The 57,671-nt window shown below is 39.0% G+C and carries 45 protein-coding genes (1 of these 45 running past the window's edge); 9 read left to right on the forward strand and 36 right to left on the reverse strand.

What is annotated here, in order from left to right:
* Positions 1-566: hypothetical protein (locus JST56_02170; protein MBS1987775.1), on the reverse strand; the 566-nt coding region annotated here is incomplete at its 3' end.
* Between the two features lie 174 nt (positions 567-740).
* Between JST56_02170 and ychF the strand changes: the two genes are divergently transcribed.
* On the forward strand, positions 741-1,865 hold the full coding sequence (ychF, locus tag JST56_02175) for a redox-regulated ATPase YchF (protein ID MBS1987776.1): 1,125 nt from the start codon (positions 741-743) through the stop codon (positions 1,863-1,865).
* Here ychF and JST56_02180 read toward each other — a convergent pair.
* From JST56_02180 to JST56_02190, 3 genes are all read right to left on the reverse strand, one after another.
* Positions 1,839-2,795 (reverse strand): hypothetical protein, encoded by a 957-nt coding sequence (locus tag JST56_02180; protein MBS1987777.1) that lies wholly within the window; start codon positions 2,793-2,795, stop codon positions 1,839-1,841. The two genes, ychF and JST56_02180, sit on opposite strands and share 27 nt — an antisense overlap.
* A gap of 91 nt (positions 2,796-2,886) precedes the next feature.
* On the reverse strand, positions 2,887-3,696 hold the full coding sequence (locus JST56_02185; GenBank protein ID MBS1987778.1) for a hypothetical protein: 810 nt from the start codon (positions 3,694-3,696) through the stop codon (positions 2,887-2,889).
* A 179-nt stretch (positions 3,697-3,875) separates the two neighbouring features.
* Positions 3,876-5,795 carry an ABC-F family ATP-binding cassette domain-containing protein gene (locus tag JST56_02190; protein MBS1987779.1) on the reverse strand — a complete coding sequence of 640 codons (1,920 nt, stop codon included), beginning with the start codon at positions 5,793-5,795 and terminating at the stop codon, positions 3,876-3,878.
* A 559-nt stretch (positions 5,796-6,354) separates the two neighbouring features.
* Between JST56_02190 and JST56_02195 the strand changes: the two genes are divergently transcribed.
* Positions 6,355-7,320 carry a hypothetical protein gene (locus JST56_02195; GenBank protein ID MBS1987780.1) on the forward strand — a complete coding sequence of 322 codons (966 nt, stop codon included), beginning with the start codon at positions 6,355-6,357 and terminating at the stop codon, positions 7,318-7,320.
* Between the two features lie 300 nt (positions 7,321-7,620).
* Here the strand turns inward: JST56_02195 and JST56_02200 are convergent, their stop codons facing one another.
* From JST56_02200 to JST56_02235, 8 genes are all read right to left on the reverse strand, one after another.
* The gene (locus tag JST56_02200) at positions 7,621-8,823 is read right to left on the reverse strand and encodes a hypothetical protein (GenBank protein ID MBS1987781.1); all 1,203 of its coding nucleotides are present in this window, start codon (positions 8,821-8,823) and stop codon (positions 7,621-7,623) included.
* Between the two features lie 160 nt (positions 8,824-8,983).
* Entirely contained in the window at positions 8,984-10,135 is a 1,152-nt protein-coding gene (locus JST56_02205) for a DNA double-strand break repair nuclease NurA (protein ID MBS1987782.1), read from the reverse strand.
* Between the two features lie 84 nt (positions 10,136-10,219).
* Positions 10,220-10,843 (reverse strand): hypothetical protein, encoded by a 624-nt coding sequence (locus tag JST56_02210; GenBank protein ID MBS1987783.1) that lies wholly within the window; start codon positions 10,841-10,843, stop codon positions 10,220-10,222.
* A gap of 122 nt (positions 10,844-10,965) precedes the next feature.
* Positions 10,966-11,595: a PQ-loop repeat-containing protein gene (locus JST56_02215; GenBank protein MBS1987784.1), complete on the reverse strand. Its 630-nt coding sequence runs from the start codon at positions 11,593-11,595 to the stop codon at positions 10,966-10,968.
* A 117-nt stretch (positions 11,596-11,712) separates the two neighbouring features.
* Positions 11,713-13,017 (reverse strand): FAD-dependent oxidoreductase, encoded by a 1,305-nt coding sequence (locus tag JST56_02220; GenBank protein ID MBS1987785.1) that lies wholly within the window; start codon positions 13,015-13,017, stop codon positions 11,713-11,715.
* Position 13,018: 1 nt separating this feature from the next.
* A complete protein-coding gene (gene secA / locus JST56_02225) occupies positions 13,019-15,568 on the reverse strand; it encodes a preprotein translocase subunit SecA (GenBank protein MBS1987786.1) in 2,550 nt (849 codons plus the stop codon).
* A 373-nt stretch (positions 15,569-15,941) separates the two neighbouring features.
* Positions 15,942-17,174, reverse strand: a complete 1,233-nt coding sequence (locus JST56_02230; GenBank protein MBS1987787.1) for a hypothetical protein — start codon at positions 17,172-17,174, stop codon at positions 15,942-15,944.
* Between the two features lie 239 nt (positions 17,175-17,413).
* On the reverse strand, positions 17,414-18,643 hold the full coding sequence (locus tag JST56_02235) for a hypothetical protein (GenBank protein ID MBS1987788.1): 1,230 nt from the start codon (positions 18,641-18,643) through the stop codon (positions 17,414-17,416).
* Positions 18,644-18,929: 286 nt separating this feature from the next.
* Here JST56_02235 and atpD point away from each other — a divergent pair, with 286 nt between their 5' ends.
* The 4 genes from atpD (at position 18,930) to JST56_02255 (ending at position 23,557) form a co-directional block, all read left to right on the forward strand.
* Positions 18,930-20,378 (forward strand): F0F1 ATP synthase subunit beta, encoded by a 1,449-nt coding sequence (gene atpD / locus JST56_02240; GenBank protein MBS1987789.1) that lies wholly within the window; start codon positions 18,930-18,932, stop codon positions 20,376-20,378.
* Positions 20,379-20,390: 12 nt separating this feature from the next.
* Entirely contained in the window at positions 20,391-20,648 is a 258-nt protein-coding gene (locus tag JST56_02245; protein ID MBS1987790.1) for a hypothetical protein, read from the forward strand.
* A 150-nt stretch (positions 20,649-20,798) separates the two neighbouring features.
* Positions 20,799-22,154 carry a hypothetical protein gene (locus JST56_02250; GenBank protein ID MBS1987791.1) on the forward strand — a complete coding sequence of 452 codons (1,356 nt, stop codon included), beginning with the start codon at positions 20,799-20,801 and terminating at the stop codon, positions 22,152-22,154.
* Between the two features lie 101 nt (positions 22,155-22,255).
* Entirely contained in the window at positions 22,256-23,557 is a 1,302-nt protein-coding gene (locus tag JST56_02255; GenBank protein MBS1987792.1) for a hypothetical protein, read from the forward strand.
* Positions 23,558-23,614: 57 nt separating this feature from the next.
* Here the strand turns inward: JST56_02255 and JST56_02260 are convergent, their stop codons facing one another.
* Positions 23,615-24,415, reverse strand: coding sequence for a hypothetical protein (locus tag JST56_02260; protein MBS1987793.1), 801 nt, complete (start codon positions 24,413-24,415; stop codon positions 23,615-23,617).
* Positions 24,416-24,505: 90 nt separating this feature from the next.
* On the opposite strand from JST56_02260, the gene JST56_02265 reads away from it, so the two are divergent.
* On the forward strand, positions 24,506-26,974 hold the full coding sequence (locus JST56_02265) for a UvrD-helicase domain-containing protein (GenBank protein ID MBS1987794.1): 2,469 nt from the start codon (positions 24,506-24,508) through the stop codon (positions 26,972-26,974).
* Positions 26,975-27,150: 176 nt separating this feature from the next.
* On the opposite strand, the gene JST56_02270 is transcribed toward JST56_02265, so the two are convergent.
* Complete coding sequence (locus JST56_02270; protein ID MBS1987795.1) at positions 27,151-28,068, reverse strand: ankyrin repeat domain-containing protein; 918 nt, start codon at positions 28,066-28,068, stop codon at positions 27,151-27,153.
* 208 nt (positions 28,069-28,276) lie between these two features.
* Here JST56_02270 and JST56_02275 point away from each other — a divergent pair, with 208 nt between their 5' ends.
* Together JST56_02275 and JST56_02280 are read left to right on the forward strand one after the other, a co-directional pair.
* Positions 28,277-29,362, forward strand: coding sequence for a hypothetical protein (locus JST56_02275; protein ID MBS1987796.1), 1,086 nt, complete (start codon positions 28,277-28,279; stop codon positions 29,360-29,362).
* A complete protein-coding gene (locus tag JST56_02280) occupies positions 29,349-30,458 on the forward strand; it encodes an alpha/beta hydrolase (GenBank protein ID MBS1987797.1) in 1,110 nt (369 codons plus the stop codon). Before JST56_02275 ends, JST56_02280 begins: the two co-directional genes overlap by 14 nt.
* A gap of 16 nt (positions 30,459-30,474) precedes the next feature.
* Here JST56_02280 and JST56_02285 read toward each other — a convergent pair whose 3' ends face one another.
* From JST56_02285 to JST56_02390, 22 genes are all read right to left on the reverse strand, one after another.
* Positions 30,475-31,185 (reverse strand): hypothetical protein, encoded by a 711-nt coding sequence (locus tag JST56_02285; GenBank protein ID MBS1987798.1) that lies wholly within the window; start codon positions 31,183-31,185, stop codon positions 30,475-30,477.
* 159 nt (positions 31,186-31,344) lie between these two features.
* The gene (locus JST56_02290; protein MBS1987799.1) at positions 31,345-31,821 is read right to left on the reverse strand and encodes a hypothetical protein; all 477 of its coding nucleotides are present in this window, start codon (positions 31,819-31,821) and stop codon (positions 31,345-31,347) included.
* Between the two features lie 80 nt (positions 31,822-31,901).
* Complete coding sequence (locus JST56_02295; protein ID MBS1987800.1) at positions 31,902-32,606, reverse strand: ankyrin repeat domain-containing protein; 705 nt, start codon at positions 32,604-32,606, stop codon at positions 31,902-31,904.
* Between the two features lie 238 nt (positions 32,607-32,844).
* Positions 32,845-33,603, reverse strand: a complete 759-nt coding sequence (locus JST56_02300) for an ankyrin repeat domain-containing protein (protein MBS1987801.1) — start codon at positions 33,601-33,603, stop codon at positions 32,845-32,847.
* Between the two features lie 40 nt (positions 33,604-33,643).
* Positions 33,644-35,551, reverse strand: a complete 1,908-nt coding sequence (locus JST56_02305; GenBank protein MBS1987802.1) for a hypothetical protein — start codon at positions 35,549-35,551, stop codon at positions 33,644-33,646.
* The gene (locus JST56_02310) at positions 35,551-36,570 is read right to left on the reverse strand and encodes a mannose-1-phosphate guanylyltransferase (protein ID MBS1987803.1); all 1,020 of its coding nucleotides are present in this window, start codon (positions 36,568-36,570) and stop codon (positions 35,551-35,553) included. The genes JST56_02305 and JST56_02310 overlap by 1 nt, the downstream gene beginning before the upstream one ends.
* A gap of 16 nt (positions 36,571-36,586) precedes the next feature.
* Positions 36,587-37,708 (reverse strand): mannose-1-phosphate guanylyltransferase, encoded by a 1,122-nt coding sequence (locus JST56_02315; protein ID MBS1987804.1) that lies wholly within the window; start codon positions 37,706-37,708, stop codon positions 36,587-36,589.
* A gap of 21 nt (positions 37,709-37,729) precedes the next feature.
* On the reverse strand, positions 37,730-39,049 hold the full coding sequence (locus JST56_02320) for a glycosyltransferase family 39 protein (GenBank protein ID MBS1987805.1): 1,320 nt from the start codon (positions 39,047-39,049) through the stop codon (positions 37,730-37,732).
* Positions 39,046-40,992 (reverse strand): asparagine synthase (glutamine-hydrolyzing), encoded by a 1,947-nt coding sequence (asnB, locus tag JST56_02325; protein MBS1987806.1) that lies wholly within the window; start codon positions 40,990-40,992, stop codon positions 39,046-39,048. The genes JST56_02320 and asnB overlap by 4 nt, the downstream gene beginning before the upstream one ends.
* Before the next feature lie 23 nt (positions 40,993-41,015).
* On the reverse strand, positions 41,016-42,455 hold the full coding sequence (locus JST56_02330; GenBank protein MBS1987807.1) for an NAD(P)-binding protein: 1,440 nt from the start codon (positions 42,453-42,455) through the stop codon (positions 41,016-41,018).
* A 68-nt stretch (positions 42,456-42,523) separates the two neighbouring features.
* Positions 42,524-43,873 carry a hypothetical protein gene (locus tag JST56_02335; GenBank protein ID MBS1987808.1) on the reverse strand — a complete coding sequence of 450 codons (1,350 nt, stop codon included), beginning with the start codon at positions 43,871-43,873 and terminating at the stop codon, positions 42,524-42,526.
* A 108-nt stretch (positions 43,874-43,981) separates the two neighbouring features.
* Positions 43,982-45,433: a hypothetical protein gene (locus tag JST56_02340; protein MBS1987809.1), complete on the reverse strand. Its 1,452-nt coding sequence runs from the start codon at positions 45,431-45,433 to the stop codon at positions 43,982-43,984.
* Between the two features lie 10 nt (positions 45,434-45,443).
* Positions 45,444-46,307, reverse strand: a complete 864-nt coding sequence (locus tag JST56_02345; GenBank protein MBS1987810.1) for a hypothetical protein — start codon at positions 46,305-46,307, stop codon at positions 45,444-45,446.
* A 48-nt stretch (positions 46,308-46,355) separates the two neighbouring features.
* Positions 46,356-47,726 carry a hypothetical protein gene (locus JST56_02350; protein MBS1987811.1) on the reverse strand — a complete coding sequence of 457 codons (1,371 nt, stop codon included), beginning with the start codon at positions 47,724-47,726 and terminating at the stop codon, positions 46,356-46,358.
* A gap of 138 nt (positions 47,727-47,864) precedes the next feature.
* Positions 47,865-49,649 (reverse strand): hypothetical protein, encoded by a 1,785-nt coding sequence (locus tag JST56_02355; GenBank protein MBS1987812.1) that lies wholly within the window; start codon positions 49,647-49,649, stop codon positions 47,865-47,867.
* A gap of 81 nt (positions 49,650-49,730) precedes the next feature.
* Positions 49,731-51,335 carry a hypothetical protein gene (locus JST56_02360; protein ID MBS1987813.1) on the reverse strand — a complete coding sequence of 535 codons (1,605 nt, stop codon included), beginning with the start codon at positions 51,333-51,335 and terminating at the stop codon, positions 49,731-49,733.
* A gap of 185 nt (positions 51,336-51,520) precedes the next feature.
* Positions 51,521-53,302 (reverse strand): hypothetical protein, encoded by a 1,782-nt coding sequence (locus tag JST56_02365; protein ID MBS1987814.1) that lies wholly within the window; start codon positions 53,300-53,302, stop codon positions 51,521-51,523.
* Entirely contained in the window at positions 53,299-54,729 is a 1,431-nt protein-coding gene (locus JST56_02370) for a hypothetical protein (protein ID MBS1987815.1), read from the reverse strand. The genes JST56_02365 and JST56_02370 overlap by 4 nt, the downstream gene beginning before the upstream one ends.
* Positions 54,730-54,784: 55 nt before the next feature.
* Complete coding sequence (locus tag JST56_02375) at positions 54,785-55,477, reverse strand: hypothetical protein (GenBank protein ID MBS1987816.1); 693 nt, start codon at positions 55,475-55,477, stop codon at positions 54,785-54,787.
* A complete protein-coding gene (gene galE / locus JST56_02380; protein MBS1987817.1) occupies positions 55,474-56,475 on the reverse strand; it encodes a UDP-glucose 4-epimerase GalE in 1,002 nt (333 codons plus the stop codon). The genes JST56_02375 and galE overlap by 4 nt, the downstream gene beginning before the upstream one ends.
* Before the next feature lie 127 nt (positions 56,476-56,602).
* Positions 56,603-57,439 carry a hypothetical protein gene (locus tag JST56_02385; GenBank protein MBS1987818.1) on the reverse strand — a complete coding sequence of 279 codons (837 nt, stop codon included), beginning with the start codon at positions 57,437-57,439 and terminating at the stop codon, positions 56,603-56,605.
* An 85-nt stretch (positions 57,440-57,524) separates the two neighbouring features.
* Positions 57,525-57,671, reverse strand: the final stretch of a protein-coding gene (locus tag JST56_02390; GenBank protein ID MBS1987819.1) for a hypothetical protein. It continues 486 nt past the right edge of the window; 147 of the gene's 633 nt are visible here — the last part of the coding sequence; its start codon lies off the right edge, out of view — the gene reads right to left on this strand; its stop codon occupies positions 57,525-57,527.

The raw sequence follows: 57,671 nt of genomic DNA on the forward strand, positions 1-57,671 counted from the left end.
GCTATGCGTGCCGAATTTCCACCGCATCTCAAAACTGGAACCAGGGGGTTATTGCGCGTGGCATTAATTGCCATATTACGCAAGGTAAGCGTTGCATTTTGTTCAACAAAAAGATGCGAATTGGGCGAAAATAGAAGCGTTCCGCCTTGACCATCAATAATGGTATCGCTTACGATGTGCAAAACCTGAGCATGAGGCATGGTAAAAGTTCCTCTAAAATCGAGCGCATGCCCCCGACCGTTGAGATACCCTCCAGCAGAAAAGGTAACGCTTTCATTAAGCATAAGATCGTTCACGAGTTGCAATTCACCAGTCTCACGTAAGTTAATACCTCTGGAAACAGAAGTAAGTAGATCCATCGTTACTTGAGCACCGGGAAGAATGGTAAATCCACCATTTAACCGTACAAATCCCTGAGCTATATCCCCATCACGAAAAACATAATGTTGATTTTGATATACGATACCAGACGTACCATTCAAACTCGTTGAATCAAGCTTTGAATATTGCAAAAAACCTGCAAGGACACAAAATAAAACACCCTGCAAAACAATACTTCTCTTCATAGACTCTTTCTCCTATCTTCATAAACATAGACATAGTTTCGTAGCATTTAATGCTTGCACACTCTTATTTCTTAATCAAGATATCCTGAATTCCCCCCTGTCAAAAGCTGGTAAATATGCTATTCTAAAAATCTCATTACGTTTAAAAAAAGCATATTTTACAAAGAGGGTTTTATGGCAATTCGCGCAGGGCTTGTAGGGCTCCCAAATGTTGGAAAATCAACACTATTCAATGCATTAACCAAGTCAAGCATTCCAGCAGAAAATTACCCGTTCTGCACTATTGACCCACATATTGCCATAACCAACGTTCCAGACGATCGACTCACTCAACTTGCAAAAATATTTGGCTCTGCAAAAATCCTTCCAACCGCCGTCTCATTTGTTGACATTGCAGGCTTAGTTAAGGGCGCCGCAGATGGTGAAGGCCTGGGCAACCAATTTTTAGGTCATATCATGGATGTGGATCTTGTACTACACGTTTTACGCTGCTTTGAAGATGACGATATTCTCCATGTTCACAACAAAGTAGATCCGATTAGTGACTTTGATGTTATCAATGCTGAACTCATGCTCAAAGACATGGAATCTGTTGCTAAACGCATAGAACGCGTTGAAGCACTTATGAAAAAGCATAAACATGGTCCAGCACAACAAATCAAAGAGATGGAACAAGAGCTCAAGTTTCTACAAGATGCACACAAATCGCTTGATCAAGGTGATTTGAATGGGGTAATTGCTCTTGTACAACAGGCGAAAAAAGATGGCATTCAAGGCATCCCACTGCTTTCTGGCAAAAATTTCTTAATTATTGCTAATGTTTCAGAAGACGATTACGTCGGCAAACAATATGAATCAAACCCTCACTACCAAGCTCTTCTTAAACACTTTGGTGCTGAAAAAGTTATTCCAGTGTCTGCAAAAATTGAAGCTGAACTTGCTCAAATGAGCGAAGCCGACACTGCGGATATGCTGAGCTCACTTGGTATCACAGAAAAAGGTTTGAATAATATTATTGCAAAAGCCTATTCGAATCTTGGCCTTATCACTTTCTTTACCTGCGGACCAAAAGAAGCACATGCATGGAGTATTGCCCGTAACACAAAAGTTCCTCAAGCTGCTGGTGAAATTCACTCAGACCTTGAACGTGGATTTATTTGCGCAGAAGTGTATAACTGCAGTGATATTATTGCGGCGGGTAGTGAAGCACAACTTAAGCAACTTGGTAAAATTCGTACCGAAGGCAAAGAATATATCGTACAAGATGGCGACTTACTCAACGTCAGATTCAACGTCTAAAGCCTCTTGTTTTAGGTTTGCTATTTCTGTAGAAATAACAGCACACCGTTGCAACATTGCATCTATTCCTGGCTGCAATTGCTTATTTTGTTCGTAAAAAATTCTTCTTGCCTGTCGATAATTATTTGTATATCTCACCAGCGATGCCTGAAATAATGCATCGCTGTTTAATTTTCCAGCCGCTTGCTTGATAAAATCAAACATGTTTTTAAATTCTTCTTGTTCAAAATATTCAAAGTTTGAACGCTCAATCTCCAGAGGAATAATTGTGTTAAAACAAATAGACTCTCTACGTAACGTTCCAGCTTCTTGAGCAAAAGAATTTGGGTAATTATGTGCATGCTCTAAACAAGCCAATAAGATGCTCTTTACTTCGTTAAAGAAGATCCAAGTTTCTCCTGTTGCTATGCTTGCATTTGGAATATCGGATTGATGACTCAGTAGATCTGTTAGATTTATTATATCACTAATTTGATCAATTTTAATACCACACAATTCAATGATTCGTTTTAAAATAATGTACATTTTCCCAATAAAGATAAAAGGGCTTAACAGTGGCCTATCTGACAATTCATACAAATCACCGTCAAGCATGTCAATACCTTCAAGTACATCGTACAAAAATGGCTGCCCAAAAACATCAATAAAGTTGTCCTGTTTTTTTATTTCAGCACTATTAAGATCACATTGTAAGGCTATAAAAAATGTAAGCGTTTCTAATGTTTTTATATGCAATAAGAGATCTTCATAAGGGCAAACATCCACTTCTCCGACATTTACATGATCTTCTTCGCAAGACTTAAAGTCATCATCTTCGGGGCTTATTCGTCCCAATGAATCAATCAATTGGAAGTCATCAAACATTGCAAACGTTGATTCCGATGCTTCAATACCCAAAAGCAATATAAATATGCAAAATAATTTTTTCATAATTTTCCTATTTATTAACATATTTTTTTTTACAAAGTTTTAGATTACTTGAGCTCAAAGCTTAAAGGAATAAAATATAAAAAAGTACTCTTTAACTTGACCGATAACAATCCCATGCATGAACTCGCATTGCCTCAATATAATAGTGCTTATAAACCAAAAAGCTATTTTCAAAAACCTCTTGTACTGAATCAATATGAGAATAACTTTTAATAAAATTATAAACACGCCGAAAATGTTCGTGCTCAAACCCTGTAAATCGCTCTGCTGCCAACTCACAGGCTATGATGTTTACACACAGGCTTTCTTGCTCAAGAGAAGTACGAGAAGTTACCATCATAGGCAAGCATGCAAACAAATATGCTTTAATTGCTTGAAACAGTAAAATCAATCGTTCATAAGAAATGATAACCAGCTCTGCATCATTTTTATTTTCATACAGATGCCCAATATCTGAAATAATCGCCTCGTAAACTTGGTCCAGATGAGTAATCATCAGAGGTTGCTGGTGAGCAATATAATTCAGGACAAGATACGCTTCATACAAAACAACACTATAGCAGGGTTGGTCATATGATTTTTTGTATAATTTCAGGTCAAGTATATCTATCGCTTGAAGTAAGCTATACAGGCAAGGATGCTGACGATTATTTAGATAAGGGTCAAATCGTAGATAACAACCCTCGAGTGAATACCGAAGAGCCATAAAACAGGTCAATGTGCAGAGTGTTTTTACATTGATAAGGAAGTTAATTTCTTGAGCTTCTGGAGTTTGCAATTCATTTTCTAGTAAAGCTTCATTCAAATTCATAGCAGAGATAACGCTTGTATTTTTTAAGTGAGACAACAATACATTGATAATCAAAATATTGCACAAAACAATTAACACAAGCCGCTTCATTAACCCCTCTCTTTCATATTAACCATGCTATAAGCCTATTAGGGAAAAACTATAAAGACTTCCCCATCTGTATGCAATAAAATGAAAAAGCGCCCGTTTTTAGGCGGGCGCTTTTTCATTTTATTGTTAATTATAAAATTAAAAGATGGTATGAAAATGATTCTCAACGACTATAAATGTTATAACCGATCAAGCTGAGCTTGCAACTCTTCCCAAGTTCGCTCTGCTTTAGCTTTTTCTTCTTGTACTTTACGCTGTTGGTCAAGCAACTTATTGTACTGCTCTGACCCATATTCATAAAATCCAAGCTTGCTTGCAAGATCTGCAAATTCAGCATCCTGACGTTCTATTTTTTTAGTAACGTTACTGATTTTTTTTCGAAGTTCATACGCTTCTTTACTGTTATTTATCGGGGCTGCTTGCTGAACAACTTTTTTCTGCTCCTGCTGAGAAGCTTTTCCAGGAGTAGCGGAAGACGCGTCTTGAGCCCCCGCTATCATTTGCTTACGATAGAGATACTCATCGTAGTTCCCCTGATAGGTGTGAGTACCCGTTGGAGTCAACTCAATAATAACCGTAGCAAGATCATTTAAAAATGAGCGATCGTGAGAAACAAATAAGATTGTTCCGGAAAACTGCTTAAGCGCCTTGAGCAAAATATCTTTTGAATCAAGGTCTAAGTGGTTAGTTGGTTCGTCAAGGATCAAGAGATTAGCATCAGCAAGAAGAACCTTAACCATTGCTACTCGATTTTTTTCACCACCACTGAGCATCCCGATCTTTTTCTTTACGTCGTCACCTGGAAACAAGAATGCTCCCAAGAAACCACGTACCCGTTGACGGGCTGTTGGAGTAGTAGCAGCATCTTCGGCCTCTTCTAAAACCGTTTTGTTGTGCTTAAGTACCTTATCTTGGTCCTGCTCAAATAATGCGGGTGTAACGTTATGGCCCAATGTTACGGAACCTGTTTCAAGGGGATATCGACCACAAATCAGATTAAAGAGCGTCGACTTACCAACACCATTTGCCGCAACAAGTGCAACTTTTTCATCACGAGGAATCTCAAATGAAGCATTTTTGAAAATAGTATGTCCATTAAAAACCTTAGAAAGATCTTTAACCGTAAGCACTATTTTGCCCGCACGCTGTACGTGAGAAAAGTTGAGCATAACAGAAGGAGGTTTTGCAACAGGTTCAATCAGCTCAATTTTATCAAGCTGCTTCATCATCGACTGAGCCATGCCCGCCTTGGATGCTTTAGCTTTAAATCGTTCTATCGTCTCTTTTTTTTGCTTAATTTCACGCTGCTGCTGTGCATACGCTTTTTCTATCTGCTCTTTAGCTTCAGCCTTCTGCGTTTCATATGCGGCATAGTTTCCGTAATATGTTTTGCCTTGACCGCGATCAAGTTCATACATGTAATCACAAACGTTATCAAGAAAGTACCGATCGTGAGAAACCAACACAAAGCCCGACTTTGATTCTTTTAAAAAGCTGACAAACCAGTCTTTAGCAATAATATCCAAGTGGTTAGTTGGTTCGTCAAAGAGGTAAAAATCTGCTTTGGAAAGTAAAAGCTTGGCCAAAACCAAACGCATTTTCCAACCAACGCTCAGTGAGTCAACAGAATCCTGCATTTTTTCAGGAGTAAATCCCAAACCAGTGAGTACTTTTTTTACTTCAACCATCAAATTATCTGGATCATAATTTTGTAATTGCTCTTGGATATAAGCATAACGTTCAAGAACGTCATGCGCTTCATGCTCTGAAAGACCGGCATCGATGCGAGCCTCAAGCAAGATTACCTCATCACGCAAAGAAACAAGCTCTGCAAATGCGGTGTAGGCTTCATCAAGAACTGTTTTTTGTGATGCAAGAACCACCTCTTGTGGTAGGTATGCAAAGCGCTTACCGCGCTCGATGCTGATAGTCCCTTCATCAAGCTGTATCAGACCGGCGATTGCTTTTAAAAGCGTTGACTTGCCGGCTCCATTGCGACCAATCAAACCAATTTTATCGTTTTGATCCCACGAAAATGAGATATGATCAAATAAATCTCGATCACCGTAATGAAGTGTTACATTATTACCAAAAATCATACTTAAATCCTTAAATTTTAAATTTTTTTAGGCTGTCATCTAAAAAGACGAACCTCGTGTAAAAAATTTTCCTAGAGAAAAATAACTTTTTTATAAATTTTTTTGAAAAAACAGAGGATAGCCCCCTCATTCAAGCAAAAAATAGCTGATATGAGTCGCTAATGGGTGATAATGATTTTTGGGTCGATAACAATTTCAAGAAAAATAATCATAAAAAGCAGCTCCAGATTTAGTATCTATATCAAGAACAATCATACCAAAAAAGAGATTGTAACGCAAAATTGGCTTAAAAAAGCTGTCTTTATGTAATTTAAAAACATATTCAGCTTGGCAAAATAACTCAAAGTCAACCTCCACTTGCCCTCTTAAGCAACATTTTCAAAAACATTGCGCTAATAGATTAAACAGATATAACCTGAACGATAACTTATGCCTGATAACAATCCTACTCAATTCAGATGAAAAAAAAGTAAGAGGGAAACGTAAAAATTTTAAACTTTTTATTAGTTGCACTTTTTTTGCTGAGTTGCTTCTACCGATTCAAAATAACAGGAGAACAATGAATATTTTATTTTTCACTTTAATAATGATAACGTGCTCGTGGAGTATTCAGGCTGTCGATCTTGATTACGCAATACTAAATGGAGATGTAAAAATCGTAGAAAAAGCGATGAAAGAGAATCCTGATGATATCAATAAAGTGTTTGACGACAAGAAAACCCCGCTTGCACTGGTACTAACAGATATTTCTCTGCACGGCAATCTTGATCAAAACCGTGTAGAAATCCTCAAAGAACTTTTGAAATCAGAAAAAATTGATGTTAATGCACCGATCAAAGTTTTCGATACCGTTAATACTGAAAAACAAGTATCTCCACTGATTGCAGTAGCCTATAATTATTTTTTTCATAATAAATCTATAGAACTAGAAACTCGATCTGATATGATAATAGCGCTCTTGAAATCAGGTAAAATCAATGATGTCAATCCAGTTCTTCCTGACGATAATAGAACTTTACTGCGATGGGCAGCTTGTAATAAGGCCATAAATGTTATAGATGCTCTTCTGAAAACAGGCAAAGTTGATGTTAATGCAGCAGACGAAGAGGGAAATACCGTTCTTCATGATGTAATATTTTTTAGTGGATGGAACGGCGAAGAAGGTGATTTCGCAGAAACAATAAAAACACTTGTAGCAACGAAAAATATCAATATTAACGCAAAAAATAACTTGGGGGATACGCCTCTTCACGTAGTAGTAGACCCTGATAATGGTATTCGAGATAAGTTTATCGTTCAGGAACTGCTTAAGGCAAAAGACATCGATATTTATGCAACAAACAATGCAGGTAAAACCCCCCTTGATATGGCTGAAGGTGAAATAAAAGAAATTCTTAAACAAGCTGTTGCCAAAAATTCATTAAAATACAAACTCATTCATCTTAAAACGCAGCTTGAAAGTCTCAATAAAAAACTTTCGGCCTTACGAGATGGCTTAAATAATTTAAAAAAACAACTGCCATAGACTATAAGAACAAGCAAATTGGCTTAGTGCTCAGAACAATGATTAGCGGGTTGCCCAACAAAGTACGGATTGATCGAAAATGATTAAGCCAGCCAATCGACGCTTTGAGCTCGAATAATTTAATCAAGGATTGCGAGAAACCCGTTCGGCCTCTATGCAATCCAAACTTCACACAGCCATGGAGCGCTTTTTAAGGCTCTTTTGCGAAAGCATAATGCGCCGGCTCTGCTCAATGCCAATTTTGCAGATGAGATGATAAAACAATCTCATGTGACCTGGTAACTAATAGCTGCTTCTAGCCTAGGCAGAAGCAGTAAAAGATGACGCTGTTACAAAGCAATGCTTAATATCCTCAGAAACATCATGAGATTCAAGTGAATACTCATAAGCAATATTACTAAGCAAAAGAAGGTAATCGGAGTACAAAACAATTTTGCACATCTCTAATGGTTGCTTAGACGCGAGCGCCGATTGAAATACGAGGTCTTGAACATAATAATCTTCTCGAGATCTTAATAGAGCCATATGTATGCAATTTTGAGTTCTTGGCAACAATTCAGCGCTCAGACTCATAAGCTTTGTGTTATTTCTTTTCAAAACCTCATCAGCTTTTGAAAAAACAATGTCCATAAAAATTTCTGCTGTAAGTTCTTTGGGTTGCTCGTCAACACTCATCTTTTTGAAAACCTCCGTTGCTACAAGCAGAGCTGCTTCATCAAGAGCCTCTTTGTAGGCTCTTAAAAAGTCTTTTGCTCGTTGTAAATCAATAGAAGAATCTTTTTGACAAGATCCTTTTCGAGCCACATTATTATCAAGATCTCTTAATACTTCAAGCAAATTGAGTGGAAGAACCGCTCGCATAAATTGTTCAGGAATGTAATCGTTGGCACAAAGTTCGTCTTCCTCAAAAATTTCCTGCAAATCACAAAATAGAACAATTAATCTACACCCAAATTTCGCTTGAAAAGCCTGCTCCGGGGATAACCCGATCTCTAAAAGCATTGTAAGTTGAAGAAAGTCTTCTTGGTCACTCCCTGTTTCTACCAAACGATAAGCCCGGCCGATATTATGATTCCAATCATTTTTCCAATACTCCAGTTCTTTATTACCGGTTTGAGCAAGAAGCGTACTGATTAACTGAACAAATTCAGGGTTTTGACCGATATCTCCAAGAAGGCTCCTCATTCCCTCTCTCCATAAGCTCATTAAGCAATATTTTTGATGCGCTTCTTGCAATAGTTCTGGATTTTTATGCATCCAGAGATTATATCTTTGAATCGTAAGAGCACAGTTATTTTCAAAAATTGGAACAAGGATTCTTAGAAATTTTTTTATAGATTCTTTAAGCTCGTGCTCTGAAAGCTGCGGGATATTGGCGTCACCATTTTGATGTTGTTCAGGCGTTTCAACTGAGATTAATTCGACCTGTTTTGATTCAGCAAAAACTGAATTGCTACAGCAAAAAGCAAATAATGAAACGCTCAAAATAGTTTGATACAACATTGATAACTCCCAAAAGTAAATATAGTTCTTACAATCATAATTATACCCAATCCCCATAAAGGCACAAACGGAATCCCCTTGAATAGGCTCAAGTGGTTACATAAACTTTATTTTCTTATACAGCTTTAGATAATTCTTAATTAGAGTTAAGGAATTAATTTCACACCGCCATGGAGCGCTTTTTAAGGCTCTTTTGCGAAAGCATAATGCGCCTACTCTGCTCGATGCCAATTTTGCAGATGAGATGATAAAAGAAATCGCGGTCAGGGCCCTTGATCACCGCTTGTTCATGAGACTCTGCAAGTGCAACGGGGTAGCCCTGCCCTTTAATACTTTGGTCTAAACAAACCTGGGCAATTAAGTTAACAAGCTCGGGCTGCTCGGCAATCCAAGCAGGAATCTCAACACGCGCAACCTCTTGGCCAACGTCTAGATAGAAAAAGTATGGCTTAAGTACTGCTGGATAAGCTTGAACAATGTTAGCGCAGCTGGCAATCAATGTTGTTCGAGCACCTTCAGGCAAGAAACTTTGTACCAACTGAGTATCGGTGAGCTTGCCCAGATCCGGGCAATATTTTTTTTGCAAATCAACAAGCCCTGAAGCTGCAAAGGCTTCATACGAACACAAACCTGTTTGAACCAAATGCACCAACTCTTTGTTTTTAGGCAGACTCAAATAACCAGCAATAATGATCTCATGCTCTTTGCATGAGCTTAAAAAGTCCAGATAAATGCTTAAAAATTTATTGCGTAAATCGGGCGATTTGCTTTCTAGATGCCAAAAGACAATGCTTCCATCAATCAAGCAGACAAGCGGTTTATCTGGATTATCTAACCTCCACAAAAGTGCTCGTTCAAGCAACACTTCAAATTCGTACGCTTCTCTTTTGAGGTCGACTAATTCCGGTGCAAAAGCCTGTTCATCTTCATCATCCTCAGCTACACAGACCCGTGGATGCGAAAACAAAGTCGCTTTGCTTGGCGAGCCATACTTGAGCAAGCAGCCACCAGCATTGAGGAGATAACACCCAACTCCAACAATATGTTTATCGGGGTAAACCTGTGATCCATCAACTGCAAGTACTGCGTAATCTTGCTGTAATGGCTCAATTGGGTAGGCATCGGCCAAGCTCCCTATCCATGAAACAAGATTTTGCGAATCACGAGCTTCATCAATTGTTGCTAAAAAAAGTTGGTGGGTCACAAGCTTATTCCACTCTTCTTCAGACATAAGATCTGGAAAAGCTTGTGACGTAAAAAGCTTTTCCGATAAGTCATTAATTTCGCGCGCAAGAGCAGAACGATCAAGCATATTTTTACAAACCAGTAGAAAATAATTTTTTTTAAACGTAGGTGCAGTATATCAGACAATTTTTATTCATCGAGTGCCCACCCTCTACAAAATGATACAATTACTCGAAACAAGAATTTTTCCAGCAGCTGCAACAAACTGATCAATTACGCGCATAAATGCAAATCCGTCTGAAAATATATCCTCTTCTAAATTCTCAATTGCTATCTGCTCTTTAATTTTGGAACGCGTTGCATGATTCGTTGGGAAATCTCCAACTATTTTTTCGAAAAGCGGCTTAAGAAATTCAATTAATTGAGATTTAATTTGAGCATCTGCACCTTCAAACTTCTCATCAATAATAGTCTCCCAGGTTTCCCAAGTACCTATGCGCATAAAAATTTCCTGAAGGCTCATCGACTTATCACTATCTCTTGCCAATGGAATATATTCAAAACCCTCAATCGGGCCAAAAAAAATGAATGAATAAGTATATGCCCAATCCTCAAGAGCACGAATAGCTTTGCGCTGCTCTGCTGCCAATTCCTTAAATGCTGCAAAAACCTCACGTGCCCGATACGTACCAGTACGTATCTCCGGCTGTTCATTGTTTTCTGCTATCGCCATTGCCAAAATGAATAATGGATCGTATGCCATCCCCCGCACCGTTGTACATGATCCCAAAAGACATAGAATTGCAATGATCCATTGACGAATGTAGTTCTTCATGATCCCCCTCCCCCCTTAGAATGCGACCGTGAACTTTGCTACATCCATCAAAGCACAATATCAGTTGATAGATCAAGAATTTCAAGCGAGCTGCCTTAAGAGCTGCTCATTATGTTTTTTGATTATTTTATTACATTACTGGAGCGATTATAGAGGTAAAATGCTCCCAAACAAGCTGCAACAAATGACGTATTACGAACAGCGTTAAAAATAGTTTGAATAGGCAAGCCTAAAAATATTGATCCGAGAAGCTCAAGTACACTTCCACATCCCATGACAACCACAAACATCATGCTAAAACCTTGCACACTTCGAGTTGTATACAATTTATAAATTTGTGGAATTTGGCTGAGACTAAAAATAATAAGTGAAAGCCAACCATTAGCTGTTCCACACAATAGAGGAACCCGACATGCAACCGGAATAAGTGCAATTGCGCAAGCAATGTTTATAGCATAAAAAAGTGTTAAAGCTTTGTTGGCAAAACGATCATAGTAAAGACGCTGAAAAATAAGTACTAAAACAATTAAAAATTGAACCGGTACAAAAATTTTATACCCCATGGGCAAGTTCAAACAAAAGACATAAAAAAGCTGTGCGAAATGACCATTTAAATAACCAATCGCGAAAAGATCACTCAGCCCCGTACCTGACTTTACTTTATAATTGGTTACAACTTGAGGAAGTAAACATGTCATATAAAGACATTGAGAAAGTACAAGCAAGTTATGCCACAGAGCTGTTATATCCATACGATTAATCTCCTGTTGTTTTATATTGATCTCATTACATGAATGGTATACCACAAGAAATATGATCTATCAAAAATAGCTTTAACAACCTTATAAAAAACATTTGCTTGTACTATTTTATAAAAGATCTTCAAGTTCTTTTACAGTTACTACAGTGTGATCTTCAATCAACTGACGAAGCTTTTGAACAATACCTCGATCTTTTGGATTCACGAGCAAAAAGCCTTTAAGAATATTTTTTTCAAGTAAGAGCAATGAGTAGCTCTTATCTGTACGTTTGATAACTTTTTGGAAATTTTCAGAGTCGCTTTGGCCAATAGGTCCACAGCTCATCGCTAATGTATCTAAAAATCGTACCCCAAATATAAATGGAGAGCCCTTATAAATTGCATTTGCTCCGCACATATTCTGTGCTGCAACAGCTCCCTGAGCTTCAGCCTCGGGCCACTTTGCGCTGCGACGTAATTTTCCAGTGACAAGATCGGTAATCAACGCACAATCTCCAGCCGCAAAAATGTCTGGGTTGCTGGTTTGCATTGATTGATTAACCACAATGCCATCATCTTGAATTTTTATGCCTGCGTCACTGAGCAATTTCTCTTGAAGAACAAGCCCTGTTGTGAAAATGATCATATCACACGCAAGCTGATTCCCGTTGCTTAAAACAATGCTTTGAACGTAACCATCTGTATCAGAGATAATTGATTTAATCGTTGAAGGTGCATGAATCTGTACCCCATTTTCATCAAGATCATCACGAATAATTTTTTCAGCTTCGTCATTAACGTATCGATCAAGTAAACGTTTACTTCGTTGCACAATACCTACCTTAATACCTCTTTGAACAAGGCCATCGATAGTATCAGCCCCGGTAAGACCAAATCCAACAACAACAGCATTTTTAACTTCATGTTCTTGCAGATATGCCTCAATGGCCTGAATATCGGAAGCCCGACCAAACATAAAAATCCCATTAATCTTTTGAGCGGCAAACGCTGACGGAATTTGGTATTGCAAACCGATTGCAATCAAGAGCCTTTGATAAGAGATAGATTGGCCATCGTTCAATTCAATAACATGCTCATCTGGCTTAATCTGCACCACACGCTTGCCAAACATTGGCGTCACGTTGGAAGGCAGACTTTTCATATCAAAAATAGAAATCTCATCCAGAGTTTTAGAACCTTCAAGAAGGTAAGGGATTTTGGTTTTCGAATATGGATCTTCGTGCTGATCAGCAATCCAAACAACTTCTCCTGAGTAGTTACGCTCAAGTAAATCTTTAACTGCAGCAACACCAGCTGCAGAAGCGCCAACGATAACCAGAGGTGCGTTAGCGCTTTCTACAGATTTTTTTTTACAAGAGACAAAGGACATGGCGGTCAGCATAAACAAGGACAGCACCTGCCAGGCAGAACTCATATTACTCTTTACCGTGGCACTGCTTATACTTTTTACCCGATCCGCACGGACACGCATCGTTACGACCAACTTTTGGGGCCGATCGTTTAATCGTTTTAGCATCGGCATCTTCTGTTCCATCGCCACCAATTTGAATTGCATCAAGCTCTTTTTCGCGTGTATGCTCAATATGCTGAATTGCAGAAGAGGAGAAGTCATCAGGTCTCATTCTAAAAATGCGACTGACAATATCCCACTTAATTTGGTTCATCATATCTTCAAAGATCGCGAATGACTCTTTTTTATATTCGATCAATGGATTTTTTTGTCCATAACCGCGCAGGCCTATGCCTTCTTTAATTTCATCAATGTTAAGCAGGTGTATCTTCCAAGCCTGATCAACGGTTTCAAGGAGCGTCCATTTTTCAGCTTGCTCAACAGTCTCAGGATCAACGGTTGCTCTAAACTGATCATACTCATATACCAAGAATTCAGTTATTGCTGTTTCAAGCACGCTGCTATTTCGTTCAGCCAAAAACTCAGGCTTTTCGAGTAACTCTTTTGGAAGACCTGTAAGTTTAGCAATTGATTCGATAATTTGAATAACCGCTTCTTGATCACACACAGCACCTTTGCTATGCGCTGCAAAAATACCGTGCATAACTTCACCAATCATCTCGCGAATGAGCTCTTTGGTTTGATCAGCACCATCAAGAATTTCACGGCGATAGCGATACACAACCATTCGTTGTTGGTTCAGTACGTCATCATATTCAAGCAAATGCTTACGGATATCAAAATTATGCAGCTCAACCTTTTCTTGAGCCTTTTCAATGCTACGGCTCACCATGCGATGCTCAATGCTTTCACCCGGCTTCATGCCCAAGCGCTCCATTGTTGCCTTGAGTCGAGGTCCACCAAATATACGCATTAAATCATCTTCAAGAGAGATATAAAACTTAGACGATCCAGGGTCACCTTGACGACCAGATCGACCACGTAGCTGATTGTCGATACGTCTGCTTTCATGACGCTCGGTACCAATAATGCGCAAACCACCAACACTTTGAATACCTTCACCAAGCTTAATGTCGGTTCCTCGGCCTGCCATGTTGGTTGCAATGGTTACTTTTCCACGCTCACCAGCCTCTTTAACAATCTCGGCTTCACGATCATGCTGCTTTGCGTTCAAAACATTGTGAGGAATTCCGTCGCGTGTCAGCAGATGACTTAAATATTCGGATGCTTCAATTGAGATGGTACCAACCAGAACGGGCTGACCACGCTTATGGCAATCTTTAATATCTTCAATCACCGCCGCATATTTGTCATCTCTGCTCAAGAAAACAATATCCGCACCATCTTCACGAACCATTGGTTTATTTGTTGGAACAACAATCACGCCAAGCTTATAAATCTTGTGAAATTCTCCAGCTTCAGTTTCCGCTGTACCGGTCATACCAGCAAGTTTATTGTAAAGCCTAAAATAGTTCTGCAGAGTAATTGTTGCAAGCGTTTGATTTTCACGCTCAACTCGAACACCTTCTTTTGCTTCAAGTGCTTGATGCAATCCATCGCTGTAGCGACGGCCAGGCAAAATACGGCCAGTAAATTCGTCAACAATCAAAACTTCATCTTCTTCGCTGACAACATAGTCAACATCACGCTTGAACAAAACGTGAGCACGAAGTGCCTGAGTAATGTGATGTAACGCCATGATATTTTCAGGGGCGTATAAATTTTCAAGATTTAAAAGTTGCTCAACTCGATCGGTTCCAGACTCAGTTAAATTAACCGATCGCTCTTTTTCATCAAGTTCATAATCTTCTTTTGAAAGGCGACGAACCGCTTGATCTGCTACCTGGTAGAGCTTGCTTCCTTTTTCGCTTGCTCCAGAAATAATAAGCGGAGTTCGCGCTTCGTCAATGAGAATAGAATCAACTTCGTCAACAATAGCAAAGTTCAATTCACGCTGAACATAATCTTCCAAATCAAATTTCATGTTGTCGCGCAGGTAGTCAAAGCCGTATTCGTTATTAGTTCCGTAGGTGATATCAGCACCATACGCCTTTTTGCGACCTTCATCACCTAAATGATTTTGAATGATTCCAACTTCAAGGCCGAGGAAATTATATAACGGAGTCATCCACTCAGCATCGCGACGAGCCAAGTAGTCGTTAACGGTGACAAGATGAGCACCTTTACCCTCAAGTGCGTTGAGGTACAAAGGCAATGTTGCCATAAAGGTTTTACCCTCTCCAGTTTTCATTTCTGCAATGTTACCCTTATGCAACACCATTCCACCAACGAGCTGAACATCGAAGTGGCGCATTCCAAGCGTACGCTTGCCTGCTTCACGCGCAACTGCAAAAGCCTCTGCAAGCAGATCATCTAATGTCTGCCCACGAGCAAGTCGCTCTCGAAACTCAGCAGTTTTATTTCTGAGTGCATCGTCAGAGAGAGCCTGAATTGCAGGCTCAAAGTCATTGATGTATTGAATAAGAGGTTGCAAACGTTTAAGCTCGCGCTCATTTTGCGTTCCGAAAATTTTAGCAAGAATTCTTGATATCATGATTTATCCCAACAGTGGACGTTGCACACAATCATTATGCAATTGAAGAACGTCCTGTAAGCGTTTGATCGGCAAAACATAAAATTTTGTTTCTATACTATATCACAAAGTATAACCAAGACCAAATACTGTATATTTTGATAAATCAATAATTAAAAATACGGCAAGTTTAGAAATTTGGAAAAAGTAGATGAATTATTGAACCATCGATTGGCTGGCTTAATAATTTTCAATCAATCGACATTCGCTGGACCAGACGACAATCGCCTTTTTTTACACTGCGTCAATTTGCTTGTTCTTACAGGATTTTTGCTATGTCGGGAATTTTCGTATGAGTTCTTAGAGAAATCGATAGTTTAATGAGAACTCTACATCAAATAATGATAGGACTTAGCTTGGTTATAAACTCTTGTTGCCATAAATCTATTGGTAACCAAACTATTATTCTACCGTTAAGCGATGCGGTAGCAATGATAGTATCTTGGTTGGATAACTCCAATACTTTAATCAATTGAATTGGATCATTATGCGGTAATGAGAAAATATTTCTTCCTTCTAAAGTCCAACATTTTGCTAAGCCGTTGGTTGCTCCTGTTATTAGATAAATATCTCCTCTTTTAGCAAAAAGAGAAACTGAATCGATTCTGCAATTAGGTCTCAAAATATCATGAACAAATGAGGCAAGGCATTCCCCGTTGGAGGCCCAAAGTTTGGCTGTGCCGTCATCACCCCCAGTAACAACCAAAATTTCATCTAATCTTTGAATTGCAGCAACTGATCGTATCCATTCTTGACCATGCTCTAGTGTTGCCAGGCATTGACCATTACTACTCCAAATTTTTGCTTTTCTTCCTGCAAGATGCGTAATAATAATAATTTTATTTGAAACTTCAAAAGGAATGATATTTAGAACAGCACCTTCATCACATTTAAATGTAGCAAGACATTCGCCGTCAAGATTCCAAATTTTTGCTGTCCTATCACCAGATCCTGTAATGATAATACTTCCCTGTGATGATTCAAGGGCTGCAACCGATAAAACTTCATCATCATGATATAGCGTAGCAAGGCATTCACCATTAAGCTTTGAAATTTTTGCTGTTCTATCCCTAGATCCTGAAATAATCAAAATTCCACTTGACGTTTCAAGTATTGCTATCTTTCTAATTAAATGAGGGGGGTTAATATTTTCATCAAATAAATTATCATGAACTATGCTTGCAGAGTGTATAGCATCATTGACTAAGACTCTAACAACTCCGTTATCAGAGCCTATTACTGTAATACGCCCCTGCGATGTCTGTTTTACAGCAATTTCTCTGTCTAAGTAATTATCGCCTAATCGATTGCATGATCCAAACTCTACTGAATAGTTTCTTGCTGGGGCAAGGCCAGTAGCTGAAATAAATTCAATTCCACCGCATCCTTCAAATAATTCTAATGATCTGAGATTATTGCCAGGATGGAAATAATGACCATCAAAATGAATATCTTGATGAGAGAATTCGATAGTTGGTTGAGCCTTAATAGCGCTTACGAGAAAACAAAAACAAAGAAACGCTGTTAAATAAAGTAAAGGGTGCGCCTTTTGTAGATTTGTTTGCATGATGCTAAAACCTTTTCTCGTTAAAATAGCAGGACTAATTCTTAGTTCTTAAATTTCAACCTAATACTAAAAAACGCGAACTCGACAATTTGAAATATGCTTTCCTGGAGGATAATCACAACCTCAAAAAAAGGGAAGCGTAATCCTGGTGTAATGTTAACAAAAATTTTTTGTGAAGTTGGAGTAAGAGAGTAAAATTGATTACAAAAATGATCGAGTTCGCGTTAATCAATTTATTTCTATGAAGAAACCTCGCGTGGAGGAAGAGCAAGAAACACTTTATTTGATTTAGGAATATTTCCTACTGAGATTATTGCACTTTTTCGAATCCCTGAATTTGGTTCAAGACATAAAATAGAAATAATATCTAGCGGCTCTTGCGCTCCGATCATTTTGCGATACCGTAATTGACGACAGATATCAATGCACACTGTAGCTCCAGGAACAAGTTCTTGATGAAATGTTTTAAAAATTTCTGGCACAAATGCAACAACCGGAAATGGATAAATACTCAAGCTTTTTCGATACAGCATTTGCCCAACCATTCCGTAGGACCAAAGTTCGCTATGAGACGGATTTTTTTTATCAATTTGAACTTCAACATGAATCACTTTATTTTTTTCAGCTTCACCGTCAAATCGCCTCTTGGAAAAGCCTTTAGTCGAGAAAACGTCAGAAACTTGAATCATATCACCTTGAGAATAAAAGAGATAAACATTTTTGAACATTGGATCCAAAACATATTTTTCTGTCTCAACTTGAACCGGAGTTCCAAGCATTACTAAGCGATTAATTGACAATTCACCTGACAATTCTTGTTGCACTGGAGCCATGTTCAGAGCAACATTTCCACCGTGGCTATGTGCAAAAATATCAACTTCGACTTCATCCGCTCCACAAGTTTCTTGTACGCTTTTTACCTCATCACTCAATGCTGAGTACAAACACTTGGCCCATTCGATTCGGTTTTCATGCTCAAGCCTGCCGTCCCAACCAAAGGTATAGCAGGAGCAAGACTCTTGAAAACTATCGTCTGCCTTCTTAGTTTGAACAAAAATATCACGTAACAGTTTTGATGCTTCAGTGTAACTGCACTCATCAGAATAAACATCTTCAATGTGAGTGAGCCCTTTTTCACCAAATGGTTGATAGCCATAAAAACCTCTTTTATGACGTCGGCCATCAAGATAGCTTTGATACAAAATCTTAGGTTTATTTGTACCGTCTGTAAGAGCTTGCGCTGCAACTTTTCTTAAACCATTTAAAGATGGAGCAGGCAAAATCGTTCCATGAATAAAAACAATTATTCTATGAGAAGTTTTTTTGTCCGATTTATTTTGAGGTGTCTCTTGTTGCAAATCACCTTGATCATCAAAATCATGTGATAAAGAGCTGTTGTTCAAAAAAACAGATGCTTGAAATGCCAAACAAAACAAGAAAATATGAGAAAATATTAAACATAAGCGCATAGATAACTCTCAATAAACAAAAAACTAAATTATGACCAAACCCCCACATGCTATTTTATTATTAAAAAAAATAGCATGTTTTCAGCTTAGCTCGTTGAGCAAAACGTGCAAGCGGGTGCATAAGTTCAGTACATATGAGAGATTATTTCATGCAAATATTTTATTATACATTCTTTACAAATGCGCGTTATTTCAATACTTTGAGTTACATCGTCAGGTGAGTTACACCATAAAGTGAAATACTCTGCCAATAGCAAAAACCAAAATGAGGTTCAAAATTCTACTCATGAATAATTCGCAATCCACTGCTCTCAATCAAACTCGGCTTCCTGGAAAAGTGCTGCGTATCAGTGGAACCGTTGTCGATGTCCAATTTGATCAACGAAATATCCCTGATATTTTAAATAAACTTATTATTCAAGTTCCTGAAACATCCCAAAAGATTTCTCAGCTTAAAACCGTCAGCCTTGAAGTTGCTCAGCATCTTGGCGATGGAATTGTTCGCTGCATCGCTCTTGAGCCACTCGAGGGAATTATGCGCGGCATCCCGGTTATCGACACCGGCGCTCCAATTATGGTTCCTGTTGGCAAAGAGGTCCTTGGACATATTTTTGATGTTTTAGGACAAACAATTGATGGTACCTCACAATTAACGGATACAAAACGATGGCCTATCTATCGAAATGCACCAAGCCTTATTGAACAAAAAACAGGCGAAGAAATTCTTGAAACCGGCATCAAAGTTCTCGATTTGATTTGCCCATACATCAAAGGATCAAAAATTGGACTTTTTGGTGGTGCTGGCGTTGGTAAAACCATTATTGTTCAAGAACTTATCCGAAACGTTGCAATCGAGCATGGCGGTTATTCGGTGTTTGTTGGAATAGGAGAACGGACCCGCGAAGGAAACGAACTCTGGCTTGAAATGAAATCATCTGGCGTTTTAAATAAAACAGCTCTGGTCTTTGGTCAGATGGGGGAGATGCCCGGCGCACGCCTGCGGGTAGGACTCACAGGATTGACCATGGCTGAATACTTCCGTGACAAAGAACACAAAGATACACTTCTTTTTATTGATAACATTTTTCGTTACGTTCAAGCTGGGGCAGAAGTTTCAGCACTCCTTGGACGTATGCCATCAGCTGTAGGATATCAACCAACACTGGCCTCCGAAATGGGCATGCTTCAAGAACGTATTACCAGCACTCAAAATGGATCAATTACCTCCATTCAGGCGGTCTATGTTCCTGCAGACGACTACTCAGATCCAGCGCCTGCAACCACTTTTCAACACTTAGATGCAAGCACCGTACTTTCTCGAAAAGTTGCACAATCAGGGCTTTACCCGGCGGTTGACCCTCTCGAGTCGGTCTCCAATGGACTTAAACCAAATATTGTTGGGCAACGACATTACGAAGTGACACGCAGAGTTCAACGCATCTTACAAAAATACAAAGAGCTTCAGGACATTATTGCTATCTTGGGTATGGATGAGCTTTCTGATGCTGACAAAATTATTGTCTATCGAGCAAAAAAAATTCAGCGTTTCCTCACTCAGCCACTTTTTGTTGCAGAGCAATTCACCGGCTTACAGGGCCGTTATGTTCGACGCGAAAAGACCGTTGCAGACTTTGAAAAGCTTATTAGCGGCGAATGCGACAGCATGCCTGAACAAGCTTTTTATATGGTTGGCACACTGGAAGAGGCCCAAGAGAAATGTAAACTCTCAACCTAGGATCTCAAACTCATGCAAAAAGAGCAGTCTTTTAGTCTTGAAATAATCAGCTCTACTGCCCATAAGACCTTCTTGGTGACCGGCTTAGAAATAGAAAGCCCAACGGGAAGCTGCTTTATCGGATATGGGCACATGCCGCTCATATCGGTTATAAAAAAAAAGAGCACAGTAACCTATCAACTATCCGACGGAACCTCAATTCAGCTGCAGGTAAACGGGGGTATTTTCAATATAAGCCAGAATAAAGCGGTTATCCTCCTTGATGCATAATTTTTTTACATGAGTTTCATTTGACTGTTTCACCCCTTCTGATACACTGAATCTTTCAAAAATATGTTTCCTTAGGCAAGGCGTCAACACATTCAGATGAATTATCAAAAATTATTCAGATACTAAAAATCTCGGGGTCTTTATTTCTTTATGAAAACAAACGTAACGCACAAACTCATTAGATTTCTATGGGGAGATCTTGAGCCAAGTGAGTTGAAAAAGTTTACTCTTTTAGCTGCAGGTTTTTTCTTTTTGCTGGGCTCCTGGTGGCCACTTAAAACGCTCAAAGAAAGTATTTTCATCAATATGATTGGTCCAATGCATCTTCCTGAAGCAAAAATAGCCTCAGTTTTGCTGTTCTTTCCGATCGTATTGCTCTACTCAAAGCTTGTTGACCACTTTGCAAAAGAAAAGCTTATTTACTTCTTTGTTGGGTTTTACACAATTGTTGGACTGGTATTAGTTTATTTCCTCTACCACCCAACTATTGGCCTTGCAAATACTCAGGTTGACCCTTCACGAATACTCGGATGGGCTTTTTACCTCTTTGTTGAAAGCTATATCTCTTTGATGCTTTCTCTGTACTGGTCCTTTATTAACGATGTGACAACACCTGAGTCGGCTAAAAAGGGTTATGGTCTGATTATTTTTGGAACACAACTCGGTGCATTTCTCTTTATTATTTTGGGAAATATTCTTTCGTATGATACCACGCGCTATGCTGAACGAGCGCCATTTATTGCACTTATTTCCATTTTGACCTTTTTGGCAATGCCGGTAATTGTCTACATCATGACTCAAACTGTTGAGAAGAATGCTTTGACCGGCTACAGTGATCAAATAGCACAAGAAGAGGCTGAACCACTTAAAAAAGATTCTTGGGTTGGATTTCTTGATGGGCTTAAACTTTTGGTTACACATCCGTATGTTACCGGAATTTTCTTTTTGATTTCCTTTCAAGAACTTATCTCAACACTTATGGGCTTTCAAATGTCGCTTTTGGTCAACGCAACGTACACTGATCCTGGTGCCAGAAATTTCTTTTTCTTTAACTTTGCCCTTGCAGTTCAATTGATTGCGTGCCTATTCGGTCTGTTTGGAACATCATTTTTTCAACGTCGATTTGGCATTCGCTTTTGCTTAATTACCTATCCGATACTTTTGGGCCTTTCAATTGCGTACTACATGGTATTTCCAACGCTCGCAACAATTTTTAGTGTCATGCTTATTGCTAAAGCATTAAATTATGCCTTTAATCAACCAGCCAAAGAGGTGTTGTATATTCCAACATCTCGTAGCATCAAGTATAAATCCAAAGCTTGGATTGATATGTTCGGCATGAGATTTGCAAAAGCAGGGGGATCAATTATCAACCGCCTGATGGGACCATACATCGTGCTGATTGGAACTTCAACGCTTGGAATTATTGGCCTCTGGACATTGCTTGCAAATATTATTGGCAATGTTTTCAAGAAAGCTGTTGATGAGAATAAGCTGATTGAATAACGTTTTTAGTTGCATTTTTTAGCTATTTTTATCAAAGATGATATAATCGTAAAGTTATTGGTTAGATAGGTATTTTACTCATTTTTTAAGGAGTTACTTTTATGTTTGCGTGGATTGTTCGAAAATTATGGGGCGATTTATCCCCTGAAGAGATGAAAAAATTTGGCATGCTTTCTGCTATCTGCATGTTCATTCTTGGCACCTACTGGTTGATGCGACCAATTAAAGACAGTCTTTTCTCAAAGATTGTTGGCGCATCATACATACCTCGTGCAAAGATCCTCTCATTCGTTACGGTTTTTGTTTTGATTCTCGTTTACTCAAAACTTGTTGATATGTACAAAAAGCATCAGCTTTTCTACATAATCTGTGGAACATATGGCTCACTGTTTGCAATCATTGCCTATATGCTTATGCACCCAACCATCGGCACAGCAAACACTGCAGCATCACCAGACAGACTCCTTGGATGGATCATCTACCTTGGTGTTGAGAGCTTTGGCTCACTCACCGTTCCTCTTTTCTGGTCATTTGTTAACAGCAGCACCGACGCAACTTCAGCTAAAAAAGGCTTTGGGTTGATTATTGCTGGTACACAAATTGGTACCATTGCAGGACCAACACTTGCTACCTACGCAGTCGAACTTGGAATGTCATTCCTTGCGACCGTGGTAAGTATTGGCATTCTTTCAGTTCCAGTATTGGTCTTCATTTTCACAAAAGTTTTTCCAAGCTCAACTGTTGATGCTGGTGGTGATAAAAAGCGTACAGGCTTTACTGAAGGCTTGAGACTGCTTTTCTCCCGTCCATATTTGATGGGTATTCTTGGTGTTGCAACTCTGTATGAGATCATTGGAACAATTCTTGACTTCCAATTGAAATTTGCAGCATCAGAAACCTATGACACAGCAGAGAAAATGACTGTTTTCTTGGCACGTTTTGGACAATGCACCAACACCATCGCATTGATCTTTGCATTTGTTGGAACATCATTCTTCATCAGAAGATTCGGTTTGACCTTCTGCTTGGTTATGTTCCCAACCTGCGTTGCAGCAGTTATTCTTTATGCTTGGTCAGCATCTTCACTCTGGGTTCTTTTCGGATCAATGGTTGCGATCAAGAGCTTGAGCTATGCTTTGAATAACCCATGCAAAGAAATCATGTACCTTCCAACCAGTAAAGACGTCAAATTCAAAGCTAAAGGTTGGATCGACGGTTTCGGCGGACGATCTGCAAAAGCAGTTGGCTCTGGTATCAGCGATTCATTCGGTGGAGTGATGGCTAACCTTATATTCTACGGCTCCATTGTTTCACTTGGAATCGTTGGATTCTGGATTTTGATTGCACTCTATGTTGGCCGTACCAACAAGAAGTTGACGGATTCAGGCCAAATTCTTTCGTAAAATACTGCGCCTAAAACGCATCAAGGGCTGGATTTTACACCAGCCCTTTTTTATTGTTCAGATATCAATGTCATCATCAAAATCAAAATTACTCCGTGCTTCATTTTCTTCTCGAGTAGGACTCTGACCATCTAACATATCCTCGCCATCTAACCATGCTTCAACTTCATGCAATGTTCTTCCTGGAGGTTGAAAGCGCATGGTACATAAAACTGCTGGGAGAAATACAAGTGACAACTGTAATAGCCTGAAGGCAGGAGTACTATTTATAAAACTCCACAATTGATCATGTGTTAAAAATAGACCAGTAAGAATAACTCCAACGACAATTAACACAATCCAACTCTTTCTTTTATGATTCGCATCATCAAGGAGCAGTCCAAAATTTTCTCGTACTGTCTGATCAAAATCTTGCCGACACATTGGACAAGGCTTGTTTTCCAAAATAACTTTTTTCAAACAACCAACATGAAATTGAGGCATCGACGAAGAATGACACTCAAGCCGCTCAACCACAAGATTTCGGATAATAATATCCACATCAGAATACAATGCTCTTTTTTGAACAATTTCAGATCTATCTTCCAACTTATTGTCAAGCATTTCCCATGTAAGTTTAGTCAGATAATCCTGAGCACTTGCATTTTTTTTCAAGATATTTTCAAGCTCATCCAGCATTTCAACAAGCTCGGGCGATTCTACCCACTCCTGAGCTAAAATTTCAAAATCATTTTGCCCTCGAGGAATCATATCTTGTAGACAAATAGAGCACGTAAAACTATTGTTGTCATTGCTCATTGCATTTGTAGACGCCACACAAAGAAGATTTATTATTAAAAAAACTGGGACTAGAAACATACTACTCCTTGAAAACAAAGATGTTGGATAACTATGCGCTTTTTTTTAACTGATGTGTTACAATAGCCAAACTTGCAAGAAAATAGAAGTATGAAACAACGATTGCATATTATGAACCACTCACTCACTCAGTCTTTTAATGATTTTTTATCGGCACAACTCAATGCTCAACAACAAAAAGCTGTTCTGCAAAAAAGCGGCGGCATTCTTGTTATTGCGGGTGCAGGATCGGGCAAAACAAGAATTATTACTTCACGGATTGCAAATCTTATTTTGAATGAAGATGTTCAACCAAAAAGCATTGTTGCCCTTACCTTTACCAACAAGGCCGCCGGTGAGATGAAAGAACGACTTGAGCGTTTTTTTCAGGGTCAGTATGCACTTCCATTTGTTGGAACTTTTCATTCCTATTGTTTGCTTTTGCTCAGATCAAATCCAACACTTCTGCCCTATGCACAATTTTCTATCCTTGATTCGGATGACCAGTTAGCACTGATCAATCGAATTGTGAAACAACATAACTTGGGTAAATTTGCAACAGCGTCACAACTGTGCGCCCAAATTTCCAACGTAAAAAATAAAGCATTTATGGGTATGAGCATTGAAGAATTTGCAACGCCTATGCTTCGTGAAGTTTATGCAACGTATGAAGAAGAAAAAGCACAAGCACACTGTTTCGACTTTGATGACTTGATTTTGCAAGTGCTCACGCTTTTTAAAAAGAATGATGAATTCAGAGCAAAATTTCAGCAACGAGTGCGTCACATTTTAGTCGATGAATACCAAGACACAAGTCATGTGCAACACCAGCTCCTCAAGTACATGGGACTTGATACTTCAAATAAATTTGCAGTCGATTCATTATGTGCAGTTGGTGATGAGGATCAATCAATTTACTCATGGCGCGGCGCAACGGTCACGAACATGCTCAAATTTGAAAACGACTTTGCACCGGTTACTATGATTAAAGTTGAGCAAAATTACCGGTCCGTTGAACCAATTTTACAAGTTGCCAACAGCGTTATTTCCAATAATCGACTCCGTAATCCAAAAAATTTATGGTCCGATAAACAGGCAAAAAATCGTATTATTGTTTTAAAATGCCGCTCATCTGAACAAGAAGCGGAAGCAATTGCGCTCTTTTTAAAGTCACTGCCCTCATCAACAACGCGAAGCGAAGTTGCGATCTTGTACCGCACTCATTTTCAATCGCGCTCAATTGAAGAAGCACTTATTCACCATGCGATTCCTTATAAAATAATTGGTGGTATCCGTTTTTATGAACGTAAAGAGATTAAAGACCTTTTGGCATATCTACGCTTGATTACCAACCCGTACGATAAAATCAGCCTATTGCGTGTTATCAATTGCCCAACACGTGGTCTTGGCAAAAAGTTTGAAGAAGATTTAATTAACACCTGGCAGCAACAACGCTTTCTTGACTTCAAGCAACTTCTTCCGATTATGACTGAGCACGAAACCGGGGTAAAGCGGGCCTCAATTCAAGAATTTATATCCTTCTTTCAAGATCTTGATAAAGATATGTTGCCCAACCAGGCACTCCAACACATCATCAATCGTACCGAATATTTGAATTATCTACGCACTTCGTTTGATGCAAAAGAGGCTGAAACAAAAATTGAAAACGTTAAAGAGTTGCTTCAGTCGGTCTGCTTGTATGAAAGCACCCGTAAAGACCCAGGACAGGCAACCCTTGAAAATTTCTTACATGAAGTAACGCTCCTTCAAGAACAAATTCATGATGAGGAAGATGGCGACCAAGTGCAGATGATGACGCTTCATGCCGCTAAAGGTCTTGAATTTAAAATTGTTTTGCTCTCAGGCCTTGATGAAGGAATTTTGCCAAGCTCTCGCTCACTCAATGCACCTGATGCGCTTGAAGAAGAACGACGACTCTTTTATGTGGGGATCACCCGTGCTCAAGAATATCTCTTGATGTTTTGTGCCAATTTTCGCAACACATTTGGACAAATTGTTGATCAAGTTCCTTCTCGCTTTGTCAGCGAAATGCCGAGTGGTTTGGTAATGCATGCCGATATTGAAAAAATGTACCCAAGCCAAATGTCACCCTTTTTCACGCGCCTTTTGGGCGGTGTACCAGTTGAAAGCAGTTTGGTTACTTTTAATCAAAGCCCTTCCCGGTCAAGCGCATCACGACCAAGCTCTACAAACAATAATAATTCAATCCAAAATCACACCAAAAATTATGGTACTCCTCGTTCAACATCAAATTTACAGCCTTACGGTTTTACATCCAGACCATCAACAAAACCTACATCTCGTTCATCAATAATGGGATCACGCCCAACGGGGACCGCACAATCGAATAAGACATCGCAAAGCAGTGCACCGGTGAGCGTACCGAGCTCTTCATTTTCAGGTGGAGGCTGGGCAAAGAACCAGACGGTGCAGCATGCGAAATTTGGAACCGGGATTATCGTGTTAGTTGAAAAAGCTGATGGCGATGACTATTACATCACCGCCTTGTTTAGAGCTGGTAAGAAGAAGATTCTTTCAAGCTTTTTGAGCAAGGGTTAGAAAAATCAAATCTTCACAAGCAGATACTATTTAAAAGCTTAGCAGGAATAATAGTACATCATATCCGTGTTCAGGCGTGGCTCTCCCAATCAAATTAATTTCTTGATTTGCCTAATATCTCGGAGTATATTCCGAAATATTTTTCATTTTTTTCCCATTTTCATCAACTTATAGGATTAACTTTTCTTTTGAATACCCCAAAGCTGCGCGGGAATTTCACCTTTTCTGCTTACAATATTGTGATAAGCACCTCTGCTAAAAAGGTATCGACAAACAGCATGATGCATATTAAAGCAAGCCCAGTGTAAAGGAGTCCAGCCCATATCATCTTGCGCATTAGGAAATGCTCGTGCATCGATTAATTCGATAATAACCTGCTCATGAGAGTTTTTTCCAAGCTCAAATCGATTATATGCAATAGCAAGATGAAGCGGCGTGCTGCCATGTCGATCACGCTCATTAACGTTTGCACCATAGGCAATAAGCAATTTAACCAGAGCAAGGTTACCCGTTATTACCGCCTCGTGAAGGGGAGTTCTGAGATGAGCACCCCTGATATCTACCGGTATTGCGTGGGATCTAAGATGTTCTAAAAAAAGTGTACTTATTTCTAATTTTTCTTGCTGAACAGCCATGTGCAAAGGGGTCTGTTCAAGCCTATCCCATACAAATGGCAATGCCCCCTTTCCGAGCAAAAGCTTGATAATTTCAACAAAACCATGCTCAACCGCACAATGCAGCGGTGTTCTGTAATCACTATTTTGGGCATTAACCATTGCGCCGTTACACACAAGAAGCTCAACCGTACTTAATAATTCACATTGAGAAAAACGAATAAGGCTATGGAGAGGTGTATCATGACACATAACATCACGCTCATTAATATCTCTGCCTGATGCCAAAGCATCAAGAATTTCTTGATGCATCAACTCAACTTGCGCCTGATTTGTTTCATCTTTATACATAATTATGTCTCGAAGAGGCCGCGAGACTGGAGGAAAAGAAGGAGCTAAAGCCTGCATAGCATTCACACTTCCATCAAAGCAGCTAATCCCCATAAGAACACTCAAGAATAAATTGAGCCTAATTTTCATAACCAAAACCCTTTTATAAACTGTATTTATTTTTCATATTAAAAATGACTGGGTGCTGAGTATAGAAAATCAGAAGGTCGTGTCAATTAAATCTAGCGATAATAGCGTTTGACAATAGAACCACAAGCTACTACATTAAGCTTCTTTATAGATTAAACAAAACCATCTAAGTTTTCAGCCTGAAAATATTTTTACTGCGAAAACCTGTATGAAAACATTAAAAAACTTTTGCTTATTACTTTTTTTTCTTATTCTTGGGAACAGCTTACTCAGAGCACAACCCAACAATATTAATCCTCAGATAACCACACCTTATGAGCAAGTATCCACAGCAACAGCTGAAAGCTCAGATTCATCAATAGCGCTCCTCAAGACGCTTCTTTCAATTTTGACTTGTGAGCTTATTGCGCTATCTGCTGATGAGCACAGTAAAATGATCCTCAATGAGCAATACAGTGGATACAATCTATTAAAAAACTTCGCCGATAATTATGGTTCATTACTTATTACTACCCTATGCCATGAGCTTGGACATGCACTAGCTGCAAAAGTAATTAATGGAGACCCAATCGATATTCACGTCGGGAGCAATACAAATTCAGGCAAGCCAATGCTCAGCATTGGAGGAATATCAGTTGATGGATTTGATCCACGCAAGGGTTATAGCTGCCATACAGCTCCTCAGGATAACCCAGCGCAGCTTAATGCAACACTTGACCAACTCGTGCAAGGAGCGAGAGATTTTCCTGCAAATAAATCAAGCCAGGAAAATCGAACTGCAAACATCCAAGAGCTTGTTAACCAGCTCAGAAGATCGCCCGCATTTCAAGATCTCAAAAAAAATATTGTACAAGTAAATCCAAAAAAACAGGCCGTTGTTTTACTTGCTGGCGGTATTGGTGGCATTATTGGCCGCTTTGCAACTAAAGCAATAAGCCACCTGTTAACACATCGTGACCAAATTGGAAGATTATCCTTTAAAAAATCGTTCAGTCGAGCAGCTGCGCACGCACTCAAGCCTGATCATATTTATATGAATCAATTGATGAATATGTTCGTCCCCTTTCATGTTGAAGGAGGAAAAAGTGATGCAACCAAGCTTTGGGAAGAATGTGTTGGTATTAATTCAGAGCTCATTCAAGCGGTTCAGAATATTGCTCCGGGTATTGAAATGGGCACAGAACTCTATCTTGCACATGCTCAAGCAATAAACCCAGATGCTGACTCAAGAACTAAAGCTCTTATTGCTCTTCTGAACTATCTTTCTGGCGGGCTTATACATGTGCATGTTTAAATCACTTCTTATAACGATCATCACCACATTTTTTACCCACAATGCTCAACCTCAAAGTGTACTGCCTGAAAAAACATCCGCAGGCTACACCTATCAAGAAATTATAACCGACTTACATAAACCTGAAATCCCAACCAAAACTACGGTCATTTATGCTCATGGATTTGGTGGTAACGGCCTCCTGGGCCATCTGCAGTACACCAAAGGAACAGAGCATCTTCTTGGCTATTTTTATCACAATCAAAAGTGTAATTTTAGTACATGGAATTTTTTATTTGATACAGAAAAACATAATATCATTTCATTTAATTTTCAGGATATTCTCATTAATCTTGGCATCTATGGCAGTATTCCCAACCCTTTCCTCACACATCTTGCGCAACGTGATGATATTGATCAACTTCTTAAAGCAATTAACAATGCCGCTAACCAAACGGTTATTGGCTTTGGCGTTTCACGTGGTGCTGCAACCTGGATCACAACGCTAGGGACCAAGCCGATTGCCAAAAAGGTTGGTTGCCTCGTTTTAGAATCGCCTTTTTCATCTATGAAGAATGTAATGCTTTTTCAGGTTATTCATTTTATTCTTGAAGCAATAAGACCATTATTTCCAAGTATAGATCCGGAACATCATGCTTCTATGATTATGAAGAATTTTTTTACAAGCTACCAGATGGACGGCATTCAACCAATTGATGCTATTGAAAATATCAGCAAAGATATCCCCATCTTATTAGTCCACTCAAAAGAAGATGCTATCATTCCAATTAACAACTCTCGGCATCTTTACAATAAACTTCGGGAGTCTGGACATACTAAGATATTTTTACTTGAGCTTGATCACGGAAAACATGCATCACTCCTTAAAGGACCTCAGGGACTTCTCTATGCTCGAGTTGTTCACGCTTTTTTTAAACATTGGAACATTCCATATGATCCAATTTTGGCAGCAGGAATAAATCTTGATGAATATCAACCAGCCATAAGCATGGTCCACAAAAACCTTCAAGATGAAGCGATCTCTTCAAAAATAAAACAAAATAAGAGTTCACTCTTTGAAGTGTGCTACTCTTTTTCATTTGATTCATGGCTTTAAATAAAAAAAGCAAAAACTATACACAAAATGGTTCAGTTAAATTTTCTTGATATTCATTCATTGTGAACGACATTGCTTCGTTAAATTCTTTGAACAAAGAGTTTACGCGCTCAAGCTCTTCAGGGGTATTGCGTGAATCCCAATCCCCTATTTTAAAAACCAGATGGCAGGCAAGCGCTTGCCCCTTGTAATTGAGCATGCCACCCTGAGCGATCAGCTTTTTCATAGGAGTTGTGCGCGAAATAACAATATCTTTGCCCATTTCATAACCAGTAGGCAGTTGGACTCCATTTCCAGGAATAATGAAAAGCCCTTCATCAATATTCACCAACTCATAATGCCGCTGCTGAATGCGCGGGTTAGTAGGGATATACGGACCTTTCCATTTTTCAGGATACGCAAGATTAAGGCAGCCAATTTCTGATCCAACAAATTTTTCCACCGTCAAAAAATCGATTGAACAACGCTCGCATGAAATATTAAGAATGTTGCAATGCGAATCAATTTTTTTAAAAATTTTTGCCATTTTTTGTAAATCTTCACTCATCACGGAAGCGATAAAATAGGGCTTGTTATTGGCAACCCTAAAAATAAAAATTGCAGCTAAAACAAGCAACATTGTTGAGCTAAACATAGTAAAATATTTTTTTAAAAAACTCTTTGCGGGCGCAACATGCCTATCAACTTGCGCATCGAGTGTTCTGATTACATCATCAATTTTCTTCATTATATCCCCTTCTCCCAGTAAAAAATCGCCCCCCTCACACCGTTTACTCTACATAAAGTGATCAGTGAAAATAAATGAATCAATAAAAAAAGGTGCTATTCATTATGAATAACACCCCATGCTATTTGTTGAGATTAATTGAAACAACTGATTTATACGTTACTTTAACCCTAAAATACTCGCCACTTTTATCGCAAGATCCTGAGGCAATTGCGCAAAATCAAGCGCACCATTACCGTGACAAACACGCGAAAGTTGCTCAAGATCCCCATACTCATTAACAACTCTTCTGGGTGTTGCTTTAAACACTCTCAAAACTTGTATAAACTCACTCATACTAATCGTCTTTAGATGCAACGCACTAAAAAGATCATGCAGATCTTCAAGCTCTTGCATTGCCAAGATCGTGCATATGCAACCGATTTCTATATTCTGAATTTGGTTCATCTCTAAAAGATCTGCAATAACGTTATGATTCCCCTGCCTGAGGGCATACTCCAGCGCTGCACCATTATACACATCGATATAATCCTGTGCAGTTGCATGAAGGGGCATGTATTGAGGCATAGCTGATTCAACTGGTACAGATAAAGTAAGAATAACAACTAAACAACAGAGTGAAAAAAAATATTTCATTAAAAAAACCTTCTAAATAGGTATACAAACAGCTCTTCGTCTTGCTTAAAAATGCAATTTAAAAAATAGATGCTTTCTGATTATTCATGTTCATTCGGTAAATCCGATACAATAATCGTAAACGGAATTCGAATAATTGGGTTTTGTCTCTCTGGACTAATACCGCAATTCTCAAGGGCATTCATATATATTTCATATTGCTCAGGTGCTATGCCCTCATTTGTCATAATAATAGACTCATCCTGACAATTAGGTCCGTGACAAAAACATTTTTGGACAGATTTGAACTGATTGAGCAATCCTACTAAAAAATCTATATCCCACGTTCCATTGAGAACTTGCTCTATGCAAGTACCAAGCGTGTTATAATCATTTTGTCGTGCTAAATCTGCAAGCGTTGCACCTTTTGGTGTCATTTGACGTAGATCTGCGCCACGCTTAACAAGCGTTACAATAGACGCGTGCTGACCATATGCTACAGCGCATACGAGGGGTGTATGTTTGCTACGGTCAAGGTCATCAACGGCACAACCATTATCAAGAAAAAACTCTAATACTTTTGTATAACCATGCTTTGCAGCATGATGAGCTCCTGTTTTTGCATCAGAATATCGGTATGTTGCATTAATAGAAGAGCCTTGAGCAAAAATGTGTTCTAAGATTTTTTCTTCATTATTTGATTGCTCCCACATCTGCCGTGGAACTACTTCAATACCCACTGCATATGAACTGTGAGCAATCATAACTAATCCAAATAAACTCATTAAACCAATTTGCTTAAACATAAACTCTCCTTAAAAAAGATGTAGTAACTAGACGTGGAAAGTTTATGGTAAAAGATGCCGCATATCAAGAACAATATATCGACCTAGACGAGTATCCCAAGCAATAAATTATTGAATGAGAACTAGAGAATTATGATTTACTGGATACCTCGATTGGCTAAAAGTTATCTCACCGCTCGTGGTGAGTGTTTTTTGAGGCTCTACCGAACAAAATGTATCGAACCATCAAAGCAATTCCTTAATTCGTTTTATTTCCTGATTTTTTTTCGCGTTCTTCAATAGCCATTATCATAGCAATAACATTCGCCATTCCTTCTGGAGAAGGTTCACCGTCTGCCTGTATTCGTGTAATATTCCCGGTAGTTTTCTGATATGTTTCCACAGACATGAACAGGAGCTTAGCATCAAACTCATGCTTGGTGATTTTTTTTCTACTCAGATCAGAAAATAATTCTGCCAATGGTTGGTTCTTACAGATAATGCACCAGTCCGCAAGCGCTTCTCCTGATCTTGTAAGACAGGAAAAGTCGATACTCTCTTGATTTATAAGAATAAACAGTGAGCGACCGCAATCTTTTGGGTACGCTTCAATTGCATAATGAATGGGATAGAATCTCTTTTTATTGGGTAGATTTATATTTGCACCATATTTAATTAAATGCTCAATCACTCTTTGAGAACATTCTTTTATTGCATAGTGCAGCGGTGTTTCTCCCTCTCGATTCCAAATATCAATAGCTGCTCCGAGTTCACAGAGTTTTACTATTGTTTTTTCAAATCCACGTTTTGCTGCATAATGAAGGGCCGAACTTGAGTCAAAGTATCTAAAATTTGGATTAAAATTTGTATACGTTTCTATGCACTCAACAATTTTTTCATCAACAACCGATTGCCACATTTGCTCAGGAATAAACTCTTCTGGGGGCATCGCAGCACTCAATGTTCCGGTTGATGCCACAAGCAAAAAGAATATATAAAACTTTCGTATCACTAACATCGAATCTCCTTAAAAAATAAATTAACTATCGGCAAATCGTTTATGATAAAAGATGCTTTACATCCAGAACAATATACCGACCTAGACGAGTATCCCAACTAATAAAAACAGTTTTGTCATCAATCCATTTTTGATCAAAAACAAACGAAACATCTGTCAAATATTTACCTTCAAGCATTTTATTAATTTTGAATTTTCCCAAAGAACATGGATACCAGATATTCTCTTGATAATTTTTTGCTGTCCAAATATATGCATAATCTTCCTGTGACCACATAAGTGGATGATCTGAAAAATGAATCCACCAGGCGCAATGCTGCGGATCATCTGAAATAAAACGAAAGCCACCGTCAATGGGTTCAAGTCTGCTTACAACATCACGAGCTCTGTAGGGCCCATTGCAACTAAACGTTCCTTGCTCTGCAAGTGTAGCCATTAGTTCATGCGCAACAACAACAGAAATATCGTTTAAATAAGTCTGAAAGATACTCTGAATATCTGAAACAAAGGGCGAACCAAAAACCACAAAGCGTGTTTGAGGCACAAAAGCATGTTGTGCAAAAAATTGATCAAAGCGCTTTTTATACTCAGCACGAATAGCTGCTCCATCATAAAGTTGTGCACGATTAAGAATAATACCTTTGACCATGAAGAATGAAAGTATTACCAATAAAAATTGGGCATACTTTTTTGTTGCTTGTTTTTGATACAACAAAAAGCAAGATCCCACCATGAGCAAGACAATTACTGGATAAATCGTATTTAAGTAGCGTGGACATGGATAAGCCATTGCTGCAGGCCAACTCATCAGAACAATACCAATCAATAAAAATAAAAATATTTTTAGATGCTCGCGATACGCGTACAGAACAAGTAAGCTCACAAAAATAAAAGCTACAAGTGCTATACTCAGGATAATTGGATCTGACAGATCGATCATCAGCACACTGCTTAACCAAAGACGTCCAAGTTGTAATATTTTGATGCCACCATACACAAGAGAATCAAAAAATGAGCTTGGTGCTTGTAAAGCAGAGCCGGAAAGCGCTCTAGTTTGCACTCCAGGTGCAGTTGCATGAGCATATGGCTCAACTTTATGCACTAAGTTGGCAAGAAACGGAAATCGCAAAAGAATGTTATTGAAGGTCCGTCCAAGCGTTCCAAAACCAAAAGCCCACCAACGCATAGACCAATACACAGCATCGACTGCAAAGAAAATCCAGGTTGCTTTGAACGCAGCAACAATCCGTTTCCAAAAACTTTCAGATACTTGTGGAAGAAAAAATAATGCACCGAGAAAAAACCAAACTGGAAGTGCAACAACATTTTCGCGCGCAAGCAATGAGAAGAAGAACATCAAGCCGGCGAGCCACCGTCGTTTCCACCAAATAAACGTAAGTAATAAAAAAAGCGTGCACAGCGTATTTTGCGCGGTAGCAATCCAGGTAAGCCATGAAACGTCTGGGTAAAACGCAAACAGTAGCCCTGAAAAAAATGCAAGCCAAACAGGCAAAGCCCACAGCCCAATAACGTAAACAAGCACCGCGTTACAAGCATGCAATCCAACATGAACTAAGTAATAACCATAAGCCCAGTCACTAAAAAAATAGTATTCAATCGTAAAAAGAACATGCTGAAGTGGCCTCAAAAAACCTGAAATTAAATTGGGCTTGGAACGATGATAATTCACCGGACAGATAAAATCTCGTGCATCGGTAGACAGCACCCTGATAAAATCATCCCACGACCGAATTATGCCATTGATGATGGTCCCTAAATCATCCTCTCGGAACCAGATGGTATCAACTGCCGTTGCAAATACAATGAAAACAATCGCAAACAAAAGTACCCCATAAAACCCTGAATGAATACGAAGGTTAGACTGATCCTCACCTTGCACAGCAACTGGCGGTACAAGATGCGCATACTGAATAGATGGAATAAACACTACTCCTCCAATTGTTCAACAACCTTTTTCACCAACTCAATATCCTTTTTGGCAACAATCAAAAGCGTGTCATCGGTCTCCACCAAGCAGATATCACTCACACCAACGCAAGCAACAATTTTTTTTGAAGAGCAGATAATGTTATTGAGCGAGTCAACCGTGATAACTCGAGAGCTTTTAGAACTTCCATAGCGCTGCTCAAGCTCCAAAAATGTTTGCATATTGCCAACATCGTGCCATGCAGAAGTCCATGGAAAAACAATAACATTCTTACTTTTTTCAAGGACAGCAACGTCAAGAGAAATTGAGGCAATTTTTTCATAGGCAGTAGCAATGTCTTGCTCAAGCATCAACGCATGGTAAAGGTCAGGCGCATGCTGCTCATATTCCTGCAAAAAAGAAGAAAGCTTGCCCATAATAATACCCATATTCCAAAAATAATTTCCTTGATCAAGATACACTTGTGCTGTTTTTTGATCGGGCTTTTCATGAAACTTGGTAACTTTGACAAAACCTGATTTTACTTGTTGCTCGCCCTGAATATAGCCATATCCTGTTGCAGAAAATGTTGGTTGAGCTCCAAAAATTGCAAGGCTCTCTTGATCGGCAATGATATCAAGTGCATTGAGGCATTCGGTTAGGAATTTACCCGTATCGGGAATAAAATGATCCGAAGGAAGAACAACAACAAGCGCATCATCTTCTAGCTCTGCTAAATATGCCAAAACCGCCATAAGCGCTGGCGCGGTATTGCGCGATGCAGGCTCTGCAAAAACAGCGCCAACAGAATCACCAACCACCTGCATAACTGCATCTTCGTATCGCTCATGTGTTACTACAATAATATCTTCGGGTCCTTGCGTAAGCGGTGTAATACGATCAACGGTCTGCTCAAGGAGCGAAGTCTCATTTAAAAATGGGATAAGCTGCTTTGGTCTGTCCGGACTACTCAGAGGCCAAAGGCGTGCACCACTGCCTCCAGCAAGAATAACAAAATAGGTCTTTAATTTTTTAATCATGATGTCTCAATAGTTTTTAATTACGTGATTCTTTGTTTTGCTGTTCAATACGCTCAACAATTTTTTTTACAAGTTCTACATCTTTTTGCGCAACAATAAGCAGTTCTTTTTCGGTCTCAACAATACACAGGTCATGAACGCCAACACATGCAACCGTTTTTTTAGAAGAAACTAAATTATTAGAAGCATTAACGCTTATAACATTTGAGGCATCTTCAGGGGCATACCGTTGATGTAATTCCAAAAACAAATGAATATTTCCTACGTCATACCATTCATGAGCCCACGGCAACACCACAATATTTTTACATTTCTCAAGCATCGCAACATCAATAGAGACAGGAGCAATCTGTTCATATGCAGCATGCATGTCTGTCGCGTGCATGATCGTTTCAAAAAGTTCTGGGGCATGCGCTTTAAATTCTTGTATAAATGTTGAAACCTTGCCAACAACAATCCCCATGTTCCAGAAATAATTTCCTGCTTCTAGATATTTTTGAGCTGCCGTTTGATTTGGCTTTTCATGAAACTGTTGAACCTTAAAACATCCAGGATTTATTTGATCTCCAGCTTGAATATAACCATATCCAGTTGCAGGATATGTTGGATAAACTCCCAAAATAGCAAGTGATTGCTGTTGCACTGCGGCATCAACTGCTTGTTCAAGTAATGTAAGAAATTGAGCTTGATGAGGAATAAAATGATCAGCCCAAAGAACTACAATAACTGGGTCTTGATCGTTTTGGGAAAGATTTTTTAGTGCTTGCAACAATGCTGGTCCAGTATTACGCGATATCGGTTCTGTAACAATCGATCCCGTCAGTTCTCCAACATCCCGTACAATATCATCACGATATCGCTCAAGGGTAACGACCATAACATCTTGAGGACTTTTTATTATGGGTGCTAGGCGCTGAATAGTTTGCTTAAGCAATGACGCAGAGCCCAGAAACGGAATAAACTGTTTAGGCTTCTCCGGACTACTCAGTGGCCACAAGCGATAGCCTCCACCACCGGCGAAAACAACATATTTAATTGGTTGATTTTTAAGCGAAGAATCTGCATTCAACGAGCATGTGTTAATAAATACGATACAGAGTAAAGCAGATGCAATAATATTATGTATTAAAATCTTCATACCACTCTCCTCTTTTTTAGTTCAAGATTTTTCACTAGAAGAAGCAAGGCGCCCTTGTGCTTTAGTCGTCAAAGCCCAGATTCCAAGTGATGCAAGCACTATCAAAACAAATTCGAATAACATACGAAAACGAGCGCAGCCATCATGGCCAGTAATCAATGAAAAGTAAGCCAAATAAGTGGTAAATAACCAAAGTAAATTCCAACGATGATTCTTTATCAACCAAAGCATGCCAATAAAACACAAAAGTAATCGCAGTAATGACCAAAATATTTCCAAGTAGCCAACCACCACAACCCAGCTTTGAGTTACACCCGATGTAATATAAGCATGTACACGCTGCGCAACAGAACCCTTGGTCTTGAAATAAGAAACATCACCACCATGTACAGAGGGCTCGACCAAAACTTTAAGATTGGTTGTAAATAAACCAAGCCAGGTTTTAGAAACATTTTTAAGCCACACACCGATAAAAAGACGCGGTGCATGGCATAGCTCAAGAATAAATTTTTTATGAACATCCAATTCGGAAAGTGTGCGCAACTGTTCGCGCTCAAAATTTTGGTCGGTCCCATTTTTATGCGCAAGAACATTGGGAAAGAACCAGTAAAAAGTATTTTCGTGATCAAGCGCACTCACGTACCACCGCCCAAACGTTACTTTGTTATGGAGCATGTAGCCAGCAATCGGAAGATAAAATGCAGCACACCAGAGGGCCGTAATTCCAAAAAACTTTTTGAATGATTTATTTTTTCCAACCAAAAATAAAGGGAGTAAAAGAGGCCAGAAGTAAAATGCCGCCGGCTTGATGAGTACGGAAATGCCTAAAATGAAACCTGCTTGAACAAGAATAATTAAACGCTGAGTACCAAGATAGGTAACAAAGCGATGAAAAAAAAGCACAAGAAAAAAGGTCAGCCACAGTTCAGCAAGTAAAAATTGAGCAAATATCAAAAAGCCAAGGTTCACCGTTGCCAATAAATAAGCAATCACGCCAACCGTATTGTTGGCAATTTTTCGTCCAATATCAAAAAGAAGTAACGCTATGATGAGTGCAAGCAAAACTTGAATAATAATTACCCAAGTATAAATCAATCCAAAGAGCTTAAATAGAAGCGCGAGAATCAACGCATAGCCTAATGTATAATATGGATACCGTGCGGCATCTGGCCATGCAAAGCTGTTGTTCTGAACAAACAATTGCGCGTTAGCAAGATAAGCCTTTGAGTCAACATCTTGGTGTGGATCAGCACCGGCAACATGCTGATATAAAAAAAGCGATGCACTACAAAAAAATAGTGCACCTACAATGATCCAAAAAAAAATAATACTCTTCTTCATCGCACAGCCCAAAGATTTTGTAATACCCATTGCTGGACCGCAGAGCTTGCCTGGCTATTTTTGTATGCCTTACCAAGATTTAAAACAGCTGGCAAAAAGAGGTCCTGTTTTTTTTGCATACTTAACTGCTTAAAATATGGAGGAAAAAATTCGCCATTGGTGAACCACTGCATCGTTGGAGCCGCAAAGCCGACTTTGGGTCTATTAACAATCACATCGGGCAAGATGCCTTGAGCAATTTTTTTGAGCAGATATTTTAGGGTATTATTTTTAAATTTGAGGCTCGCTGGAACATGATACATAAATTCAACCAGCTTATAATCAAGAAAAGGCTCCCTCGCTTCAACACTTGCAGCCATCGACATTTTATCCGCACGCATGAGCAATAATTCCGGCAGCCGCTGTTTAAGCTCCAAATAGAACATGCTCTTGCAAAAATCTGCCCCTGGGTCGAGTGCATACAAACGAGCAAGATGATGATCAACAATAGAAAATGCATCATATGTTTGGCGTAAGTGCGGATATATCTTTGCAACGACATCATCGTGCTCAGATTTAAACCGTAATGATGCGGCATCTTTGACTATGGCGCGTTTTTGCTCTTCATTAAACCCAATTGCACCACCCCAAAAAAGAGGTCGCTGCGATGCCCAATTGGTGAGTAACTCACGGCGAGCAAGATTTGGTATAAATGGCCTGCCAACCGAGCCAAGAATTTTTCTTAAAAATTGAGGGATAAATGATTGCGTTGGTTTCCAAAAAAGATCGTAAACCTTTTTGTATTGTGCATAAACTGGATACCCAAAAAAGAGCTCATCAGCCCCTTCGCCAACTTGAGCAACCGTTACTCCTGATTCTTTTGCTAACTTGGAAACATAATAAAATGGAATACAAACACTATCTGCAAGGGGCTCATCCAAGTGGTAAACCATCTTTTCATAAAAATCAAAAGCCTCTTTTTCAGAAATTATTATTTCGTGATGCTGCGTTCCAAAGCGTTGCGCAATAATGCGAGCCCATTTAAGTTCATTATTTTCATCGCCCTGGAAAGCAACCGTAAATGTTTTAACACGGTCAACAAATTGAGACATAAAAGCAACATTGAGACTGGAGTCGATACCTCCGGAGAGAAACGCACCAAATGGAACATCCGATACCATGCGCTTTTGTGTTGCATTAATCAGAAGCTGCTGAATGCGATCAAGACAAAAAGATTCATCGGAAAACTCTTTACGCTCACGTGAAGTTATTGACGTAACAGGCGAATACCATTCATTGTAATAAATATTGCGATGAATATCGACCCGAGCAAAAAAGCCTGCGGGCAACTTGTAAACGTTTTTATAAATAGTGTACGGAGCTGGGGCAACCATAAAAGTAAGATAATGATACATTGCAAGCGAGCAAAGCTCTTTGTTCATCCACGGCAACTCCCAAAGCGCTTTAATTTCTGAAGCAAAACTGAGAACTCCTCCTTGGAGCGAGAAGTAAAGAGGCTTAACGCCAATACGATCACGTACCAAAAAAAGTTCTTGCTTACGCAAGTCGTACAATGCAAATGCAAACATTCCATCAAGCTTGTAGAGAACGTCTATTCCCCACTCTTTATAGCCATTGATGATTGTTTCAGTATCAGAATTTGAAAAAAAAGAATGACCGGCGTTCTCGAGCTCACGACGCAATCCTTGGTAGTTGTAAATTTCTCCATTAAAAACAACAATCACCGACTGGTCACGATCCATCATAGGTTGGCGACCAGCGTCTGAAAGATCAATAATTTTGAGTCGGCTAAAGGCCAGGCCAAGGCCGTGAATATCCGATTTCCAAATCTCATGATCATCTGGACCACGATGAACCAATTGTTGCTGCATTAGCCCAAGAAGCCGTTCATCAAGATTAAAACCTTGTTGCCCCATATTTAAAAAGCCCGCAATTCCGCACATGAGCAAACTCCAAAAAAAAGAGCCTAGAGCATAAACGTTGATTCTACCGGCTTATCATGCCTTAAAGGCATTTTTTGTTCTTGATCAATAACTTTTTCAACCGCTGCCATAGCAGAAAGCGCTGCAACATCCATGTTATTATAACGATGCATGCCATTTCGCCCCATGAGCTGCAAGTTTTCAAATTTTGCCAAGTAATCCAAAACTTTTGAAAGATACTCTTTGTATCGTTCATTATAAACCGGATAAGCCTCAGCGGTACGCATTACCATGCCGTCGGTAATTGCAGTTGATTTTACAAGGCCAATTTTTTCAAGCTCACTTTTGCCAATTTCAATGAGTTCATAGTCCGATTTAAACCAGAATGGTTCATCAACAAAAGCAAAATACTCCAAGCTCAATGCAGTAAGCGATGGATCATCAACCATCTTAATTGAGAAGTTATTCATGTTGCCAATCCGCCCCATGCGTACCTCTTTTTCATGAATATAGAGCCAATGATCAGGGCAAACTTGAGCTTTTTTAACAACCAAATTAACAGTAATAAGACCTCGATACATAAGCGCTTTTGCGGCATGGGCAATATCCGGATGCGGCAATGGGTCCATTGCAAGAATGAGTGATCGCAAAGGCATGGTTGAGAAAAAGTAGTCGGCTTCGTGGTAGTGCAACTTTTGAGAACCACCTTCACGAGCAAGACTACGTTTGACCGTTGCAATACGCAGAATTTTTTTATGATCATGCTCAACTCGCACAACATCCTGGTCAAGTTGAAGCGAGCCACTTTCATGAGCCACTACCTTTTGTGCCACTTTTTCCCAAAGCGTTCCAGCTCCTTTTGATGGATAGTAAAAAGTGTCACTAATCGTTCGTGGTGCATTTTTTTTGAACCAGCGACCAAAGAATGCGTAAAAAATTGCCTTTGAAAGCGAGAAACCTTTGATACGTTGCGCCGCCCAATCGGCAGAGATAGTATTACAAGCAATGCCCCATACTTTTTCAGTATATGTTTTGAAGAAGATACTGAAAAGGCGGTAGCCAAATTTATTGGTTACCCAATCTTGGAATGAACGGATTTCAGTAATCGGAAATACACGATACCACAGATAACTTAGAATACTGCGCAAGCACTCAAATGGATTAAGACCAGTAATAACATTAAGCGGCTCAAGAGGATAATTAAAAAAATGTTTTTTATAAAAAATTCGGGTGTAACGTTTATGCTTGATAAAATCACCCTGCATTAAATCTTCCCACCACTGCTGAATTTTTGGTGAGTCGGTAATAAAGTGATGCGGGCCGATGTCGTATTTACACCCTTTGTAGGTTGTTGTTTTTGCAAGCCCACCAACAACATGGTCACGCTCTAAAACTGTAACTGCAAAATTTTCCGTTTTTAAAAGCTCAACACCTGCGGTTAACCCTGCAGGTCCAGCACCTATGATCACTGCATGTTTTTTCATTATCCTACTCTCTTTCATGTTTATGTTCAGAACAACTCCTTAAAATTGCATCTAAACTCATAAACTTCTCACTTTTTTATCCTCAGCACATCCACCCAAAATGCCATCGCTAACATAGTGAAAAAATGATCAATTGGCAAACGAAGCCGAGCAAATCCACAGGCACACGACAGAACTAAAAATAACAAAATAAATGGCATAAGTCTGATTACATTACCAAACCATTCAGAATAAAACAAAGATCTTATTCCATATCCAAAAAATCCAATAAGTACAAAGAACCAGATGGCCAATTCAAAATAAATAAAAAAGCGAATACATGTATTGTGCACTTCTGGAAATAGAAATCGCTTGACCATTGATAACAGGCTTCGATGCTCGTCATATACCGGCAACTCACCGCGCTGTTCGATAACTAAAAGTTCAGATGAATATAACGAAAACGTTGTCTTGAAAATATTTATAAAACAGTGTTTAAAACTATTCATCCAATTTTGATTAAAATAATGAAGCGCAACTTTTTCTAAAATAGCAGATTCTTGCGCTTGATTAAGTGGCTCTTCTTGCAAAATTTGAGCACATGCAAGTTCTCGATTTGCGTGCTCCTGGACCAGCTCTTTTGCTTGCGTATATGAAATGTGGCTATTGGCCATAGCGAGGCGCACAGCACTATGATTCAGAAAATGTGGCCCCGAAAGTGTATGAAAAATCAACGCGCCTGTGAGCAGGTAGTTGCGCAGGAGCCACCAGCCTGCAACGACAAGCCAGCCTGTGAAGAGTGCGCCGTAGCTCCGTAAATAATTTTTCCACGAGCTATTGCACTCGAACAAGAGTAACCCAAGACTAAAAATCAAAGCATAATGACCCACAGGGCGAATGAGCGATGCAATGCCCAACATGAGACCCGCGAGGAATAATCTCTTGCTCAAAAAACAAATCAAAAACAGCAAGAAAAAAATACAAAATAATGTCTCAGCCATAAGCAAATTTGCATAGATTAAATAGCCCGCATGGACCGATGCAACCAGAGCACTCAAATAGGCAACCATCAAGCCCGCAGGAAATAAAATGCGAGCAAGAAGGAAAATTAAAACGGGAATCAAACTCCCCACAACCCCCTGTACTACCAAAGCAACAACCGGATTAACTCCAACACAAAAATAACAAAGCGCAAGAAAAAATGGGTACCCAGGAAGACGGTAAAAGTAAGCGGCACCATCAGCCCCCACAAATCCTAAGCCATGAGCAAGCGACTGAGCAAGTGTATGATAATGCCCGGAGTCAAACATCGTCATGCAGGGGTTGTATTGAAAGTAGAAAAAGAGCGCACAAAGGCGTAGAAACACTGAAAGCGTAAAAAGAATCAATAAGAATTTTTTGTGCTTTTTTAGCGGCTCAAAGCAAGTGAGCAAACCCATAACTTCTCCCTTCTCTAGGGAAACATCGTAGCAATGAACAAGGAAAAATTAAAGCGGGGAGTTTTAAAAAACTCCCCGCAAAACGCTCTGTAAAAAAATTAGACTATTCTAAAAACCACCGTCGCTGTCATATTCAGCATCATCAACTTTTTCAAGTTTGTGAATATCACCAAAATACTCAGGCCATGATGCATACTTTTCAAACTCTGTAAGGACTTCATCGGTCTTTGGTTTACGAATTTCTGAATAATCACACGCTTGGCATGCGATAATTAATGATGACTCTGGATTCCACCAATTACCAAATCGTTCTGCAGGCCAACCTGCCAGAAGATTGTTAAATGTCATATATGATTTATGCATAACGCAACAAACCCAAATAGGTGATTGAAGCTGATCATCCTGCCACTCAGAGGCAATGTGCTTCACTTTTTGCAGTATTGTTGAGAAACAAGGAAGCTTCTTTTTTCTATACATTTCCTGAATCTTACCTAACCACAAGGTTACAAGTTTTCTTTTGAGGTACCCGGCTGTACATGGTGTACACGAAGTAGCCTGCTCAATAACTTTGCTATCTGTTTGCACCGCTAATGCATTACGAGACGGTGAGCTTTTTTTCATATGCTCAATACAAGCAGCATCAACTTGCGCACGAAGATCAACAATCAACATGAGCATTAAGATATCTTTTAAATCTTGCGTTTCCATGCAGTAGATATCACTTTTCTGCAATCGATCAAATAAGTGACTACTCCACACAAGCAAAAGCGGTACATGGCCAAGACCAAACCCGTAGTGGCGCACCATGCTCACTGTTTCTGGCTCAGACATTCGTTTAAGCGCATGGCTCATAAACTCACAAAAACGATAACTATCACAATGGGTAAAAACTTCTTTTTCTTGATTATCTCTAAAAGTAACGCGAAATGATTGGGCTTGTTGAGTCTCTTCAGCATGATCACTTAAAATATCTACAAGCTCTTCCTCGAGAACTGCCTCAACCTTTGTTTCAAAGCTCTGATCTAGAGATACTGATTCTATGTGCTCTTCATGAGGCAAAGAATCATTGTTTGCAAGCACTTCTTGTTGATCTTTTGGTAAATCATCTTGAACTACTAAAGCTGACATTTGAACATCTGAATGTTCCTGTTCAGAATCTACTTTTTCAATCAATTCAAGAGGTATCGAATCAATAGAGGGTACTGTTAAATCGGACTCAAGATTATTGTCATCTCCAGATGGCGCATTAACCAACAACATCGCTTGCAGTTGCTCTTGTTGCTTGTCGAGCTGCTCCTCAACAAGATCTTGGACATCACTTATTTCAAGCTTTTCAACAGAACTTGCAAGCACTTCGACAACCAGAGCATTGCTTATATCAGAAGGCGGCTGCTGTTGGGGCTGATTAGAATTATTTTCGACAACCTTTACTTGATCACTCTGCTGTTTTTCCTGATTGCTACCACGTTTTCTGACATAACCTTTTACTGCATAAACTTCATCAAAATGGCAAAGATGAACAATTCCAATACTCAATACAAGCATTATTAATTTTTTCATATTTTAATCCTTAGTTCGATTTTTTAGATTCGGCAATATTTTTAAGATACGCACAAAAATTTTTCCACGATTCATGATCAAAATGACCAGTTTTATGTACTTTGTTATGCGTTGTTAAAAATTCTTCATTTTGTTTGTGCAATCCATCAACTCCATGCATACCATACAAAGAACCCAGAACAGCTTCTTCAGGAACTCCAAAAACAAGTTGCCCATCTCGAATAGTTCCTGTTGTGAGCCAAAGAGGAGAGATTACTTTTAACGTATCGTATTGACCTGTAAGCCAACTTTGAACATTTGCGTAAATAAGTTCATAATCAGGCTCATACTTTCCAAGTAATGTAATCAAGAATTGATGATACTGGCCACTTACAAATCGCCACACATCAAGTACTTGTTTTGTCATAGCATAATCACATTTAAAACAAAACCACTTATAGGACATGCGAACAAGGAATTCCCCCTTCATCATCAATTCACACAAATACTCGACTTCTTGAGTACTTAAACCGGCAACATTTTCATAAAAACGATTGTGATAATATTTAATTAACTCATATTGAACCGGAAAAACACCTCGATTTGCAGCATCTTTTGCCCAACGCAGGGCATATTGAGACTGCTCGTCATGCTGCTGCATAAAGGTAGAAAAAAGCTGCGTAACTTCTGGATAATTATCCTCTTGAAGCAACTGATCAAGAACATCGGCTGTTGCTTGCTGCTCAGCCTGCACGTGAGCTCGTTTAACCCACATTTTTTTTGGCTGCTCTACGGGTCCGCCAAGCAACCAACTCATTGAATAAGCTTGCTCGGAATAGATAACAAATAAAAATGCTAAGCCCAAGCATTTATTAAAAATACGTTTGATCTTCATTATACTCCCTCTATTTCATGGTTTTTCGGTACGCCCAAACTCACTCTTTTACTTGCAAGAAGTATCCTCTAAATATGACTTTTTATGCAAGCAATATTTTTGATAAAACCAGAGCCACCAATGCATTGATATTATCACCAGCAGAGGCTCCAGCGGCAAGCGTAGTCGAGCACAACCATACGCACACGTTAATCCTATCAATAGTCCAATAAATAAAAATATCGGCAACACTTGGAAAAACAATTGTTTATTAAATAATGCTCTCAAGCAAAAACCAACAAAACCAATAAGCAATAAAAAAGATGCTATAATTTCAAACCAAGTTAATGGAATCAGATACCAAGTATTGACGTTTGGATAGAGATATTTTTTTAATTTACTCCAAGTACTCGATGTTGAGTAATCAGTCCACTCTTGAGTATCGGCAAAAATAAGCTGTGCTGAATACAAACCAAAAACTGTTTTTACCATTTCACACATACAATTTTTTATCACAGTAAAAGGTCGCTGCTTACAGTAAAACAGCGTAATTTTTTCAGCTATCGCACACTTTTCTGGTTCAGAGAGTTGCCTGCTTAATAACACTTCTTGGTCTTTGATTTTTGCTTTCCATTCATTCAGCAGCGCTCCCCGCGCTTGCACATAAGTACAATTGCGCAACTCCATAACCACCTTTGCCGTGGAGTATTGCAAGAAATGCAAGCCTGGAAGGGTATGAAAAAAAATCATACCAGTCAGCAACCAATTACGCCCAAGCCACCAGATAACAACAAGCAGCCAGCCTACTATCAAAACAAGAGCGCTTTTTATTTTTGTACGAATATTTTTTTGAGCAATAAAAACAAGTACACAAGCAACAGGTAATAAAAAGTGACCAACGGGGCGAATGAGTGACGCAATTCCAAGCATAAGACCTGATGTTAAATATTTTTTTCTTAATAAAAGAATGAGAAAAAATAAGAAAAATAGCGCAAATAAGCTTTCTGTTGCAAGCATGCCTGCATAAATAACAAATCCAAGATGAAACACTGCAACCAGCGCAACCATTTTTGCTAGTAAAAATTGATCCGGAAATAGAGCCAGTGTTACGCAAAACATGAGCAAAGGGATCAAACAAGAAATTATAATTTGGTGTAAAAGGGTAAAATATAGATTGTTATCAAAAACTTTATAACAACCAGCTAAAAAAGCTGGGTACCCCGGTAATCGATAAAAATTAGGTGATCCATCAGAATTTGCAATTCCTTTACCCTGAACAATACTCTGAGCAACCGCTTGATACTGCGCTGAATCAAAATAGACGGAATAGTTTTCATCTTTACTCAAAAAACTATAAAAAAGTGCCGTACGCGCAATCAGCGCAAGTATAAAAATCAAAAATAAAAAGCGTTTTTCTTGTAAACAATATGACCACAACATGATTCAACTCCCATGAAAAAGTTTTATGTTGTGACTACCGTACCAAATTTCATCTCCAAAAAAAATGCGTGGAATTATAGCCCCACGCATTTTTAATAACTCATTTACTCAAGAAAAAATATTACTCACCCTGCATAATTAGAAATCAAAATCTAACCCCAAATCATCCGATTCTTCATTAATATCCGTATCAAAGTCTGGCTCGTCTGATTCTTCTTCAGCCACTTGCACAGGGAAAGCACTTTGTACTGATGCAACAGGAGCTGGAGCTGGTTGGCTATACTGCGACTGTGTTGGCACTGATTCTGATTGAGAAGCAGCTGAAGCAGTCGAAACTGCTAAATTATTGCTTGTTGCTATTTCTGCAAAAGAATCTTTTTTCTTATCTTTCTTATCTTTCTTGTCTTTCTTGTCTTTCTTGTCTTTTTTGTCTTTCTTGTCTTTTTTGTCTTTCTTGTCTTTTTTGTCTTTTTTGTCTTTAGAATCTTTTGAATCTTTCGTGTCTTGCTCAGCAATAAGACCAAGAATTTTATTCACTTCTGCTTTAAAAGCTTGTGCATCAAAAACAACTCCATCAGCACGAGCTTGAGCTGCAAGCTTACCAAGACGCTCTATCCGATTTTTGAGATAGCGAATGTAAGACCATGTAAATGTTTGACTCACAAAATCACAAATCGCATCAACGTTAATAACGCCTTTAATAAGACTCGAAACAGGTCCAGAGACCGCTGCTCCAGCACCACCTGTAGCCGCTGTAACAAGGGCTTCAATAATAGTTCCCATTACCGCATCTACTACACCGCCTGCAAGATTCATCACCTTAAGTATAATAGTTAACAGGTTATGAGTTCCCCAAGGTATTTTTGAAAGAGGATCGACAAACATTTCATCGAATTTTTCAAGCGTTTGGTCGGCAGGAGCTTTCATAGTTTCCAAGAGCTTCATGACACTGCCTGTTATCGGATTTTTTTTCAGATCAAGCAATGAGGCAAGCTTGCCTTTATTTGTTGCAACAGGATTTAAGCTATTTCCAAAAGTATCTTGAACCGATGCAAAAAGTCCTTGATTCTCTTTCAGCTTAAAAGCAAAAATAACTGAGTTATAAATTGGTCCTAATGGAACAAATGCGGCAAGCGTTATTGGTCTAAATTGGTTTGCAATTTGTTCAAGAGGACCTGTAAAGATGCTCAACTCTTTTTGTATAAATGCACTCAGCTGTGTAATAGGCTTTTCAATTTCTTTAACTTTTGAGGTAACAATATTTGCAATACTCTTTAAATCAACCTTCTTACCAATGATGCCTTTTGTTTTTTCTGCTTTTTCAAAAGACTTAATGAGCTTTTTTTCTTCTTCATTAATGTATTTATTGTTGGTGAGTGTATGAAATGCCTTAAGGCAAGCAAATGACTCCCTGTTAGATCTATGGATTTCTGTAGATTGAGTAAGACCTAATAGCACATTCATGACCGATCCAACAAGCGGAATAGGGATCGGCAAACCGCTTGGCAGTGGAGGAATAGGACGATAAAGCTCATCCAATGGTTTAAACACTATGGCTGTAAGCTCCTTAATGTCACTCAATTCGCCTGCAAAAATATCTAAAATCTTATTTGCCAACTTTGTAACTTCTTTTGCGGGCATTTTGCTCAATGCAAACACAATAAGCTTTTTGGGATCAGTTGGCAATCCAAGTTTGCTTATCTCTTTCAAAGCATCCTTGCCAACCTTCTCAACTTCTTTAATCCCTTTTTCGGCAGTTTTCTTAATCTTTTTAGTCCCTTTATCTGCTGTTTTTTTAACTTTATCAGTTACTTTTTTAACAGAATCAAAAAGCCCTCCAAAAAGATATACGCCGCTTGCTCCTAGACTCAAAACAGCGACAACAAATATAACACGTACCATGAATTGATTTGAAATTTTCATCGATCCTCCTTCAAAAACCACACCCCAACATTTCTAAATTTAAAGAGAGCTCCCCAGCTCCCTAATAATTTTTTGAGCAACTTACTCAAGCGCCTCTATTAATTCTGATGCTGGTAATTCAATCTGAGATTGCTCTTGGGCAGGAGCTTGAACAGATGTATCATGCTCTTCAAGATCATTCTGCTTTTTATTTTTTTTATCTTTTGACGCTTGAGAAGAGCTATTTTTTTGATAATCCTGTTTAAATTCAAGAATCTTCTGAGCTTCTTTTTTAAGCGCATCTCCATCAACTGTTACACCATCGGCTTGCGCCTGTTTAATCAATGTATCGATACGCGTTATGCGTCGTTGAAGATAGCGAATCCAAGACCAATAAAAGGTCTCGGTGATAAATTCATTAATCATTTTAGTATTAATTATTTTAGTTAAGACACCAGTTACCGTTACAGCCGTACCACCCGTCAGCGCAACCGCAACGCCCTCAACAATTTCTTTAATAACACCATCAATACCACTACCTACAAGATTTATGCCCATTAAAGAGAGTGTCAAAAGCGTCTTTGAAGCCCAGGGAAGCCTTGCAATCGGATCAACAAACATCTCATCTATTTTTTCGCATAAATTATTGGAAGGAGCTTTGAGTGTTCGTAAAACTTTCATACAATTACTTGTGAGCGGATTCTTTTCTAAATCGGTTATTGAGGTAAGCTCTCCAAGAAGCAGCTTTTTCTTTTCTACCGGCTCTAACCCATTTTCCATGACAGCTCGCAGATCATCAAATTTACTCTTCATATCTTTCAGGTTAAAAACAAAAATAACTCGATTATAAATAGGACCCGCAATTGGGATAAATGAAGCAAGAGGAATAGGTCTGAATTCTTTGCTTAACTGTTCAAATGGCTTAGTTAAAGGTGTTGCTTGCAATTGTATATAATCTAAAAATTGAACCAGAGGCCCTACTATTTTTTTTATCTCTTTGGCAACGGTACCGGATATGCCCCGTAACTTATTCAAATCAACAGTCTTTCCAATAAGACCTTTATGCTTATCAAAATCTTCCCGCGATTTAATAATTTTTTTATCTTCAGTGTTGATGTATTTATTGTTGGTTACAATATGAAATGCTTTTAAATAGGCGAAAGTATCATATTGAGTTCGATCAATACAGCACGATAAAGTAAAGTCACACAAGATATCCACTATCGATGAAACAGCAACTGGAACAGGAGGTGGAAGTGGTATTCCAAATAAAGGAATCGGTGGAATTGGCCTCATAATTTCATTGACTGGTCGCATAACAATATCAGCAATTTTTGCAATATCACTGAATTGATCAAGGAGAATATTAAGAATTTTTGTTGCAAGCTTTTCAAGCTGTTTTGTAGGCATTTTACTAAATGCAAGCGTCAAAAGTTTTTGAGGATCTGTTGGCAAACCGAGCTTACTCAGTTCTTTAAATGCATCCTTTCCAACTTTCTCAACCTCTTTAACTCCTTTTTGAATGCCCTTTTCAACGTCATAAGTAGCTTTATTGACGGTCTTCTGAGCATCTTTACCAGCAATTTTACCCACAATATCGCCAAAGATATTTGCTTGAATTTGCGGCCCAAAAAATAATAGCCCGGCTCCCAAAAGAACTGCCACCAGTATTAAATATCGCATCGAAAAGAATTTAAAAAGCTTCATCGATCCCCCTTAAAGCCCACACCCCAATGCTTCTAAATTTAGAAAAACTTAGAAAATCTCGCATGCTGATTATTACTCAGGATAGACAATCAAATTTCAAACAAGCAATAGTTACCAAAGAAATAAGATTTTAAGGTTTAAAGGTCCATTTTTTATATTTATATTTTTAAGCTCTTGCAGCAGAACTACTCACTCTTCTTGAGCCATTTCATACTCCACAGGGCAAGACTCCAGAGAAGCGTAAGTACAAAAACCATTATGCAGCTCAGCTTCCAAGAAAAAAAAGATGAAGTGTTATTTCCAAAAGAAGAAAGCTGATACGTATGATACCAAAGCATTTTTTGAACCGTAACGTCATTCAATATCCGCTCAAAGCCACGTACATCAAGAAACTTCCATGCAATAATAATGATGAGGAATAGGAAGGTGTTGGCAATCAAGTAGCCATTGCGTACTAATGAAAGCTGTTTTTTTTGTCGACGTAAAAATATAAGCGCTTTTTGTAATGCATACCAAATACCATACCAAATTGTACTGAGTGAAAAAATCGGAATGATATAATTACCAAACAATGCAAGCACAGGAATAAATGACTGATCAGTTACATAATGCGGTGGCATGAGCCAAGCAAATGATTTGAATGCGCTAAAACTGAGTATGCTTTGATAGGGAAAAGAAAAGTTTGCGTAGGGGTTGCAATAAAAGAGAAGTAAAAAGCCTGCTCCAAGCAGATTATAAAGAGCACATAGTCTAAAAAATCCTGCGAGTAAAAAGAAGACAACCGGCCACTGCAAATAAGGGGCATAAAGACCCGTTAAACCCATAATTGCCATAAAACTTAAAAATATTCCGGTAAAGGTATCAATCTGCTCTTGATAGTAAATGTATGCAACCAATCCAGTTATGCTCAACAACCACAATCTATTTTCAAGCAAAATACGCCAAGAAGTAATCGTAAACGGATAAGCAAAAGGCAGTCCAAACAAGGGCGTTTCATGATTTGCAAAGCGCAGCAAATTATCTATTCCTACAAGCACATTAAAGCCAAGGACATGAAGCACTCCCAATACGGTAGCCACGGTAAGCAACATCCCAACAACCGCACTGGCTTGATAGGAGAAATAGAGTCTCAAATCTGCTGGCGACTTTTTATACAAATAGCTTAACGCTGCAATCATCGCAAGTATGACAAAAATAATTATCCCCCAAAAAACAAGTACCGGAAGATATTCAATAATCTGCACTGCACAACGTGTTAGTGAAAATCGGGAGAGCCGAGCAATAATATAGACCGTGATAGCCGCCGTGCAAATAAGCGAAGCAGCACCTTTTCCAATGCACCACAAATGCCCAAGTTTATGTGAAAAATTTTTAAAGGGAGTAAAGAAGAAAAATAAAAAGAGTAATGCATACGATTTAAATAAAAATGAAAGCGCGAACAGAACCCCAAACAAAAAATATTTGGTATATGAATCGTGAAAATAGTCACGAACATAAAAGCTCAATACCAAAAAAAATAAAACGATACTATCAAACTGAAAATGAATACAGTTGATAATCAACGGAATCGGAGCAAAGGCATAGAGCAAACCAACGGTTGCCGCATATTCAGGCTTTGAGCGCTTAAAAATATCGTATACCAGTACAACCAGCATGAGATCAAAGAAGATTGGAAAAATCTTGTAACAAAAGCTTAATGGTAACGAAGTGTAAATATTGAGCACACCGGCAGCCCAACTCAACATTGCTGCAAGCGGAATGTAGGGGTGAGGTAGATTAAGCGCACCCTGTGTATGGGCAAAGATGAGCTTAGTAATAGAAACTTCATTACGCATATCTGCACTGCCAAAAAAAATAAATACCAGCGGAAAGCGTACAAGGAGCGCGCTCATGACAATAATCAACCGCTGGACCTGTGGGCTGTAGCGGTGAATGTTAAAAATATTTAATGACTGCGTAATGTTCATGAGAGCTCCTTATTAAAAAATTTTTTTCCAAAATACAGCCAGAACGACCATGAAGTTATAATCAGCCAAGGTTCACACGGAAGCCGCATGCGTGCATAGCCACCAGAAAGCGAGATTACGATAAAGAGCAGCATAAAGGGAAGAACTTTTGCAAGTGCGTCAGCAAGCTGCATATGTGCTTCAAAAATAAGTCCTCGTAATGCAACCACTAAACTTCCAGCAAAGCCAATGAGTATGAATAAGAATAAAAACATCTCGACATAGGTAATGACCTTAAGCCAAAATTTATCAGTTTGTGGAACGAGGTAGCGACAGAACATCGCCCAAACCCCACGCCCTTTTGCAAAATAATCAATATCTTGTCGACCAGATTCCAAATACAGCAGCTCTGCCGAATAGAGAGAAAGTGTGGTGCGCAGCATATCGGTACACCAATTTTTTAATGCACTAAACGGTCGTTTCATAAAGTACTTAACCGAAAGCCGCTCCATAACAATGCACGTTTCAATTTCTTGCAATGGTCGCCCAAGCTCCTTTTCTTTCTGGTCCATGAGCTCCTGCGCCTCACGTGAAAGTATTTGGCGCGCTTCTTGGTAGGAGGTTTCATGCACATGCATGGCAACACGAGCGGCAGAGAGATAGAGAAAGTGACCGCCTGGTAACGTATGGAAAAATAAATACCCGGTGAGCAGCCAATTACGCAACAACCAGATCGAAACAGAAGCTAGCCAGCCACAGATGAGCGCAATGTTTTTGGCACATTTGTTTAGCCAACTGCCGCACCCACACCACAACAAAAGCAGGCTGACTACCAGTAAGTAATGCCCAACAGGACGCACAAGCGATGCTGCGCCAAGAAAAATTCCCGAAAAAAATAGAGTCAATAATTCTTTTGAAAAAAAAGTATCAACGTGTGTTCTGCTTCGGGGAAATATTCGAAACGCTTTGAAAAAAAATATTGCAAAGAGCAGGAATAAAAAGATAAAGAGCGTCTCGGTCATGAAGAATCCTGAATAGAGGACAAGACCGAGGTGCACAGAGCTGTACAGGCTGCTTGCTTTTGCAAGCAAGAGATGAGCAGGAAAAAGCGTTAAGCTCATCGAGAAAATGAGTACGGGAATGAAGCAAGCAAGCAGCACCTGCAGCCATAAAACATTTTTGGTATCGGGGCCAAAGAGTGCGTAATACGGTGCTAAGAAAAGAGAATAACCGGGCACGCGGTAAAATTGCGGCTGACCATTTGGTTTACTGATTCCATGACCTTGCGCAATTTCTTGAGCCGTTAGATGATAGGTATTTGAGTCAACCTGCCAGTAACGCTGATCGTGGCTAAGATAGCCATAAAAAACTAAAGCTCGAACTACAAAGGCAAGTAGAACCAAAACAATCAAAAAACCGGTATTTTTTTTAATAATCGATGCAACCATATTTTCTCCTCTTTTTATTGAGGATAGCTGCACCGATTAATTTTGATAGTGGCAGTTAAACGGTTAAGCCACCTTTAAGCTGCTGCAAGCTTTGCGTCAGCTGATTGAGTTTTGCTTTGAGTTTGGTCAGAGATTCTTGAAGAGTTTCTAATTTATTTTTAAGCTCGAGGTTACTCGCAGTTTTTTCTGCTTTTTTTCCGTCAAGCCACTCTTGTGCAGTCTGGAGATCAAGCTTGCTACCAATTTTTTCGTCAATAAGCTTTTTAACTAATTTTTTATAACCTCGAAATCTTGCTACATCAATTGCAGAAGCATCTTTTATTTTTTCTTCTTTGTTTTCAGCCACATTTAAACCAGAGATTATTGCTTGCTTTTTATTACCGATAGGCCTTTTATTAGTTTCTTGCTCAGCAATAAGCTTGTCAATAATATTAGAACGTTTAAACCACGCTGCCAAAATAAGAGGCGTAGCATTCTCAATCTTCGTCACGCTAAATTTAGGCATTCTCCTGGTGGTAACTTCAACCATGGGCTTAATTTCTAAATCTGTTGTCTGGTCAAGATTCGTTGCATATCCCCATCCTATAGTCGCTTTCTTATCTATAAGCTTTATAGCTTCTTGATCATTACCATTCTTAATTGCCCCAAAGAGCTTCATTTCAGTTGATTGATATCCAAACATTCCAAAGGCATCTCCTGAAAAGCAACTCACCGCCAGCCCCAGCGCAATAGTCCACAAAAAATTCATACCTCTACCCTCTCTAATTCTTTTGAAAATAGATTCACCTGCCATGCATGCGCACTGCGCATAATTTCGCGCATGTCTGAATATTGCGGCCTCCAACCAAGCACCCGAGCAACCTTTGTTGCATCTGCTACCAACGTTTCAGCATCACCAGAACGACGTGGTCCATAATTGATTTGGATTTGTTCCCCAGACACCTCTTGCGCACAAGCAACAAGCTCCTTAACGCTGTAGCCAATCCCTGTTCCAAGATTCAAAACTTGGCTTTGACCGTCAGAATTCAGATACTCCGATGCTTGCACATGAGCGCGAGCAATATCAAGAACATGGATATAATCGCGCACACAGGTTCCATCAAGCGTGTTGTAATCAGTTCCAAAAATATTAAAGGGTTTATTATTGCGCGCAGCGGCAAGTAAAATAGGAATGATGTGGCTCTCTGGCTTGTGAAACTCACCAAGTCCTTGCTCGGTCAGGCCACCAGCAGCGTTGAAATAGCGCAATGCAACATAACGCATTCCATAGGCGAGGGCATAATCCTGCAACGCATATTCGATCATGAGCTTGGTTCGCCCATAGGGGCTGACAGGATTGGTGGGATGCTCTTCATCAAGGGGCAAACGCACCGGGTTGCCGTAGACCGCACAACTGGAAGAAAAAATTAATTTGTTCACGCTGTACTCACGCATGACATCAAGCAAGTGAATAGTTTTGATAACATTATTATTATAATATTTTGCAGGATCTTTAACTGACTCACCCACTTCAATAAATGCTGCAAAGTGCATCACCGTATCAATTGCGAGCTCTGAAAATATTTTTTTGAGCAGCTGGCGATCGCCAAAGTCTCCCTGCATAAATGTTGCCCATGGCAAATTCACAGGCTGTTGATGCATAAGTGCATCAAGAATAACTACTCGGTAACCTTGTTGCGCAAGCAACCACGATGTATGCGAGCCGATATACCCAGCCCCGCCAATGACAAGTACTACTCTCTTCATTTCTTTCTCGATCGTATAATTTTTGGACAAACAGCTTTGTATGGTAAGCAACGCGAGTAATTGGAATAAGGCCAGCTGCAAAAATAAAAAGCTTGATCTCATGTTAAACATAGATATCTTCATTTTCTTAATTATTGTTATTATTCACTATTTCAAGCTCAAGCTCTTTAAAAAAAGTCACTTCATCAATATCTAATGCAAATGCTTCAAGTTCTTCAATAACATTATTCAGACCATCGCCAAACTCGCCATGTTCACTCTCTTCATCGTTATTACCACCCCCTATTTCAAGCCCAAGCTCTTTAAGAAAGTCACTCATCATATCGCGAGAAATATCAAAAAGTTTAACGTTATCAGAGTCAATAATCCAACAAATATCGAATATATGAGACCTCGCGTTTTCATCATTTTCTTTTGTAGAAAAAAGGTGGACAAAAGCAACCCAAAATTGAGGTAAAATTTTGTAATTATTTTGAACATCATCAAGAAATAAACAAATTTGATACGCAAAAAAATACACGAATATTCTAATATCTTGGTCATTTAATGGTTCTGCCCAATCGCCACTTAGCTTCCATCTGACAAAGTCAGGTGCTCCAAGCTTATTAAGCTTGCAACACCGGTCGTTTAAAGCAATGTCTGGAAATATTTTTTCTAAAGATCTCTTTCCAAAAAGCTGAATCAGCAGGTCAAGAATAGTAAAGTCTTTATTTGGAATTTTATCCTTTATTGCATGCTCAAATTTTTTTGCAATAATTGAGCGGAGTTCTAAAAAACGAGTATTCGTTGCTGAAAAGTTTTCCCAAAGCATTGGTACATTCAACCCGTTGTTGGCTAAAAAATCTAAAACTTGGATACTCGATACCAAGTACAGCTTTGAGTCTTGAGCATTGACCAATGGATCATACAAACATGAGCCAATCAAAAGTGCAAGATACACAATATTTCTTCGTAGTCCACTCATGAACTCCTCTCCTGAAAACTCCACAATTTGGGTAAATAGTATTTTATTTTTTATCAACATGTCACGCTGCATATGCAGCACAGCTTTATGCGCCCGGACCTTCACCCAAATATGCTATTGCAAGAAGCAGGCCATATGCAAGTGAACCAAACAAAATACTCCCGTAAATGTTGGTGGATGACTCTTGCGAAGCAATCAAGGGTTTATTATGAAGTAAATATACGTTATTGGG

The sequence above is a fragment of the Candidatus Dependentiae bacterium genome (assembly GCA_018266175.1).
GTDB lineage: Bacteria > Babelota > Babeliae > Babelales > RVW-14 > JAFEAY01.

What these genes read in the sequence shown, in the direction of transcription:
- ychF (MBS1987776.1), top strand. Translation starts at nt 741, where the DNA reads ATGGCAATTCGCGCAGGGCTTGTAGGGCTCCCAAATGTTGGAAAATCA.
- JST56_02180 (MBS1987777.1), bottom strand. Translation starts at nt 2,795, where the DNA reads ATGAAAAAATTATTTTGCATATTTATATTGCTTTTGGGTATTGAAGCA.
- JST56_02185 (MBS1987778.1), bottom strand. Translation starts at nt 3,696, where the DNA reads ATGAAGCGGCTTGTGTTAATTGTTTTGTGCAATATTTTGATTATCAAT.
- JST56_02190 (MBS1987779.1), bottom strand. Translation starts at nt 5,795, where the DNA reads ATGATTTTTGGTAATAATGTAACACTTCATTACGGTGATCGAGATTTA.
- JST56_02195 (MBS1987780.1), top strand. Translation starts at nt 6,355, where the DNA reads ATGAATATTTTATTTTTCACTTTAATAATGATAACGTGCTCGTGGAGT.
- JST56_02200 (MBS1987781.1), bottom strand. Translation starts at nt 8,823, where the DNA reads ATGTTGTATCAAACTATTTTGAGCGTTTCATTATTTGCTTTTTGCTGT.
- JST56_02205 (MBS1987782.1), bottom strand. Translation starts at nt 10,135, where the DNA reads ATGCTTGATCGTTCTGCTCTTGCGCGCGAAATTAATGACTTATCGGAA.
- JST56_02210 (MBS1987783.1), bottom strand. Translation starts at nt 10,843, where the DNA reads ATGAAGAACTACATTCGTCAATGGATCATTGCAATTCTATGTCTTTTG.
- JST56_02215 (MBS1987784.1), bottom strand. Translation starts at nt 11,595, where the DNA reads ATGGATATAACAGCTCTGTGGCATAACTTGCTTGTACTTTCTCAATGT.
- JST56_02220 (MBS1987785.1), bottom strand. Translation starts at nt 13,017, where the DNA reads ATGAGTTCTGCCTGGCAGGTGCTGTCCTTGTTTATGCTGACCGCCATG.
- secA (MBS1987786.1), bottom strand. Translation starts at nt 15,568, where the DNA reads ATGATATCAAGAATTCTTGCTAAAATTTTCGGAACGCAAAATGAGCGC.
- JST56_02230 (MBS1987787.1), bottom strand. Translation starts at nt 17,174, where the DNA reads ATGCAAACAAATCTACAAAAGGCGCACCCTTTACTTTATTTAACAGCG.
- JST56_02235 (MBS1987788.1), bottom strand. Translation starts at nt 18,643, where the DNA reads ATGCGCTTATGTTTAATATTTTCTCATATTTTCTTGTTTTGTTTGGCA.
- atpD (MBS1987789.1), top strand. Translation starts at nt 18,930, where the DNA reads ATGAATAATTCGCAATCCACTGCTCTCAATCAAACTCGGCTTCCTGGA.
- JST56_02245 (MBS1987790.1), top strand. Translation starts at nt 20,391, where the DNA reads ATGCAAAAAGAGCAGTCTTTTAGTCTTGAAATAATCAGCTCTACTGCC.
- JST56_02250 (MBS1987791.1), top strand. Translation starts at nt 20,799, where the DNA reads ATGAAAACAAACGTAACGCACAAACTCATTAGATTTCTATGGGGAGAT.
- JST56_02255 (MBS1987792.1), top strand. Translation starts at nt 22,256, where the DNA reads ATGTTTGCGTGGATTGTTCGAAAATTATGGGGCGATTTATCCCCTGAA.
- JST56_02260 (MBS1987793.1), bottom strand. Translation starts at nt 24,415, where the DNA reads ATGTTTCTAGTCCCAGTTTTTTTAATAATAAATCTTCTTTGTGTGGCG.
- JST56_02265 (MBS1987794.1), top strand. Translation starts at nt 24,506, where the DNA reads ATGAAACAACGATTGCATATTATGAACCACTCACTCACTCAGTCTTTT.
- JST56_02270 (MBS1987795.1), bottom strand. Translation starts at nt 28,068, where the DNA reads ATGAAAATTAGGCTCAATTTATTCTTGAGTGTTCTTATGGGGATTAGC.
- JST56_02275 (MBS1987796.1), top strand. Translation starts at nt 28,277, where the DNA reads ATGAAAACATTAAAAAACTTTTGCTTATTACTTTTTTTTCTTATTCTT.
- JST56_02280 (MBS1987797.1), top strand. Translation starts at nt 29,349, where the DNA reads ATGTGCATGTTTAAATCACTTCTTATAACGATCATCACCACATTTTTT.
- JST56_02285 (MBS1987798.1), bottom strand. Translation starts at nt 31,185, where the DNA reads ATGAAGAAAATTGATGATGTAATCAGAACACTCGATGCGCAAGTTGAT.
- JST56_02290 (MBS1987799.1), bottom strand. Translation starts at nt 31,821, where the DNA reads ATGAAATATTTTTTTTCACTCTGTTGTTTAGTTGTTATTCTTACTTTA.
- JST56_02295 (MBS1987800.1), bottom strand. Translation starts at nt 32,606, where the DNA reads ATGTTTAAGCAAATTGGTTTAATGAGTTTATTTGGATTAGTTATGATT.
- JST56_02300 (MBS1987801.1), bottom strand. Translation starts at nt 33,603, where the DNA reads ATGTTAGTGATACGAAAGTTTTATATATTCTTTTTGCTTGTGGCATCA.
- JST56_02310 (MBS1987803.1), bottom strand. Translation starts at nt 36,570, where the DNA reads ATGATTAAAAAATTAAAGACCTATTTTGTTATTCTTGCTGGAGGCAGT.
- JST56_02315 (MBS1987804.1), bottom strand. Translation starts at nt 37,708, where the DNA reads ATGAAGATTTTAATACATAATATTATTGCATCTGCTTTACTCTGTATC.
- JST56_02320 (MBS1987805.1), bottom strand. Translation starts at nt 39,049, where the DNA reads ATGAAGAAGAGTATTATTTTTTTTTGGATCATTGTAGGTGCACTATTT.
- asnB (MBS1987806.1), bottom strand. Translation starts at nt 40,992, where the DNA reads ATGTGCGGAATTGCGGGCTTTTTAAATATGGGGCAACAAGGTTTTAAT.
- JST56_02330 (MBS1987807.1), bottom strand. Translation starts at nt 42,455, where the DNA reads ATGAAAAAACATGCAGTGATCATAGGTGCTGGACCTGCAGGGTTAACC.
- JST56_02335 (MBS1987808.1), bottom strand. Translation starts at nt 43,873, where the DNA reads ATGGGTTTGCTCACTTGCTTTGAGCCGCTAAAAAAGCACAAAAAATTC.
- JST56_02340 (MBS1987809.1), bottom strand. Translation starts at nt 45,433, where the DNA reads ATGAAAAAATTAATAATGCTTGTATTGAGTATTGGAATTGTTCATCTT.
- JST56_02345 (MBS1987810.1), bottom strand. Translation starts at nt 46,307, where the DNA reads ATGAAGATCAAACGTATTTTTAATAAATGCTTGGGCTTAGCATTTTTA.
- JST56_02350 (MBS1987811.1), bottom strand. Translation starts at nt 47,726, where the DNA reads ATGTTGTGGTCATATTGTTTACAAGAAAAACGCTTTTTATTTTTGATT.
- JST56_02355 (MBS1987812.1), bottom strand. Translation starts at nt 49,649, where the DNA reads ATGAAAATTTCAAATCAATTCATGGTACGTGTTATATTTGTTGTCGCT.
- JST56_02360 (MBS1987813.1), bottom strand. Translation starts at nt 51,335, where the DNA reads ATGAAGCTTTTTAAATTCTTTTCGATGCGATATTTAATACTGGTGGCA.
- JST56_02365 (MBS1987814.1), bottom strand. Translation starts at nt 53,302, where the DNA reads ATGAACATTACGCAGTCATTAAATATTTTTAACATTCACCGCTACAGC.
- JST56_02370 (MBS1987815.1), bottom strand. Translation starts at nt 54,729, where the DNA reads ATGGTTGCATCGATTATTAAAAAAAATACCGGTTTTTTGATTGTTTTG.
- JST56_02375 (MBS1987816.1), bottom strand. Translation starts at nt 55,477, where the DNA reads ATGAATTTTTTGTGGACTATTGCGCTGGGGCTGGCGGTGAGTTGCTTT.
- galE (MBS1987817.1), bottom strand. Translation starts at nt 56,475, where the DNA reads ATGAAGAGAGTAGTACTTGTCATTGGCGGGGCTGGGTATATCGGCTCG.
- JST56_02385 (MBS1987818.1), bottom strand. Translation starts at nt 57,439, where the DNA reads ATGAGTGGACTACGAAGAAATATTGTGTATCTTGCACTTTTGATTGGC.